General features: G+C 57.0%; 46 protein-coding genes. 13 read left to right on the top strand and 33 right to left on the bottom strand.

Annotated features, from left to right (window positions below; translation table 11 throughout):
• Positions 1 to 679, top strand: a 679-nt coding sequence (locus tag F8N12_RS22705) for a Tim44 domain-containing protein (RefSeq protein ID WP_150582387.1), incomplete at its 5' end; no start/stop codon positions are given.
• A 137-nt stretch (positions 680 to 816) separates the two neighbouring features.
• Entirely contained in the window at positions 817 to 1,224 is a 408-nt protein-coding gene (locus F8N12_RS22700; protein WP_150582386.1) for an SMI1/KNR4 family protein, read from the top strand.
• A gap of 170 nt (positions 1,225 to 1,394) precedes the next feature.
• Here the strand turns inward: F8N12_RS22700 and F8N12_RS22695 are convergent, their stop codons facing one another.
• Entirely contained in the window at positions 1,395 to 3,158 is a 1,764-nt protein-coding gene (locus F8N12_RS22695; protein ID WP_150582385.1) for a cation:proton antiporter, read from the bottom strand.
• Between the two features lie 281 nt (positions 3,159 to 3,439).
• On the opposite strand from F8N12_RS22695, the gene F8N12_RS22690 reads away from it, so the two are divergent.
• Positions 3,440 to 3,922, top strand: coding sequence for an acyl-CoA thioesterase (locus F8N12_RS22690; protein ID WP_150582384.1), 483 nt, complete (start codon positions 3,440 to 3,442; stop codon positions 3,920 to 3,922).
• A gap of 66 nt (positions 3,923 to 3,988) precedes the next feature.
• Here the strand turns inward: F8N12_RS22690 and pdxY are convergent, their stop codons facing one another.
• Positions 3,989 to 4,861, bottom strand: coding sequence for a pyridoxal kinase PdxY (gene pdxY / locus F8N12_RS22685; RefSeq protein WP_150582383.1), 873 nt, complete (start codon positions 4,859 to 4,861; stop codon positions 3,989 to 3,991).
• Positions 4,862 to 4,978: 117 nt separating this feature from the next.
• On the opposite strand from pdxY, the gene F8N12_RS22680 reads away from it, so the two are divergent.
• Positions 4,979 to 5,392: a DUF3301 domain-containing protein gene (locus F8N12_RS22680; protein WP_150582382.1), complete on the top strand. Its 414-nt coding sequence runs from the start codon at positions 4,979 to 4,981 to the stop codon at positions 5,390 to 5,392.
• Positions 5,393 to 5,401: 9 nt separating this feature from the next.
• On the opposite strand, the gene F8N12_RS22675 is transcribed toward F8N12_RS22680, so the two are convergent.
• Positions 5,402 to 6,367 (bottom strand): CobW family GTP-binding protein, encoded by a 966-nt coding sequence (locus tag F8N12_RS22675; protein WP_150582381.1) that lies wholly within the window; start codon positions 6,365 to 6,367, stop codon positions 5,402 to 5,404.
• A 25-nt stretch (positions 6,368 to 6,392) separates the two neighbouring features.
• On the opposite strand from F8N12_RS22675, the gene F8N12_RS22670 reads away from it, so the two are divergent.
• Positions 6,393 to 6,749 (top strand): NADH:ubiquinone oxidoreductase, encoded by a 357-nt coding sequence (locus tag F8N12_RS22670; protein WP_150582388.1) that lies wholly within the window; start codon positions 6,393 to 6,395, stop codon positions 6,747 to 6,749.
• A 12-nt stretch (positions 6,750 to 6,761) separates the two neighbouring features.
• Here the strand turns inward: F8N12_RS22670 and zigA are convergent, their stop codons facing one another.
• On the bottom strand, positions 6,762 to 7,970 hold the full coding sequence (gene zigA / locus F8N12_RS22665; protein WP_150582380.1) for a zinc metallochaperone GTPase ZigA: 1,209 nt from the start codon (positions 7,968 to 7,970) through the stop codon (positions 6,762 to 6,764).
• Positions 7,971 to 8,098: 128 nt separating this feature from the next.
• Between zigA and folE2 the strand changes: the two genes are divergently transcribed.
• Complete coding sequence (gene folE2 / locus F8N12_RS22660) at positions 8,099 to 8,998, top strand: GTP cyclohydrolase FolE2 (RefSeq protein WP_150582379.1); 900 nt, start codon at positions 8,099 to 8,101, stop codon at positions 8,996 to 8,998.
• A 154-nt stretch (positions 8,999 to 9,152) separates the two neighbouring features.
• On the opposite strand, the gene F8N12_RS22655 is transcribed toward folE2, so the two are convergent.
• Positions 9,153 to 9,674 (bottom strand): DUF3617 domain-containing protein, encoded by a 522-nt coding sequence (locus tag F8N12_RS22655; RefSeq protein WP_150582378.1) that lies wholly within the window; start codon positions 9,672 to 9,674, stop codon positions 9,153 to 9,155.
• Positions 9,675 to 9,804: 130 nt separating this feature from the next.
• On the opposite strand from F8N12_RS22655, the gene cls reads away from it, so the two are divergent.
• Positions 9,805 to 11,244: a cardiolipin synthase gene (gene cls / locus F8N12_RS22650; RefSeq protein WP_150582377.1), complete on the top strand. Its 1,440-nt coding sequence runs from the start codon at positions 9,805 to 9,807 to the stop codon at positions 11,242 to 11,244.
• On the opposite strand, the gene cfaB is transcribed toward cls, so the two are convergent.
• Entirely contained in the window at positions 11,241 to 12,428 is a 1,188-nt protein-coding gene (gene cfaB, locus F8N12_RS22645) for a C17 cyclopropane fatty acid synthase CfaB (RefSeq protein WP_150582376.1), read from the bottom strand. The two genes, cls and cfaB, sit on opposite strands and share 4 nt — an antisense overlap.
• A 183-nt stretch (positions 12,429 to 12,611) precedes the next feature.
• Here cfaB and lpdA point away from each other — a divergent pair, with 183 nt between their 5' ends.
• On the top strand, positions 12,612 to 14,012 hold the full coding sequence (gene lpdA, locus F8N12_RS22640; protein WP_150582375.1) for a dihydrolipoyl dehydrogenase: 1,401 nt from the start codon (positions 12,612 to 12,614) through the stop codon (positions 14,010 to 14,012).
• Between the two features lie 39 nt (positions 14,013 to 14,051).
• On the opposite strand, the gene F8N12_RS22635 is transcribed toward lpdA, so the two are convergent.
• The gene (locus tag F8N12_RS22635; protein WP_150582374.1) at positions 14,052 to 14,528 is read right to left on the bottom strand and encodes an Lrp/AsnC family transcriptional regulator; all 477 of its coding nucleotides are present in this window, start codon (positions 14,526 to 14,528) and stop codon (positions 14,052 to 14,054) included.
• 145 nt (positions 14,529 to 14,673) lie between these two features.
• On the opposite strand from F8N12_RS22635, the gene F8N12_RS22630 reads away from it, so the two are divergent.
• Positions 14,674 to 15,303, top strand: a complete 630-nt coding sequence (locus F8N12_RS22630; protein WP_150582373.1) for a LysE family translocator — start codon at positions 14,674 to 14,676, stop codon at positions 15,301 to 15,303.
• Here F8N12_RS22630 and F8N12_RS22625 read toward each other — a convergent pair whose 3' ends face one another.
• From F8N12_RS22625 to mnmG, 21 genes are all read right to left on the bottom strand, one after another.
• A complete protein-coding gene (locus F8N12_RS22625) occupies positions 15,304 to 17,424 on the bottom strand; it encodes a hypothetical protein (RefSeq protein WP_150582372.1) in 2,121 nt (706 codons plus the stop codon).
• Positions 17,411 to 18,604: a DUF3142 domain-containing protein gene (locus F8N12_RS22620; protein ID WP_150582371.1), complete on the bottom strand. Its 1,194-nt coding sequence runs from the start codon at positions 18,602 to 18,604 to the stop codon at positions 17,411 to 17,413. Before F8N12_RS22620 ends, F8N12_RS22625 begins: the two co-directional genes overlap by 14 nt.
• A gap of 119 nt (positions 18,605 to 18,723) precedes the next feature.
• A complete protein-coding gene (locus F8N12_RS22615) occupies positions 18,724 to 19,350 on the bottom strand; it encodes a glutathione S-transferase family protein (RefSeq protein ID WP_150582370.1) in 627 nt (208 codons plus the stop codon).
• A gap of 130 nt (positions 19,351 to 19,480) precedes the next feature.
• Positions 19,481 to 20,383: a LysR family transcriptional regulator gene (locus F8N12_RS22610; RefSeq protein WP_150582369.1), complete on the bottom strand. Its 903-nt coding sequence runs from the start codon at positions 20,381 to 20,383 to the stop codon at positions 19,481 to 19,483.
• A 59-nt stretch (positions 20,384 to 20,442) separates the two neighbouring features.
• Entirely contained in the window at positions 20,443 to 20,844 is a 402-nt protein-coding gene (locus tag F8N12_RS22605) for an NUDIX hydrolase (protein WP_150582368.1), read from the bottom strand.
• A 178-nt stretch (positions 20,845 to 21,022) separates the two neighbouring features.
• Positions 21,023 to 22,855 carry a glutamine--fructose-6-phosphate transaminase (isomerizing) gene (glmS, locus tag F8N12_RS22600; RefSeq protein WP_150582367.1) on the bottom strand — a complete coding sequence of 611 codons (1,833 nt, stop codon included), beginning with the start codon at positions 22,853 to 22,855 and terminating at the stop codon, positions 21,023 to 21,025.
• Position 22,856: 1 nt separating this feature from the next.
• Positions 22,857 to 23,633, bottom strand: a complete 777-nt coding sequence (locus tag F8N12_RS22595; protein WP_150582366.1) for a DeoR/GlpR family DNA-binding transcription regulator — start codon at positions 23,631 to 23,633, stop codon at positions 22,857 to 22,859.
• Positions 23,634 to 23,821: 188 nt separating this feature from the next.
• A complete protein-coding gene (gene glmU / locus F8N12_RS22590; RefSeq protein ID WP_150582365.1) occupies positions 23,822 to 25,189 on the bottom strand; it encodes a bifunctional UDP-N-acetylglucosamine diphosphorylase/glucosamine-1-phosphate N-acetyltransferase GlmU in 1,368 nt (455 codons plus the stop codon).
• Between the two features lie 117 nt (positions 25,190 to 25,306).
• Complete coding sequence (locus F8N12_RS22585; RefSeq protein ID WP_028620319.1) at positions 25,307 to 25,732, bottom strand: F0F1 ATP synthase subunit epsilon; 426 nt, start codon at positions 25,730 to 25,732, stop codon at positions 25,307 to 25,309.
• Positions 25,733 to 25,778: 46 nt separating this feature from the next.
• The gene (gene atpD, locus F8N12_RS22580; RefSeq protein ID WP_028620320.1) at positions 25,779 to 27,158 is read right to left on the bottom strand and encodes a F0F1 ATP synthase subunit beta; all 1,380 of its coding nucleotides are present in this window, start codon (positions 27,156 to 27,158) and stop codon (positions 25,779 to 25,781) included.
• Positions 27,159 to 27,185: 27 nt separating this feature from the next.
• Positions 27,186 to 28,046 carry a F0F1 ATP synthase subunit gamma gene (gene atpG / locus F8N12_RS22575; RefSeq protein WP_150582364.1) on the bottom strand — a complete coding sequence of 287 codons (861 nt, stop codon included), beginning with the start codon at positions 28,044 to 28,046 and terminating at the stop codon, positions 27,186 to 27,188.
• Between the two features lie 50 nt (positions 28,047 to 28,096).
• Entirely contained in the window at positions 28,097 to 29,641 is a 1,545-nt protein-coding gene (gene atpA, locus F8N12_RS22570; RefSeq protein WP_028620322.1) for a F0F1 ATP synthase subunit alpha, read from the bottom strand.
• A 21-nt stretch (positions 29,642 to 29,662) separates the two neighbouring features.
• Positions 29,663 to 30,199, bottom strand: a complete 537-nt coding sequence (locus F8N12_RS22565) for a F0F1 ATP synthase subunit delta (RefSeq protein ID WP_150582363.1) — start codon at positions 30,197 to 30,199, stop codon at positions 29,663 to 29,665.
• A 12-nt stretch (positions 30,200 to 30,211) separates the two neighbouring features.
• Positions 30,212 to 30,682, bottom strand: a complete 471-nt coding sequence (locus tag F8N12_RS22560; protein ID WP_008027535.1) for a F0F1 ATP synthase subunit B — start codon at positions 30,680 to 30,682, stop codon at positions 30,212 to 30,214.
• 54 nt (positions 30,683 to 30,736) lie between these two features.
• A complete protein-coding gene (gene atpE, locus F8N12_RS22555) occupies positions 30,737 to 30,994 on the bottom strand; it encodes a F0F1 ATP synthase subunit C (RefSeq protein ID WP_002555987.1) in 258 nt (85 codons plus the stop codon).
• A 131-nt stretch (positions 30,995 to 31,125) separates the two neighbouring features.
• Positions 31,126 to 31,995 (bottom strand): F0F1 ATP synthase subunit A, encoded by an 870-nt coding sequence (gene atpB / locus F8N12_RS22550; protein ID WP_064680525.1) that lies wholly within the window; start codon positions 31,993 to 31,995, stop codon positions 31,126 to 31,128.
• A gap of 16 nt (positions 31,996 to 32,011) precedes the next feature.
• Positions 32,012 to 32,419 (bottom strand): F0F1 ATP synthase subunit I, encoded by a 408-nt coding sequence (locus F8N12_RS22545; protein ID WP_150582362.1) that lies wholly within the window; start codon positions 32,417 to 32,419, stop codon positions 32,012 to 32,014.
• A 148-nt stretch (positions 32,420 to 32,567) separates the two neighbouring features.
• Positions 32,568 to 33,440, bottom strand: coding sequence for a ParB/RepB/Spo0J family partition protein (locus F8N12_RS22540; protein ID WP_150582361.1), 873 nt, complete (start codon positions 33,438 to 33,440; stop codon positions 32,568 to 32,570).
• Between the two features lie 9 nt (positions 33,441 to 33,449).
• Entirely contained in the window at positions 33,450 to 34,247 is a 798-nt protein-coding gene (locus tag F8N12_RS22535) for a ParA family protein (RefSeq protein ID WP_150582360.1), read from the bottom strand.
• Positions 34,248 to 34,265: 18 nt separating this feature from the next.
• The gene (gene rsmG, locus F8N12_RS22530) at positions 34,266 to 34,910 is read right to left on the bottom strand and encodes a 16S rRNA (guanine(527)-N(7))-methyltransferase RsmG (protein WP_150582359.1); all 645 of its coding nucleotides are present in this window, start codon (positions 34,908 to 34,910) and stop codon (positions 34,266 to 34,268) included.
• Complete coding sequence (mnmG, locus tag F8N12_RS22525) at positions 34,907 to 36,805, bottom strand: tRNA uridine-5-carboxymethylaminomethyl(34) synthesis enzyme MnmG (protein WP_150582358.1); 1,899 nt, start codon at positions 36,803 to 36,805, stop codon at positions 34,907 to 34,909. Before mnmG ends, rsmG begins: the two co-directional genes overlap by 4 nt.
• A gap of 589 nt (positions 36,806 to 37,394) precedes the next feature.
• On the opposite strand from mnmG, the gene F8N12_RS22520 reads away from it, so the two are divergent.
• The 3 genes from F8N12_RS22520 to F8N12_RS22510 all read left to right on the top strand — a co-directional run bounded on the left by F8N12_RS22520 (position 37,395) and on the right by F8N12_RS22510 (position 41,389).
• The gene (locus F8N12_RS22520; RefSeq protein WP_150582357.1) at positions 37,395 to 37,901 is read left to right on the top strand and encodes a sigma-70 family RNA polymerase sigma factor; all 507 of its coding nucleotides are present in this window, start codon (positions 37,395 to 37,397) and stop codon (positions 37,899 to 37,901) included.
• Positions 37,901 to 38,857, top strand: a complete 957-nt coding sequence (locus F8N12_RS22515; RefSeq protein ID WP_150582356.1) for a FecR domain-containing protein — start codon at positions 37,901 to 37,903, stop codon at positions 38,855 to 38,857. The genes F8N12_RS22520 and F8N12_RS22515 overlap by 1 nt, the downstream gene beginning before the upstream one ends.
• A gap of 99 nt (positions 38,858 to 38,956) precedes the next feature.
• Entirely contained in the window at positions 38,957 to 41,389 is a 2,433-nt protein-coding gene (locus F8N12_RS22510) for a TonB-dependent siderophore receptor (RefSeq protein WP_150582355.1), read from the top strand.
• Between the two features lie 49 nt (positions 41,390 to 41,438).
• On the opposite strand, the gene mnmE is transcribed toward F8N12_RS22510, so the two are convergent.
• The 5 genes from mnmE to rpmH all read right to left on the bottom strand — a co-directional run bounded on the left by mnmE (position 41,439) and on the right by rpmH (position 45,372).
• Entirely contained in the window at positions 41,439 to 42,809 is a 1,371-nt protein-coding gene (gene mnmE, locus F8N12_RS22505) for a tRNA uridine-5-carboxymethylaminomethyl(34) synthesis GTPase MnmE (RefSeq protein ID WP_150582354.1), read from the bottom strand.
• A gap of 81 nt (positions 42,810 to 42,890) precedes the next feature.
• On the bottom strand, positions 42,891 to 44,579 hold the full coding sequence (gene yidC, locus F8N12_RS22500; protein ID WP_150582353.1) for a membrane protein insertase YidC: 1,689 nt from the start codon (positions 44,577 to 44,579) through the stop codon (positions 42,891 to 42,893).
• A gap of 2 nt (positions 44,580 to 44,581) precedes the next feature.
• Positions 44,582 to 44,827, bottom strand: coding sequence for a membrane protein insertion efficiency factor YidD (yidD, locus tag F8N12_RS22495; protein ID WP_010207715.1), 246 nt, complete (start codon positions 44,825 to 44,827; stop codon positions 44,582 to 44,584).
• The gene (gene rnpA / locus F8N12_RS22490) at positions 44,820 to 45,221 is read right to left on the bottom strand and encodes a ribonuclease P protein component (protein ID WP_224787744.1); all 402 of its coding nucleotides are present in this window, start codon (positions 45,219 to 45,221) and stop codon (positions 44,820 to 44,822) included. The genes yidD and rnpA overlap by 8 nt, the downstream gene beginning before the upstream one ends.
• A gap of 16 nt (positions 45,222 to 45,237) precedes the next feature.
• Positions 45,238 to 45,372, bottom strand: coding sequence for a 50S ribosomal protein L34 (gene rpmH / locus F8N12_RS22485; protein ID WP_003213577.1), 135 nt, complete (start codon positions 45,370 to 45,372; stop codon positions 45,238 to 45,240).
• A 566-nt stretch (positions 45,373 to 45,938) separates the two neighbouring features.
• Here rpmH and F8N12_RS22480 point away from each other — a divergent pair.
• Positions 45,939 to 46,248: DnaA N-terminal domain-containing protein (locus F8N12_RS22480; protein WP_318189658.1), on the top strand; the 310-nt coding region annotated here is incomplete at its 3' end.

The raw sequence follows: 46,248 nt of genomic DNA, 5'->3' as shown, positions 1-46,248 counted from the left end.
CGCCAAAGCCGGCGGTGCTTCGCGCTGGCTCGGCCCTCTGGCCGGTATCGCTGCCGGTGGTCTTCTTGCTTCCATGTTCATGGGTGGCGGCTTCGAAGGCATGCAGATCTTCGATATCCTGATCATGGCGGTCATCGCCTTCCTGGTCTTCCGTTTCATCGCCGCTCGTCGTCGCAAGCAGCAGTCGCACATGGCTCCTGCCGGCGCACCGATGCAACGTGAAGTGTTCGAGCAGAAGCCAGCAGGCATGGGCTCGATCTTCGGCGGTTCGGCTGCACCTGTCGCCGCTCGCCCGGTGATCAACGCACCGGCCTGGTTCAATGAAAACAACTTCATTGAAGCGGCCCGCAACCACTTCCAGTCCCTGCAGCAGCATTGGGACGCCAATGAGATGGACAAGATCTCCGAGTTCGTGACCCCGCAACTGCTTGAGTTCCTCAAGCGTGAGCGTGCCGATCTGGGTGACGGTTTCCAGTCCACCTACATTGATAACCTCAGCGTTCAGCTGGATGGCGTTGATGATCGTGCGGACAAGACCATCGCTACCCTGACCTTCAGCGGCCTGTCGAAGACTTCACGTTTTGACCAGGGTGAAGCATTCAGCGAAAGCTGGAACATGGAACGTCCACAAGGCGAGAACCAGCCTTGGCTGGTGGCCGGTATCCGCCAGAACGGCTGAACCGACCCGCAGTAAACGTGTCGCAATAAAAAGCCCCGGCCTTTGGCCGGGGTTTTCCATTTCACGGTTGCATCTATTGCGAGCTACTGTATAAACCGCCCCAACCTAACCGCGCCAACAGCAAGAGGATCCCGGACGTGGAAGAAATCATCGAACAACTACGTGAAGCCAACGAACCAGTACCGGTCCCCTTGGAGTTGCCCGACGAAGACGTTCTGGTCGAAATCGAAGAACAGCTGTTCATCGACATTCCGTTTGTTTTCAGAGAATTTTTGCTGACAGTCAGCGACGTGGTCTACGGCAGCCTGGAACCGGTTACCGTCACCGATCCGCAGTCACATACTTATCTGCCGGACGTGGCAGCTAATGCCTGGGATGCGGGCGTTGATCGTAGTCTTATCCCTATCTGCCAGGACGGCGACGACTACTACTGCGTCGAGGAAGACGGCACTGTGGTGTTGTGGCAAGCGGAAGAAGAGTTGGTCGCAGAAGAAACCTGGGAATCGGTCTGGCACTGGGCGCGGGATGTGTGGCTGGAAAGCTGATCAAACCGAAGCTCCTACTGTGTAGCAGCTGGCGCAGCCTGCGTCCGGCTGCAAAGCAGTCGTAAACGCGGTTGAGCCGCTCAACCAAAAATGCTTCGTCGACTCTTTTTACGACTGCTGCGCAGCCGGACGCAGCCGGACGCAGGCTGCGCCAGCTGCTACAGGTTGGATCAATGACCTGTGGAGTCCTTGTGATTATCAAGGGTTTCCAGCAGCGCTACTTGCATCCGCGTGTGCACGCGGATGAACCAGCGCCACAGCAACGCCGCCACAGCAGCCGCCACTACGGCGATCAGCATCAGCAACTTGTTGGTCGGCAAGATGCTCGCCGACAAGGCTGCCAAAAGCAGGAAAATTACCAGCAACGAGAGGATCGGGATGACTTCCGCGATCACCCGACGCACCCGCTCGGTATGGCGCCCCGCCATTTCCGGCTTCACCCCCATCTCAGCCAGCAACATCGACAGCGCCTTGAGCTTGCGATAAGCCGCAATCAGGAACGGCAGCGAAAGCAGCAGCGCGCCACCCCAGATCAACGCCTTCTGCCAGCTCGGGTCGCTGATCCAGTCCTGTAGATAGGTCGACATGCGTTCGGCGAAAAAAGCACCTGAGAAGAAGATCGCAATCACCAGTGCCAGATTGACCCCCACCTGCAGCAGAATCCTCCTGATCATCGACGCCAGCAGCGCGCCCTCACCCTGCGGCTGAATGCTGCGCAACCATTCGCCGTACATGCTCAACACCCGCCCCAGCCGTTGTGGCATGACGCCGGCGAGCTTGATGGATAATGGATCCGCCGCACGAATCAGGTACGGCGTCAGTAGTGTGGTGAGCACGGACACCGCCACCGCTACCGGGTAGAGAAAGTTGCTGGTGACCTGCAGGGTGATGCCCAGCGACGCGATGATGAAGGAAAATTCGCCAATTTGCGAAAGCCCCATCCCTACTCGCAGTGAGGTACGTCCGTCATTGCCGGCGATAAAAGCACCCAAGCCGCAGGACAACATCTTGCCGAGCACTACCGCGACTGTGATGACGGCGATCGGCCAGGCATATTCCAGCAAGATCATCGGGTCGAGCATCAGCCCGATCGCGACAAAGAAGATGGCGCTGAACAGGTCGCGAACCGGCTCGATCAACCGTTCGATTTTCAGCAGCTGACGGGATTCGGCCATGATTGCGCCGATCAGGAAAGCCCCGAGCACCATGCTGTACTCGAGTTTCACCACCAGCAGACAGAAACCGAAACACAGTCCCAACACCGTGATCAGCAGCATCTCGTTGCTTTCAAATTTGGCCACGTAAGCCAATAGCCTCGGCACCAGCAAAATACCGATGACCAAGGCGACGATCATGAACAGCGACAGTTTGCCGACCGTGGAAAAAACTTCACCGGAACTCACCGTACCGCTGACCGCAATGCTCGAGAGCAAAGCGATAATGCCGATCCCGAGGATGTCCTCAACGATCAGCACGCCAAAGATCAGTTGCGCAAAGCGCTCGTTTTTCATCTTCAAGTCGTTGAGCGCTTTGACGATGATGGTGGTCGAGGAGATCGCCAGAATTGCGCCGAGGAACAGCGAGTCCATGGTGTTCCAGTCAAACCAGCGACCTATTTCATAGCCAATCCAGATCATCAGCACGATTTCGAGGAAGGCCGCGATAAACGCCGTAGCGCCAACCTTGAATAGCTTGCGCAAGCTGAATTCGAGTCCCAGACAGAACATCAGAAAGATGACCCCGAGCTCGGCGAGGGTCTTGATGGTTTCTTCATCGTGGATGAGGCCGAACGGTGGGGTATGCGGGCCGATAATGAACCCTGCAACGATATATCCCAGAACCACTGGCTGTTTGAAGCGGTGAAACAACACGGTCACCACACCCGCGACCAACATGATCACTGCCAGGTCCTGAATAAAACTGATGGCATGCATGGCGTGGGCTCCTTGGGACAGCGCTCAATCGCCAGACGTGGGAAATGTCGGGCTGAGCAGGGTAAAAATCCGGTTTACGCGTGGGAATAGCCCGCAAGACGGGCATCCGAAGGGTAACACCGCGACTTCCTGCAGAAAGGCAGTGCAATATATGGAAACAGATCGATTCGGCGTGACGGCAATGGCATGCCCGGCGTCCCGATAACTGAGGTTTGCAAAAACCGATCAGGCATTCGTAGAGATGCATTTTCCCTGAACCTGCCCCGAACCTTGAGAACGCTATGGAACCCGGAAACGCCCAGCTGTCGATGACGGTATTGATGACTCCCGACATGGCCAACTTTTCTGGCAATGTCCACGGCGGCACCCTGCTCAAGTACCTCGATGAAGTCGCTTATGCCTGCGCGAGCCGTTACGCTGGCCGCTATGTGGTGACCCTATCGGTGGATCAGGTGATTTTCCGTGAGCCGATTCACGTGGGTGAACTGGTGACCTTTCTGGCCTCGGTCAACTACACCGGCAATACGTCGATGGAAGTCGGCATCAAGGTGGTGACTGAAAACATTCGCGAGCGCTCGGTGCGGCACACCAACAGCTGCTTCTTCACCATGGTCGCCGTGGATGACCAGCGCAAACCCGCGCCAGTCCCTCCATTGCAACCGCAGAACAGCGAAGACAAGCGCCGCTTTATCCAGGCTCAGCAGCGTCGGCAGATCCGCCAGGAACTGGAAAAGCGATATCAGGAAATCAAAGGCGACGTCTGAAGCCCAGATCTTAAGCGCTCCCGTCAGGAGCTGCCGAAGGCTGCGATCTTTTTCGTCGCAGCCCGCTTACATACTGATCGCAGTCGCCTCGAACCGCACTCGCGGATGCGCAATTCGATCCTGTGCTCGCACCAGCTGCAATTCGTAGCTGGCGCAGGCCTGAGTTTCCAGCAGCACCTCATGCACCGCCGCTGCGGCGAATTCAAACGCCGCCACCAGGCTGTCGCCCAACAGCACCCGCGCCAGAAACAACCCTGATGTCAGGTCGCCCACGCCCACCGGTTGACGCGGGAACGCCAACAGCGGACGGCGCAGATGCCAACTCCCCTCGCCCGTCACCAGCAACATCTCGAAGACGTCCGCCGGTTTGCCGGGATAGTCCAGATGCTTGACCAGCACCGCTTTCGGGCCACGCGCCAACAAGGCGCGCGCCATCGCCAGGCAGTCAAACAGCGACTGCGGCTTGCGCCCTGAAAAGCTGTCCAGCTCCAGCTGATTCGGGCACATGAAGTCGGCCATGGCGGCGGCTTCTTCCAGAAGGAAATCGCTGACTTCGGCTGGCACGCTGCAACCTTTTTCCGGGTGACCCATCACCGGATCGCAGAGGTACAGCGCGTTGGGGTTGGTCGACTTTATGCGCGCCACACCGGTGAGGATCGCCCGGCCCTGGGCCGCGCTGCCGAGGTACCCGGACAGCACCGCGTCGCAGTTGCCCAACTCGCCGATGGCGGCGATGCCTTCGATCAACGCCGGGATCTGCTGCGGCGCCAGCACTTCGCCGCTCCACTGACCATATTGGGTGTGGTTGGAGAACTGCACGGTGTTGAGCGGCCAGACATTGACCCCGAGGCGCTGCATCGGGAAAACCGCCGCGCTGTTACCGGCGTGACCAAACACCACGTGGGACTGGATGGCGAGCAGATGGGGCGTACGTTTCATGCGTCAGTTCCGTCAACCGGTTGGAATTCAAGCCGCGCAGTATGCGACGAAACGCAGCCTGTACGACACACCGGCGAGGCAGTTAAGCTGACGCTATCTTGTTGGAGCACCTTGCTGATGCTGACCCTCGGAAATATCTTCGTGCTGATGCTGCTCGCCGTTGGCGGCGCGTGGCTGTGGCACAACCATGGCTTGCGCGAACGGGCGCTGGAGCGGGTCAAGCAACATTGCGGGAAACTCGGCATCGAGCTGCTGGATGGCAACGTCGCGTTGAAGAAAATCGCGTTCATTAAGGACGCCAACGGCCGCAAGCGTCTTGCCCGCGTGTATAACTTTGAGTTCACGGTGACCGGCGAAAGTCGCCATATCGGCACTATTACCCAATTCGGCGCACACAGTGCGCAGATTGAACTGGCACCCTACCCGATGCCGTTTGACGACTCGCCGGTTGTCGACGACGTGGCGAAGCCCCGGGCTCAAGTCATCGAGTTGAGTCAGTGGCGGCAGGAACACACCAAATGGCGGCCCTGAAACAAGTGGTCAACTGGAACGGCAGTTGAACAGCGCTGCTTGCAGTGCGCCAATGTCCTGCGGCTCATTGAAGATCAATTCAATCCGCGAATCGTTTCGCCACTCACTGGATCGCCATTCCAGGGCTGAATCCTCCAGCGCATTCGCCGACACCCAACCCTGACCGCTGTGGATGACCAGCTTCGCCCGCTGCCATTGCAGGCTTTGAAGCCATTCAGCAATCCGCGCAGACTCGAGAACCTGCGCGGGATGCCAGCGCCAGCCAATGCTCCAACCGCCCTCTTGTGCCTGGCTTGAGCAAATCGGCAGCGAGGGGTCGGGCCAGACCGTTGGCATCCGGGCGAAACCCTTGGTGACAACAAAATTATCCACACCCACCAGTGCTTTCGTCCCGAATCCGGGAAGCTTTTCCAAGGGCAGCGCGGCCTGGCGGGTCCAAATCAAAGGAAGTGGCGCCAATTGTGAAGCGATTTGCTCACAGGTGAACTCGTCCAGGCCCTCGGACTTGTTGAGCAACACGAGTCCTGCGCTGCTCAATGCTTCACGCTGCGCCGCTGGCAAGGGCTTCCCGGCAGCGAGTGCCTGAGCGTCGAGCACCATCACGCACGGCTGCACGGTCAACACACCGAGCCATGGAGCCTCGCTCAACTGCGCCAGCAACTGCGCCGGATGGCCAAGGCCCGACGGTTCGATAAACAAACGGTCGGGCCGTGCCTTGCGCAGCAACCGTCCAAGACCGATCTGAAACGGCACGCCATTGACGCAACATAAACACCCACCGGCCACTTCTCCCAATGCGATACCCTCGTCATCGCGGGTCAGCAACGCAGCGTCGAGCCCGATCTGGCCAAACTCGTTGATGAGCACTGCCCAACGCTCATTCGGCGGACGCTGCGCCAACAGATTTTCGATGAGGCTGGTTTTACCAGCGCCCAGAGGGCCTGCAATAACGTGGGTCGGAATGTTCTGCAGCATGCTGAAATTATCTGAGGAGGCGAGAATGGGGTTGAGAGGATTGTCGCTGTTGTGGGCTCTGATGTCAGGAGAAGTGTTGGCTCAGGCATGTGTGGTACATAGTACGGCTGAACGACTTGATGTGAAGGTCTGCCAACAGAACCGCAGCATCCCGCAGACACTCTTCGCCGACGGCTTCTGCCAGCCCAACCTGCGCGGGCAGAAGATAGAGGTGCAGTACGTCGATGAGTGCCCTGCCGGCGCTTTTGGTGTGTGTAGCAACGCTCAAGTTGCCAATATGCCGTACCGCCAGGACATCCACTATTACGGCGTGGCGACGGATGCAGCTTACCTGAAACCTTTTTGCCAAAGTCAGAGCCAGGGGACATGGCTGAAGCCATAAGCCCAACACCGCCTACGCTGCGTCCTCGACGTACCACGGACCAAAAGGGTCGGGCATTTGCAGCCAGGTCGTCACCCCTGAAGCCATCTCGGCATCGCTCAACAGACAGTTATCCAGCGCTGCAGTGAGTAACGCAAAGTCGATGTTCTGGCCAATGAACACCAATTCCTGCCGGCAATCACCGGTAGCTGGCGTCCAGTTTTTCATGATTGCTGTGGTACTTTCCGCGTCTTCGGGCCACTGGTCTTTCGGCACGAAGCGCCACCAGCGACCGGCAAATCCGTAGCGCATCAGGCCACCGGCCTGGGACCAGCTCCCTGCATCCATGTGCTTGCTTGCCAACCAGAAGAAACCTTTGGAGCGCAACAGGTTTCCGTTGGTCCAGTGCCCGTTGATGAAATCGAAAAAACGTTGCGGGTGGAAGGGTCGCCGGGCCCGGTAGGCCTTGCTGGCAATGCCATACTCATCGGTTTCCGGCACATGCTCACCGCGCATTTCACGCAACCAGCCCGGCGCCTGGGCCGCTTTGTCGAAGTCAAAACGACCTGTGTTGAGGATTTTCTGCAGCGGGACCTCACCCATGACCATTGGAATGATTTCCGCCTCGCAATTGAGTCGCTGAAGTATCGCCATAAGCTCCTGCCGCTCGTGGCTGCCGACTAAATCGATCTTGCTGATCAGGATGACGTCGGCGAATTCGATTTGCTCGATCAGCAGGTCGGTGATGGATCGTTCATCCTCATCACCCATCGTCTCGCCACGAGATGCCAGGCTCTCAGCGGCCTGATAATCCAGCAGAAAGTTGACGCCGTCGACAACGGTGACCATGGTGTCGAGCCGGGCGATATCGGCCAGGCTCTGCCCACTGTCGTCGCGAAAGGTGAACGTCTCCGCTACGGGAAGTGGCTCGGAAATGCCGGTGGATTCAATCAACAGGTAATCAAAGCGCCCTTCCTTGGCCAGCTTGCTCACCTCTTCCAGCAAGTCTTCGCGCAACGTACAGCAGATGCAGCCATTGCTCATCTCCACAAGTTTTTCTTCCGCGCGGTTCAAACTGACGTCACGCTGAACATCGCTGCCGTCGATATTGATCTCGCTCATGTCGTTGACGATGACAGCGACGCGAAGATTTTCGCGGTTGCGCAGCACGTAGTTCAGCAGCGTGCTTTTGCCGGCACCGAGAAAGCCTGAAAGGACCGTGACGGGGAGTCGATTGGGCATCGGGTATTCCTCAAGGGGAGACTGAGCTGACGCCTTAACCAAGCAACACAGAGGCTAGGAAAAAGGCGTGGTTGATTTATATGTAATAACATAACATATGCGCATCGATCTCCACGATGGATTTGCTCATGAACGCGCTAACGCTCCCGGATATATGCGCCCGTCCCTCTCACACTCCGCTACCACTTGAATGGGTCGGCATGCATGGCATCGCATTGCCTGTTCTATACGACGGCCAGCATCTCAGCGCGAAAGCTGATGCCGGTGTGAGTCTCGATCAAGGCGATGCACGCGGCATTCACATGTCACGGCTGTATCTCGCACTCGAAATGCTTGAGCGAGAGAATCTCACTCCGGCGCTTTTGCGCCAGCTGCTGCAAAAATTTCTCGACTCACACGATGGGCTTTCAAAAAATGCATATCTGAAAATACGAACCGGGCTTTTATTGCGCCGGCCCGCGTTAGTCAGCGCCTTGTCAGGTTGGAAGAGCTATTCCGTGAGCGTGAATGCATCGCTTGAAAACGAAATGTTCCACGTGGAACTTTGTGTGGAAATTCCTTATTCCTCCACCTGTCCTTGCTCGGCAGCCCTTGCGAGGCAACTGATACAGCGGAAATTCACTGCTGATTTCGCCGAACGCCCACTGTTGCATACCGACGTATTAGCCTGGCTGGGCTCACCACATGGCATCGTTGCGACGCCACACAGCCAGCGCAGTCAGGCAGATGTGCGAATTCGCCTGGATGATTATCTGGACAATCTGCCGCTGATGGCTGTTATCAATGACACGGAAGCTGCCTTGGGCACAGGCGTGCAAACCGCGGTGAAACGCGCGGACGAGCAGGCATTTGCATTGGCCAATGGGCAGAACCTTATGTTTTGCGAGGACGCCGCCCGGCGATTGAACGGTGCACTAAAACGTTCTCCTGGCATCAATGGCTTTCACATTCGCGTGGTCCACAGCGAAAGCCTGCACGCTCATGACGCAGTAGCGGTGAGCCGTTGGAACTGGGAGGTCGACTCTTGATACCTTTTCAATTGATCCGCCATTAATGGCGGAATCGTCCACGCGGTCGCTACGGAGATCAGTTGGGTATATATAGAGCGCACCCATCAAATGATGGGTGGACGGCTGACAAGGCACTGCAGTATGAATTTTGATCTGTGAAGCAGTCACCCACTCAAGCGCGCGGTTTCACCGTTCCGCATTCCTTGCCCAACCAGACTGCGCGAGTATCAAGGCTGCCCTTCTGCTGAATCCCGGTCGCGTTGAAGGTGCCATTAACCTTGGTGGTAAATTCACGATCGCTGAGAAAAGTTGCGACTCCAGCACCTTGTGCCTTGGGGCAGCTGAAGCGGAATTTCCACTGGTTACCGTTGCGCTCAGTGATTTCCTGTTTGCAACCCGACTGCGGATCGGTCAGCGGGATATTATCGGATCGGACTTGCTCTGGCGTAAGGCAAGCGCGGATGCCTTTTCCGCCCATGGTAATGCCCTGTTTTTCCAGTTGGGCCCGCTGTTCGGGCGTCATCTGGCTTTGAAGCTGACCGAGGATCAATTGCAGGTCGGGCAAATTTTGATCATCAACTTTCATGTTGCTCGAGGTCAGTTCCCACAACCCGGGTTGCAACATTTGCGCTTGGGCAGCGACAGGAAATGCCAGACCAAAAGCCACGGCCAAACCCAGCAGACGTACGTTCATCGTGTAACTCCTGATCAGTAGTGGCCGTTAGACGTCAGCTGCGGGCTTCGGTTCATGGACCAATTAAATAGCGACATTCTGCACGGAACATGGTCTGTTAAGCATTGAAACTTCAGGAGCAAGGCAGCCCATGGATTATTTTGGCCCGCATGTTTTCGGGTACCTGATCGCGTTGATCCACACGCTCGGCATGGTTGCTGCGATCCATGCCGTACTGACCGTCCGCACGGCGCAAGGCTCCATCGCCTGGGCATTGTCACTGTTTTTCATTCCCTATCTCACACTGATTCCTTATCTGGTATTCGGCCGCAGTACCTTCGATGGCTACATTCAGGCGCGTCGCCAGGCCAACGAGGAAATGCGCAAAGCAATCTCCGAGCTGAACTGGCGGCCTTGGGTTGAAGAGGCGCTGACCGCGCGCGCATCAAGCGCATACGCTTCCTTGAGAGCGATGCCAAAACTGGGACGCATGCCCTGCCTGGCAAACAACGAAGTGCAACTACTGATCAATGGGCAGGCGACGTTCGAATCGATATTCGAGGCGATTCGTGGCGCCAGACAGGCAGTGCTGATTCAGTTTTTCATTATCCACGACGATCGACTCGGCCGGCGTCTGCAGACGTTGCTGCTGGAAAAGGCTGCGGAAGGCGTGGCCGTGTTCCTGCTGTATGACCGCATCGGTAGCCACTCCCTGCCTAACAGTTTTGTGCAGCCATTGCGTGATGCCGGTGTGGAAGTCAAAGCGTTCGCCACGCGCAGCGGGTGGCTCAATCGCTTCCAGGTCAATTTCCGCAATCACCGCAAGATTGTTGTGGTGGATGGAGTGCTGGGTTTCGTCGGCGGTCACAACGTCGGCGACGAATATATGGGAGAGAAACCCCCGCTGGCACCTTGGCGCGACACTCATGTCAGGGTATGCGGACCAGTTGTAGCATGCATGCAGGAATCGTTCGCCGAGGACTGGTTCTGGGCAGCGCGGTCATTGCCGCCACTGATTTTGCCCGATGAATATCCGGAAGACGGCGTGCTCTGCCAGCTACTCGCGAGTGGCCCTGCAGATTCCTACGAAACATGCTCGCTGTTCTTCGTCGAAGCCATACACGCGGCGACTGAACGCGTATGGATAACCAGCCCCTATTTCATTCCCGACGAGGCGGTATTCGCGGCGCTACGACTCGCAGTATTGCGTGGGGTTGATGTGCGAATTCTCCTGCCCTCACGACCCGATCATCGAATCGTTTACGCTGCCTCCAGCCTCTACGCCTTCGAAGCAGTACGTGCCGGCGTACGCATGTTTCGATATGAGCCGGGTTTTTTGCATCAAAAAGTTGTGTTGATCGACAGTGAAATTAGCGCAATCGGCAGTGCAAACATGGATAACCGTTCGTTCCGGTTGAATTTTGAAGTGATGCTGTTGACCGTCGACAGTACGTTCGCCGCCCAGGTAGAGCAAATGCTCAATGACGATTTTGCCAATGCGTACGAAATCGCTGCGCAAGACCGCCGGGAAACGCGCCGCCTGCAACAGCTCGGCATGCGCGTCGCCCGGTTGATCTCACCGATCCTTTAAGGTGTATAGATATCGTCGCGCGTCCAGGGCAGTTCATGACTGCCATCGGCGTGCGCTTTTACAGCCAGGATCTGGTGAAGGTTGATCCAGCCTCGGGCGAATGCATAAGCGCATCCTGCCAGGTACAGGCGCCATATGCGCAAAGCCTGCTGAGGTACAAGGCTGGCCGCGGCTTCGAGATTGTCTTCCAGCCGCTCGCTCCAGTGGTCAAGCGTGCGGGCATAGTGCAGCCGCAAGCTCTCAACGTCGACGATCTCCAGTCCGACCTCACTGATCTCCGCGCAAATCATCGAAAGGTGCGGTAGCTCGCCGTTGGGGAACACGTATTTTTCAATGAACTCACCGGCACCGCGTCCCACAGGACGTCCATCCGTGTGCTTGGCAGTGATGCCGTGATTCATCACCAGCCCCCCCTCCTTCACTGCGCCGAACAGGGTGCGGCAATACTCTCGAAGATTCGCGTGGCCGACGTGCTCAAACATGCCGACGCTCACGACTTTGTCGAACCGGCCATCTTGCGGCAAATCGCGATAATCGAGCAGTTGAAGCTCAATCTGGTCGTCCAGACCTTCGGCCTCTACCCGTTCACGAGCAAGGGTAAGTTGCTCTTTGCTGAGCGTAATTCCGAAAACCTTGACTCCGAATTCTCTGGCGGCGTAGCGCGCAAGCCCGCCCCAACCGCAGCCGACATCCAGCAGGTACTCGCCAGGCTGCAGTCGTAGCTTGCGACACAGGTGGCGAAATTTAGCTTGTTGCGCCTGCTCCAGGGATTCACTGCCGGTCTCGAAGTACGCACATGAATACGCCATGTCGCTGTCGAGCCATAATTGATAGAACGCATTGGAAAGGTCGTAGTGGTAGGAAATAGCCTTGGCGTCCGTTTCTTTGTCGTGCATGGCGCGGACTGGCTGATCGTCGTCACCCTCCTCGAGCAATGCCTGGCTCCACTCATCACAGACACGGATCACATCGCTGATAGAGCCTTCAAGCTCAAGTTTGCCCTCGACGAACGCGGCCCCGAGAGCATCCAGGCTCGGGTGCGTAAATTGAGTCACCATTTGTGGGTCCTTTACCACAATCGTCACACTGGGCGTAGGGCCCAGGTTAAATTCATGACCATCCCAGAGTCTCAGGCGGAGCGGTAACTGCAGATTCTGTAAGGCCGGTGGAAGTTGCGCGAGCATGAAGAATCCCCCTTGTTTCAGACGTCTGAATTGAGGGTAGCCCATCCACGAAAAATAGCTGGCTATCGATAACGTAGCGTTTGCCTATTGTCATGGTTACAGCTGCAGAATTTGTTCCACGTGGAACGCGTTTCTTTTCTAGACTGAGAAAGCCTTCTATCTACCGCGTAACGGGAGTTATTCATGAGTCATTATGATGTAGTGATTTTGGGCGGAGGACCTGGCGGCTATAACGCCGCGATACGCGCCGGCCAGTTGGGTTTGAAAGCTGCCTGCGTAGAGGGACGCGCGACTCTCGGCGGTACCTGCCTGAATGTCGGCTGCATGCCATCCAAAGCCCTGTTGCACGCATCTGAACTGTACGACGCCGCCATGGGCGCTGAATTCGCCAACCTGGGAATCGAGGTCAAACCCACGCTTAATCTTAAGCAGATGATGAAGCAGAAGGATGAAAGCGTGACAGGCCTCACCAAAGGCATCGAGTTTTTGTTTCGCAAAAACAAAGTCGACTGGATCAAAGGCTGGGGCCATATCGATGGCCCGGGCAAGGTGACGGTGACCGATGGCGAGGGCAACAAGACCGAGCTGAGCGCGAAAGACATCGTGATCGCAACGGGTTCTGAACCCACTCCTCTGCCGGGCGTGGCCATCGATAATCAGCGCATTCTTGATTCCACGGGCGCACTGGCGCTGGCAGAAGTCCCCAAGCATCTGGTTGTCATCGGCGCCGGTGTTATCGGTTTGGAACTGGGTTCAGTATGGCGACGCTTGGGCGCCCAAGTCACCGTGGTCGAGTTCCTCGATCGGATCTGCCCGGGTGTGGACGGTGAAGCCGGTAAAACGCTACAGCGATCTTTGAGCAAACAGGGCATCAACTTCAAGCTGGGTTCGAAAGTTACCAGCGCGACAACGTCGGCAACCGCTGTGCAGTTAAGCGTCGAACCGGCGGCCGGTGGAACAGCTGAAATGTTGGAAGCGGACTACGTTCTGGTCGCGATCGGCCGCCGTCCTTACACCCAAGGCCTGGGGCTGGAAAACGTTGCTCTGGCTACCGACGCGCGCGGGATGCTCGCCAACAAGAACCATCGGACTGAAGCCGCCGGGGTGTGGGTCATCGGTGATGTAACGTCCGGGCCAATGCTCGCTCACAAGGCTGAAGACGAAGCCATGGCCTGCATCGAACAGATTGTGGGCAAGGCAGGTGAGGTCAATTACAACCTCATTCCCAACGTCATTTACACGAAACCGGAATTGGCCAGCGTCGGCAAAACCGAAGAACAACTAAAGACCGAAGGCCGGGCCTACAAGGTCGGCAAATTCCCCTTCACTGCCAATAGCCGCGCGAAGATCAATCACGAAACCGAAGGCTATGCCAAAGTGCTGGCGGATGAGCGCACCGATGAAATCCTGGGCGTGCATCTGGTTGGCCCGAGTGTCAGTGAAATGATTGGCGAATATTGCGTGGCCATGGAATTCAGCGCGTCCGCTGAAGACATCGCCTTGACCTGCCATCCACACCCTACCCGCTCCGAGGCACTGCGCCAGGCAGCGATGAATGTCGAAGGGATGGCGACGCAGATGTGATATCGAAGCTGATCGCATTCACGCTACCGGTGATTGCGATCAGCTCGTTGGTAGATGCGCCAACGGTAGCGCCCCAGGCGCTTTCACCGTGTTGATCGCGAAGTTGCTGCGGATATCACTGATGCCCGGCAGCTTCAACAATCGCTCGGAAAGAAAGCGATCATAACTACGCAGATCTGGCACGACGACCTGTAAGAGGAAGTCGGATTCTCCGGAAACCAGAAACGCCGAAATCACTTCAGGCAATGCCGTCACCGCAACACGAAAGGCTTCAGCTCGTTCGTCCGTGTGTCGTTCGACTTTAACGCCGACAAAGACGGTCAATCCGAGCCCCACTTCATCCCGGTCCAGGATGGCCTGATAACCGCGAATCACGCCCGTCTCCTCCAGCATCCGCACGCGACGCAAACACGGTGAGGCCGACAGGCCGATCTCGTCTGCCAGTTGGACATTGCTCAACCGGCCGTCTCGTTGCAGGGCCGAAAGGATTTTGCGATCAAAGGCATCCAATTTCATTTTGGTAGATCCTGATGGTCAGTCCGAACTTTTGTAGTCATTCCTGCCAATACTAGCCGGATTACCGACCCAGTACGCAACCACCTGCTCTGCCCTTGCGCCGTACACTTTCAGCATCGAATCGATGATGAATCAGGAGCTGAACATGAGTGGACTCTGGCCGTTTTTGATGGCGCTGGCAGTGGTTTTGTTATTACCAGGCCCCGACATGGTTCTGCTGCTACAAACCGGCGCGCGCCTGGGCAAAGGCTCGGCGTTGGCAACCGCAGTCGGCTTAGCCATCGCCCGCGTTTGCCACGTTGCAATGGCTGCGCTCGGGCTGGCATTGCTGTTCGAAACCGCGCCATGGACCTTCGACGTTGTCCGCTATGCGGGTGCCGCATATCTGCTGTGGATCGGCATTCAATGCCTCAGAACGACGCTGCTTCCAGCCATTGGAGAGGCATCATCAACCCCAGAAAAATCCCAATGGCGTGCAGCCATCCGGCGCGGCTTACTGACCAACTTGCTCAACCCGAAAGCGCTACTGTTCTGCTCAGTGCTACTGCCGCAGTTTGTTGACCCCCACACTGGCCCGGTTCTCGGGCAATTCGCCCTTCTTGGGCTGACGCTGGTGGGCGTCGGCTTGGTGTTCGACAGCACCTATGCGCTCGCTGGCGCAGCATTGGGTCGCTGGCTGCAGCGCAACCCTACGGCCCAGCGCTTGCAGCAGTGGCTGTTTGGCAGCCTGCTGATTGCATTTGCCGTGCGCCTGACCTTTGTACAGCAGGCCTGATCAGCCCCGTGGCACTCGCTTGCGACGGATGATCAGCCACAATGCCGCAGCCGTGAATGCGACCACGCCGCCATATTGCAGCGGCTTTTTATAGGGTCGTAGTGCTGCGCGTATCGGGCTCAATGCCTGGGTCACGTAGCGCTTGTCAGCCTTGTGGAAACTTGGGTACGGACATCTCTCGCCGAAGAACAGCGCCCATTGCACGTACGGACCCTCCTTGACGTAGCGCTGGTAGAACACCGCTTTCTCCTTCGCATCGGTATTCCATCCTGTCGCCGCGCACAGCACCGCGGCAAAAGCCTCGCTGGAATGCGGCAGATTATCGGCCGCTTGGCTGGCCAGTGAGTTGGCGACGAATCGATAGTGATAGCGTTGATCCGGCTGCGCAGCACTGGCCTGCTGACGCTGAACTTCACCCTCAGACACCAACGGGCCGACATTGAGTGAGGTTGTTTCGAGACGGTAATTGCCACCGAACGTCGCGTAATCCGGCGCCATCTCGTAGCCGAGGATTTCCATCCCCCACTCCCGTGCCATCCAGGCCGAATTAAACAATGCTTCGGCACGCGTCGTCGGCCACCAGGCGGCTTGGGCATCTTGGCGCAGTTGAGCATAAGCCTTGGCTTTATTTTGCAAATCAGACTCACCGAAATACTGCGGAGCTTCCTCATAACGCTCTTCTCGAAGCAGGCGCCGTCCGAGCAAATCACGCAACCTGGCCGCCACCGGCAGAGGCTCATGGCTGTCACGGAACTGCTGACTGCGAACAGGTGGCGCCGGCACGTTGCTGTCTACGTAATGTTTGAGCTCGTCCACGCTCAGCACACGCTCGGCAACACTGGCGGCGTCAAACCAGTAAATGCCGTTACTTCGATAAAGCTGATCGAACGCCTGAAGGTAATCGCCGCGTTGCAATGCAAGGATCGCACTCTCGCCTTCGACCCGGCACTTCGGATGCAGCGATTCGACACTCCAGTCCAGCGTTCGTCGCTCGCCCCAGGATTCGTCTTGCGGAAAGGCTTGAGCTGCCTTCGCGTAAGCTGCGGCTGCGGCGTTTTTGTCGCCGTCTCGCATCGCCAGTTTCGCCCGTAGCCACCACGTAAGCCCGCCATCCCCTGCGTGCTCAAGAAGCGCTTTGGCATTATCGTAATCACCCTGTTGATAACTCACCGCCGCCAGACGATCAGCATTATCGAAGGTGCCACGGGTGCTGCTTTGCAAAAGCTCGATCAATTTCTTTTCGTTGGCGGGTTGTTCACCGAACGACCAGCCAAGTCGGCTGAGCAACGACGCCGTGACCAGTTGTTGCACCGGCTTATGTTGCAGCAGCAATGCCAGCTGGTTGTCCGGCATCAAGCTCAGCCGGGCGACCAATAGCTTCAGCGAGGCGTAGCCCACGTCCGAACCTTGGGCATTCTGTGTGGCGTAAAGCTCGATTGCCGTGCTCCAGTCGCCCGAATCCAGCGCTACGCGTGCTTGCTCGCCGAGACTGGCGACGCCCAGTTCCAGTGGGTCGCTGAAACCTTCAATGCTCAGTTGTCGTGTCAGCTCGAAGGCCTGCTGCGACTGATGCAGCAGATCCGACGAGGCGTTCGCTTCATGGCTCAGGTTAAACAGTGCACGTCCCAATGAGTAAGCAGCCCAGGTGCTGCGCAAGGCGCGTTGCTCTGCCGGCAGCGCGAGCACACGCTGAAAATACTCGACGGCCAGAGGATAATCGCCAGCGTTGAAAGCGACAGCACCCGCCAGATATAGCCTGAATTCATTTGAGAGACTCACACCTTGACGATCGACATTATGAGCATCAGTCAAAGTGCGCAGGTGTTTGAGAAGGGCCTGTTGTTCAGCGGTCAGCCCCGCCAACTCGGCTTGGCCGCGCTGTTCAGCGAGGTCCAGCGCAACACTGTCGCCGACCGGCGCAGCGATTTGTTTCAACCCGTTGATGGCCTGTCCGAGACGACTTACCTCGAATCGGAAATTGCCTTCAGGTAGCTCCGCTAACGTCTGCCCGCGATTGTCGAGCAGGCGCATCGGGAAGTCCGGACCGCATGCCATTGCCGTGCCCAACGGAAAACCCAGGCTCAGGCAAAGTAGATGGCGAGGCCAGTTACGGGTAAACATTCGAATTTCCTTGTTCAATCGATGTGCAACGTGCCCAGCCAATAGCGCGCTGTCCGCCGGCCAGTATCCGACCTTCACGCTGGCGGGTGAAGGTAAGCAGTTCCGGACTCTGTTGCAACGTGTAACCCGCCAACGCGTCGGCGCCCTCACAGCCCTTCACGGCGAGCGTCATACGCACTGGCCAGGCCGTATCGAGGTTGCCTTCATTGCTGAGGCTGATGTCATGGAGACCCTGCCGGCCGGACACTTTCAATGACAGGCGACTGTCGAGCGGCACACCCTGCACCACCGCTCGCAACGTCGTCAGGCTCCAGGCTCTACGGTCATTACTCAACGGAAGACGAAACCAGATCAGGCCTGCCAGATGCTTCAACTGGTCACTGCGCAACTCTGCAGCGAGTTGACTTAACTGCTGTGGGTCAGCGAGCAATTCGCGACGTTCTCCACCTTGATCGAGTGCGACCTCGCTTTCCACGCGCGGCACACCGTCGCCGGTCAGCAAAGCAACACCGTAAGCCGGTAGTGCAAGATAAAAAGGTTTGGCAGTGACGCTGCTCCATTGAACCGCCCACTTCCTTGCCTGAGTCGGATCAAACAGGCCCTTGCGCGGATCGTCCACCGCGTGCACTTGCAGGACGCTGCTGTCGACCGACGCCAAGAGTGCCGGCAATGCACGACTGTTCAGCCAAGAGGGCAATGCAGTGATGCTCAGAGTAAGTGAGGTCGGCAAGGCGCTGCGCAGGTGCACCAGAAGTTTCTGATACTCAGGCAGCCGCGCTGTACCGGCGTCGTGATCGATTTCCACACCAGAGATGATCACGCCCTGCTCTGTCCAGTCAGTGAGTACTTGCTGGATCTGCGCGAGGATCTCGCCCTGATTCAATGACCGCAGTTGCCCATCAAGACGCACAACCGCAATCACTGGACGCCCATCCGCTTTGAGCAGCGCGGGGTTTATCCGCGCCCGCACCCAACCTTCGCCAGGAAATGCCTGCAGGGCCAGGATACGTAAGGTGGAAAAGTCACCTCGGCTATCGCTTAGCGCCCCTTCATGAGCTGGCGTCCATTGCCGTTGCCAGATATAGACCTGCTGATCCAGCGGCGGCGCCTCGCCTGGTTGGCAACCCCCGAGAAGTATCAGCGATGCCATCAAAATCGACAGACGAACAAGAGAAACCATAAGACATCCTTGGAGGCTGACGGAGGCAGCGTCCTGCAGATGCTACAGGTTCAGCCCCGGAGGCGGCGAGGATGGGCCAATCAACTATTTACGCGTTCCACGTGGAACATTCGAAAGAATCAGGTGGTTGTCTGCAGACCTGCCGCCGTGCGCGGCATGCCTACAAACCCGGGCAACGCTTCAACCCGTGCCAACCACGCGCGTATATTCGGGTAGGCATCCAGTGACACATTGCCTTCTGGTGCATGAGCGATGTAACTGTACGCCGAGACATCTGCGATGGTGGCTTCATCGCCAACCAAAAACGCAGATCCGGACAATTCCTGATCAATCATTTTGAGCCAGGTGTGGGCATAAGCGATCACTTCTTCAGCGTTATAAGCGGCGCCGAACACCGTAATCAGCCGTGCCCTGGCGGGACCAAATGCAATAGGACCGGCAGCAATCGACAGCCAACGCTGGACTTTAGCGGCGCCAACCGGATCAGTCGGTAGCCAACGACCCTTGCCATACTTCTGCGCCAGATACGTCAAAATCGCGTTGGAATCAGAGAGCACCACACCTTGATCATCAATGGCAGGTACCTGACCCAGCGGGTTGATCGCGAGATAATCGGGTTGCTTGTGTGCGCCTTTTGCCAGGTCGACAAAAACCAGCTCGGTCGGTAACTGCATGAGGGAAAGCATCAGTTCCACACGGTGAGCGTGGCCGGAACGCGGGAAATTGTAGAGTTTGATGGCTTGCATGATCAACTCCGCTGGGTAGGTGGCGCCGTTCAGGAAGGTCAACGCCAATGGCCGTCAATCTTGCTCTTGCACCCATTCCAATGGAATCACCATGGAATGCAATCCGTAATTTCAGCCAGTGGAATAATATTCAGACATGTAAGGCAGGGTGAGCGCGAAGCGCTAACACCACCAGGTCGACAAAGCTGCGAATCCGCGCCGGAGCCTTACGCCCGCCCTGGTAAATCACATGAACGGGCTGTGGCGGCAGCTCAAAGTCCGCCAGAACAATTTCCAGTTCCCCTGCCGCCACTCGGCTCGCCACCTGATAAGACAGGACCCGAGTGAAACCAAGACCCAGACATGCGGCGTTAATGGCCGCCTGATTCGACGTCACTACCAGGCGCGGTTGAGGGCGCACCGCCAGCGACAGTCCAGCTTCCTGAAAGGCCCAGCTGCGCTGCTGACCGATGGCTGAGGTCGCAACGACCGGCACATGAGTCAGTTCTTGAGGATGCCGCGGTCGGCCATGAGTCTCGATACACTTCGGCGAAGCACAGATTACACGGCGAATTTCCCCCACACGGATCGCGTGCTGGTTGCTATCTGGCAACTCGGCAATACGCACCGCGACATCAATGCCCTCCTCCACCATGCTCACCACACGATCAACGATCAATGCGTTGATGGTGACGTCTGGAAATCGAGTCAGATAATCCACCATCACCGGCGTCACAAACAATTCGCCAAACAATACCGATGCAGTGATCGACAGGTGGCCACGCGGTTGGGTGTGACTGCCAGCAGCCGAATCCTCAGCTTCCTGCACTTCAGCGAGAATCCTCCGACAATCCTCAAGGTAGCGTTGACCCGCCTCGCTCAGGTGCACGCTGCGGGTGGTGCGCGTCAGCAACGGCGTGCCGATGCGTTTCTCTAACGCTGCCACAGCGCGGGTAACACTGGCTGCCGACATGCCTAGACGCCGAGCCGCTGCCGAAAAGCCCTGATCCTGAGCAACAGCGGCGAACACCTGCATTTCCTGAAATCGATCCAATGGGCATGTCCTCGGTTCGCAGTTGCCGGGGCTGCGCTGACTGCTTACGTGGCGGTGATCTAGCGCAAGTTCAGATAAATCGGCATCACATGATCGAGCGTCAAGGGTGCCAACTGTAAGTGTGCGTAGCTATGACGGTCGACCCATATTGCCGACTCAATCTCGGCGGCAGCCTTGACCGGAGCGCTTACGGAAACCTGAAACAATTCGCAGCGTACCTCGAAGCCGGGTTCGTTGGCTGCGGGCGAACTGAAAGCGCCTAAAAACAGCGCTTGATCTCTGTCGATCTGAATCCCGAGTTCTTCATGCAGCTCACGAGCCAGGGCATGCACAGGCAGTTCACCAAGCTCGATCTTGCCGCCGGGCTGCATGAAAAAAACCGTGTTGCGTTTGCGTACTAGCAAAGTCTTGCCGTCGGAGCCTATCAATAGAGCGGCTGCGATGTGGATTGTTTGAGGCATGGACAGGCCTTTGATAGCCGTGGGGGATACGGATGCCGGCCGACGGGCTTGGCCGAAGCATAAAGCCAGGAAACCCGAGGGCTTCCTGGCTTTGTTTTAACCGTTAGTGGAGGCTACTGGATGGCCTCCATGATGCGAAGGTGTAACGGCAGAAGCCGTCATACGCGCTGTGGATAACTTACTCCACAGTCACCGACTTGGCCAGGTTGCGCGGTTGATCAACGTCAGTGCCTTTGAGCACAGCAACGTAGTACGACAGCAACTGCAGCGGGATGGTGTAGAGGATTGGCGAGAGGATGTCGTGGATGTGCGGCATGTGCACGACGTGTGTGCCTTCGCCATTGGTCATGCCAGCCTGCTCGTCAGCAAACACGATCAGCTCGCCGCCACGGGCACGGACTTCCTGAAGGTTGGATTTGAGCTTCTCAAGCAGCTCATTGTTAGGCGCGACGGTAACCACCGGCATGTCGTTATCCACAAGCGCCAACGGACCGTGTTTCAGTTCACCGGCCGGATACGCTTCGGCGTGGATGTAGGAAATCTCCTTGAGCTTGAGGGCTCCTTCCATCGCTACCGGGAATTGCGCACCGCGACCCAGGAACAGCGTGTGGTTCTTCTCGGCAAACAGCTCGGCGATTTTCTCGACGGTGCTGTCCATGGCCAAGGCTTCACCCAAGCGAGTTGGCAGACGGCGCAATTCTTCGACCAGCGTGGCTTCAACGCCTTCTGCCAATGTTCCGCGAACCTGACCCAGGGACAGGGTCAGAAGCAAGAGACCGACCAATTGAGTGGTGAACGCTTTGGTGGAGGCTACGCCGATTTCGCGACCTGCTTGCGTCAGCAGTGTCAGGTCGGATTCGCGCACCAGCGAGCTGATGCCGACGTTGCAGATGGCGAGGCTGGCAAGGAAACCCAGTTCTTTAGCGTTGCGCAGCGCGGCCAGGGTGTCCGCGGTTTCGCCCGACTGTGAAATGGTCACGAACAATGTGTCCGGCTGGACCACGACTTTGCGGTAGCGGAACTCACTGGCCACTTCCACCTGGCACGGGATGCCGGCCAGTTCTTCCAGCCAGTAACGGGCAACCATGCCGGCGTGGTAGCTGGTGCCGCAGGCGACGATTTGCACGTTGCGCACTTTCGCGAACAGCTCGGCAGCCTGTGGACCAAATGCCTGCACCAGCACGCCATTCGGGCTCAAGCGGCCTTCGAGGGTACGTTGCACAACGGCCGGTTGCTCGTGGATCTCCTTGAGCATGAAGTGACGGAACTCGCCCTTGTCGGCAGCTTCTGCGCCGTCGCGGTACTGCACGGTTTCACGCTCGATGGCTTCGCCGTTGACGTCCCAGATTTGCACGTCATCGCGACGGATTTCAGCGATATCGCCTTCTTCCAGATACATGAAACGGTCAGTAACCTGACGCAGGGCCAACTGGTCGGAAGCAAGGAAGTTTTCGCCCAGGCCCAGACCGATCACCAGCGGGCTGCCGCTACGGGCAGCAACCAGGCGGTCCGGCTGTTTGGCACTGATCACGGCCAAGCCATAGGCGCCGTGCAGCTCTTTGACAGTCGCCTTGAGAGCCACGGTCAGATCGTGCAGATCCTTGAGTTTATGGTTCAACAGGTGAGCGATCACCTCGGTGTCAGTGTCCGAGGTGAACACGTAACCCAGGTCTTTGAGCTGTGCGCGCAAGGCTTCGTGGTTCTCAATGATGCCGTTGTGCACCACCGCCAGATCGCCGGAGAAATGCGGGTGAGCATTGCGTTCGCAAGGCGCGCCATGAGTGGCCCAGCGAGTGTGCGCAATACCGAGCCGACCGATCAGCGGCTCTGCTTCGAGGGCGATTTCCAGCTCGCTGACTTTGCCCGGACGACGCGTGCGCTCGATCTTTTCATCGTTGGTGTAGACCGCCACGCCGGCGCTGTCATAACCACGGTATTCCAGGCGCTTGAGGCCTTCGAGCAAAATGGCAGTGATGTTACGTTCTGCGACTGCACCAACAATTCCACACATGCTATTTCTCCTGGCTGACCGGCGCGCAAATCAAATTGATGCCGCGAGCCTGTATCTGATCGCGTGCCTCGAGCGGCAGCCGATCATCTGTAATAAGGGTATGGATGCTGCCCCAAGGCAGTTCCAGGTTGGGAATCTTGCGGCCGATCTTGTCGGCCTCGACCATCACCACAACTTCCCGGGTGACTTCAGCCATGACGCGGCTCAGCCCGAGTAATTCGTTGAAGGTCGTGGTACCGCGCAACAGGTCGATGCCATCGGCACCGATGAACAGCTGATCGAAATCGTAGGAACGTAAAACTTGCTCGGCAACTTGCCCCTGGAAGGATTCGGAATGCGGGTCCCAAGTGCCGCCGGTCATCAACAGCACCGGCTCGTGTTCGAGTTCGCTCAAGGCTTTGGCAACGTGCAGGGAGTTGGTCATGACAACCAGACCCGGCTGCTGACCCAGTTCGGGGATCATCGCTGCCGTCGTACTGCCGCTGTCGATGATGATTCGGGCGTGCTCGCGAATTCGCGTAACTGCAGCACGGGCGATCGCCTGTTTGTGCCGGGACACTGGCTGCCCGACATCGGCCACCAGCTCCTGAGGCATGGTGATCGCACCGCCATAACGACGCATCAGTAAGCCGTGCGTTTCCAGCGCTGCGAGATCCTTTCGAATCGTAACTTCCGAAGTTTCGAAACGCTTGGCCAATTCATCCACACTCACCTCACCTTGCGCGTTAAGCAAGGCAATAATGTTGTGGCGACGTTGTGGCGTATTGCGTTTTGACATGGCGACTAAGTTTCGATTCGAAAGATAACGGAAGCAATCAAAACCTATTGGCGAAACTTCGTCAAGCGGGGATCGATGAAATGTTCGGTGGGGGACCTGTAGGAGCCGGCTTGCCGGCGATGCGTTTTCTCAGCGCATCGCATTGGTCTGATCGCCAGCAAGCGGACTCCTCAAGGACTGTGGATAACTTAAGGCTTTTTGATTTTCACGGGGCGTTTCCAGCCGTCGATGTTGCGCTGACGTGCACGGCCCACCGCCAATTGTGAGTTATCCACATTCTGGGTAATGGTCGACCCGGCTGCAGTTGTCGCACCGTTGGCGATTTCAACAGGGGCTACCAACGAGTTGTTGGAACCGATGAATACGTCGTCGCCCAAAACGGTCTTCCACTTGTTGGCGCCGTCGTAGTTGCAAGTAATCGTTCCCGCGCCAACGTTGGTGCGAGCGCCGACTTCAGCGTCGCCCAGGTAGGTCAGATGGCCGGCTTTGGCACCTTCACCCAAGTGAGCATTCTTCAGCTCAACGAAGTTACCCACATGCGCGCGAGCATCCAGCACGGTACCCGGACGCAGGCGTGCAAACGGTCCAGCATCGCTGCCTTCACCGAGAACCGCGCCGTCGATGTGACTGTAGGCTTTGATCACTACGCCTTTGCGCAGGATGCTGTCTTTGATCACGCAATTGGGCCCGATGATAACGTCGTCTTCTATAACGACCTTACCTTCAAGAATCACGTTGATGTCGATCAGCACATCGCGCCCGACTGTGACTTCACCACGAACGTCGAAACGTGCCGGATCGCGCAGGGTGACGCCTTGGGCCATCAAGCGGCGGCCGGCGCGCAATTGATAGTGACGCTCCAGCTCGGACAGTTGCTTGCGATCGTTGGCGCCCTGCACTTCCATCGCGTCGTGGGGCTGCTCGGTGGCAACCACCAGGCCATCACTGACCGCCATCGCAATCACGTCGGTCAGGTAATACTCGCCTTGGGCATTGTTGTTGGACAGACGACTCATCCAGCCACCCAGTTGCGCGAAAGGCAGCGCCAGAATACCTGTGTTGCCTTCGCTGATCGCGAGCTCGCTTTCGTTGGCATCCTTCTGCTCGACGATGGCAGTTACTTGGCCATCGGCGTTTCGGACAATGCGCCCGTAGCCCGTCGGATCGTCCAGTTCAACTGTGAGCAAACCGAGTTGCTGTGGGGCAACCTGCTTGAGCAGGCGCTGCAATGTCTCGACTTCGATCAATGGCACGTCACCGTACAGAATCAACACGGTGTCGGCTTTAATGAATGGCACGGCTTGAGCGACAGCATGGCCAGTGCCCAGCTGTTTGTCCTGCAAGACGAAATTCAGATCATCGGCAGCCAGACGATCACGCACAGCATCGGCACCGTGGCCTATGACCACGTGGATGCGCTGCGGATCGAGTTGCCGTGCACTGTGGATAACATGGCCGAGCATCGAGTTGCCGGCAATCGGATGCAGGACTTTCGGCAGAGCCGAACGCATGCGAGTGCCCTGGCCAGCAGCGAGAATAACGATTTCGAGAGACATGACTGGCTACCAATCCTGGGTGGTCAGCGGCTGTGACCGGGTTTATGAAAAACAGAAAAGAAAAAAGGGTAGCCGAGGCTACCCTTTTTTATCAATCGCGCAACAAATGATGGCCTGTTAGTGGCCAAACTTCTTGCGGATCTGCTGGACGGTGCGCAGCTGAGCTGTTGCCTCGGCCAGACGTGCGGCTGCAGAACCGTAATCGAATTCCGCGCCCCGCTCGTGCAACGCCTTCTCGGCAGCCTTAACGGCTTCCTGAGCGGAGGCTTCGTCCAGGTCGGCAGCACGCTGCACGGTGTCGGCAAGAACCTTGACCATGTTCGGCTGAACCTCGAGGAAACCGCCGGAGATGTAATACACCTCCTCTTCCCCGCCCTGCTTGACCAGGCGGATCGGACCCGGCTTGAGATTAGTGATCAGCGGCGCGTGGCCCAGGGCGATACCAAGATCACCAAGTGCACCGTGCGCAATCACCATCTCGACCAGGCCGGAGAAAATTTCCCCTTCCGCGCTGACGATATCGCAATGGACTGTCATAGCCATCTGATTGCCTCAAACTTAAATTAGCGCCCGTTGCCGGGCGCCGGGATTACAGTTTCTTGGCTTTCTCGATCGCTTCTTCGATGCCGCCTACCATGTAGAACGCTTGTTCTGGCAGGTGGTCGTAGTCACCGTTGAGGATGCCTTTGAAGCCAGCAATGGTGTCTTTCAGGGAAACGTATTTACCCGAAGCACCGGTGAAGACTTCAGCCACGAAGAACGGCTGCGACAAGAAACGCTGGATCTTACGAGCACGGTTTACCAACTGCTTGTCGGCTTCCGACAGTTCGTCCATACCCAGGATCGCAATGATGTCCTTCAGTTCTTTGTACCGCTGCAGAACATACTGAACGCCGCGAGCGGTGTCGTAGTGTTCCTGGCCGATCACGTTCGGGTCCAGCTGACGCGAAGTCGAGTCGAGTGGATCGACCGCCGGGTAGATACCCAGGGAGGCGATGTCACGGGACAAAACGACGGTGGCGTCCAAGTGGGCGAAAGTGGTCGCTGGCGACGGGTCAGTCAAGTCATCCGCCGGTACGTATACCGCCTGGATCGAGGTGATCGAACCGTTCTTGGTCGAAGTGATACGCTCTTGCAGAGTACCCATCTCTTCGGCCAGGGTCGGCTGGTAACCTACTGCGGAAGGCATACGGCCCAGCAGTGCGGATACTTCAGTACCGGCCAGGGTGTAACGATAGATGTTGTCGACGAACAGCAGAACGTCGTTACCTTCGTCACGGAACTTCTCGGCCATGGTCAGGCCGGTCAGTGCTACGCGCAGACGGTTACCCGGCGGCTCGTTCATCTGACCGTAAACCAGTGCCACTTTGTCCAGAACGTTGGAGTCCTTCATCTCGTGGTAGAAGTCGTTACCCTCACGAGTACGCTCACCCACACCGGCGAACACGGAATAACCGCTGTGCTCGATGGCGATGTTACGGATCAGTTCCATCATGTTTACGGTTTTGCCTACACCGGCACCACCGAACAGACCGACTTTACCGCCTTTGGCGAACGGGCAAACCAGGTCGATAACCTTGATGCCGGTTTCCAGCAGGTCGTTGCCGCCCGCTTGTTCAGCAAAGGTTGGCGCAGGACGGTGAATGCCCCAACGCTCTTCGGTGTCGATTGGACCCGCTTCGTCGATCGGGTTACCCAGCACGTCCATGATCCGGCCCAGCGTCGCTTTACCGACCGGTACGGAGATGGCTGCGCCGGAATCAGTGACTTCCAGACCGCGCTTCAAGCCCTCGGTGGAACCCATCGCAATGGTACGAACCACGCCGTCGCCCAGCTGCTGCTGAACTTCCAGGGTGGTTTCAGCCGCGCTCAGTACTTTCAGCGCGTTATAGATGCTCGGTACGCTGTCGCGTGGAAATTCCACGTCGATAACGGCGCCGATGATTTGAACGATACGTCCGCTACTCATAGCTGGATCCTCTGAATATTTGAACCGTTAAACCGCGGCAGCGCCGCCGACGATTTCCGAGATCTCTTGGGTGATCGCAGCCTGACGCGCCTTGTTGTAGACCAGCTGCAAATCGCTGATCAAATCACCGGCGTTGTCGGTAGCGTTCTTCATCGCGATCATCCGCGCAGCTTGTTCAGCCGCGTTGTTCTCGACCACCGCCTGGTAGACCTGCGACTCCACGTAGCGGACCATCAAGCCGTCAAGCAGCTCTTTGGCGTCCGGTTCGTACAGATAATCCCAGTGGTGCTTGAGTTCCTGTTCCGGGGTTGCCACCAGCGGAATCAACTGCTCCACGGTAGGCTGTTGCGTCATGGTGTTGATGAACTTGTTGGACACCACGGACAGGCGATCAATACGGCCGTCCAGGTAGGCATCCAGCATCACCTTGACGCTGCCGATCAGGTCATTGATCGACGGCTCTTCACCCAGGTGGCTGATAGCTGCTACGACGTTACCGCCGAAGTTGCGGAAGAAAGCCGCACCCTTGCTACCCACAACACACAGATCGATCTCGACACCGTTTTCGCGGTTTACCGCCATGTCCTTGACCAAAGCCTTGAACAGGTTGGTGTTCAAGCCACCACACAGACCACGGTCACTGCTCACCACGACATAACCGACGCGCTTTACTTCACGGTCGAGCATGAACGGGTGGCGATATTCCGGGTTGGCGTTGGCCAGATGACCAATAACCTGGCGGATGCGCTCCGCGTAAGGACGGCTAGCAGCCATGCGCATTTGTGCCTTGCGCATTTTACTGACCGCCACTTTTTCCATGGCGCTGGTAATCTTTTGCGTGCTTTTGATGCTCGCAATCTTACTGCGAATCTCTTTTGCGCCTGCCATGTAACACCTATCAGGTTAGCAAGCGGGCGCCTTGCGGCGCCCGCTGCGGCTTACCAGGTTTGGGTGGCCTTGAACTTCTCGATACCGGCTTTCATGCCAGCGTCGATTTCGTCATTGAAGTCACCCTTCACGTTGATCTTCGCCATCAAATCGGCGTGATCGCGGTTGAAGAAAGCAATCAGCGCTTGTTCGAAGCTGCCGATCTTGGCGATTTCAACGTCAGTCAGGAACCCACGCTCAGCGGCATACAGCGACAGCGCCATGTCAGCGATCGACATTGGTGCGTATTGCTTCTGCTTCATCAGCTCGGTAACGCGCTGACCATGCTCAAGTTGCTTACGGGTCGCTTCGTCCAGGTCAGAAGCGAACTGGGCGAATGCCGCCAGTTCACGGTACTGAGCCAGAGCGGTACGGATACCACCGGAGAGCTTCTTGATGATCTTGGTCTGAGCGGCACCACCCACACGGGATACCGAAACACCGGCGTTCACAGCAGGACGGATCCCGGAGTTGAACATGGCCGATTCCAGGAAGATCTGACCGTCGGTGATGGAAATCACGTTGGTCGGAACGAACGCGGAAACGTCGCCAGCCTGGGTTTCGATGATCGGCAGTGCGGTCAGGGAACCGGTTTTGCCGGTCACTGCGCCGTTGGTGAACTTCTCTACGTATTCTTCCGAAACGCGGGAAGCGCGCTCCAGGAGACGGGAGTGGAGATAGAACACGTCGCCAGGGTAAGCTTCACGGCCTGGTGGACGGCGCAGCAGCAGGGAAATCTGGCGGTAAGCCACTGCTTGCTTGGACAGATCGTCATAAACGATCAGCGCGTCTTCACCGCGGTCGCGGAAGAATTCACCCATGGTGCAACCGGAGTACGGAGCCAGGAACTGCAGTGCTGCAGATTCCGAAGCGCTCGCTGCGACAACGATGGTGTTAGCCAGCGCGCCGTTTTCTTCCAGCTTGCGAACAACGTTGGCGATGGTCGATTGCTTCTGACCGATCGCTACGTAGACGCAGAAAATACCGCTGTTTTTCTGGTTGATGATCGCGTCGATCGCCAGAGCGGTTTTACCGATCTGACGGTCACCGATGATCAGCTCACGCTGGCCACGGCCGACAGGGATCATGGCATCGACAGCCTTGTAGCCAGTCTGTACAGGCTGGTCTACCGACTTACGCCAGATCACGCCTGGAGCAACTTTCTCGACCGCGTCGGTCTCGGTGTTGCCCAGTGGACCTTTGCCGTCAACAGGGTTACCCAGTGCGTCGACTACGCGACCCAGCAGTTCCTTACCAACCGGAACTTCGAGGATGCGACCGGTGCACTTGGCGCTCATGCCTTCAGCCAGAGACTGGTAGGAGCCCAATACAACGGCACCTACGGAGTCTTGCTCGAGGTTGAGAGCCATACCGAAGACGCCGCCCGGAAACTCGATCATCTCGCCGTACATAACGTCGGCCAGACCGTGAATCCGCACGATACCGTCAGATACGCTGACGACAGTGCCTTCGTTACGGGCTTGGGAGGTCACATCGAGCTTGTCGATGCGGCCCTTGATAATTTCACTTATTTCGGAAGGATTGAGTTGCTGCATTGCTCTGCTGCCCCTTCAAACTCAAGATTTCAATGCTTCGGCAAGGTTTGCGAGTTTGCCGCGAACCGAGCCATCGATTACCAGGTCGCCGGCGCGGATGACAATGCCCCCGATAAGGGATTTGTCTTCCTCGACTTGCAGGCGCACTTCCCGGTTGAGTCGTGCACTGAGAACCTTGGCGAGTTTGTCTTGCTGTTCTTGGTTCAATGCAAAAGCACTGGTCACTTCAACGTCTACCGATTTCTCTTGTTCGGCCTTGTACAGGTCGAAAAGAGCGGCGATCTCCGGCAAAAGCGGGAGACGGTCGTTTTCGGCAACGACGTTGATGAAGTTCTGTACCTTCACATCAAACTTGTCGCCGCACACGTCAATAAACGTGGCGGCCTTGTCTGCGCTCGTCAGTCGCGGGGCCTTGAGCACGCGCTGCATGGTGTCGTCTTGCGACACTGCTGCAGCCAGGCCGAGCATGGCTGACCAAGAGGCCAGTTGCTGGTGGGCCTGGGCGTGCTCGAAGGCTGCCTTAGCGTAAGGTCGGGCCAACGTGGTCAATTCTGCCATGATCGCCCTCGCTTAAATTTCAGCAGCCAGTTTGTTTACCAGCTCCGCGTGCGCGTTTTGATCGATTGTGGCACCCAGGATCTTCTCGGCGCCGCCGACGGCCAAAGCACCCAGTTGGGCACGCAGCGCATCTTTGACACTGTTCAGTTCCTGCTCGATCTCGGCCTGAGCCTGAACCTTCACACGGTCAGCGTCGATACGGGCTTTTTCAACAGCCTCTTCGACGATCTGGTTACCGCGTTTCTTGGCCTGCTCAATGATTTCAGCTGCTTGAGCCTTAGCTTCGCGCAGTTGTTGACCCGCTTTATCTTGGGCCAACTCCAGGTCGCGAGCTGCTCGGGCGGCAGCGTCCAGTCCATCCGCGATCTTCTTCTGACGTTCGTGCAAAGCCGCGATGACCGGAGGCCACACGAACTTCATGCAAAACAGTACAAAAATGAAGAACGCAACGGACTGGCCAATCAGGGTTGCATTAATGTTCACGCCAACACCTCGCTCGTTCGTTGCACATCACACCAATTACTCGAAGGCGAGTAATTAGCCAGCGAGTTGACCAACGAATGGGTTCGCGAAAGTGAAGAACAGAGCGATACCAACACCGATCATGGTTACGGCGTCGAGCAGACCGGCAACGATGAACATTTTGACTTGCAGCATTGGAACCATTTCTGGCTGACGCGCTGCGCCTTCCAGGAACTTGCCGCCCAACAGGCCGAAACCAATTGCGGTACCCAGTGCGCCCAGGCCGATCAACAGTGCAACAGCGATAGCGGTTAGACCAACTACAGTTTCCATCTTTCCTCCCGACTTTTACGTCGTATGGTTTAGGTTTTTTAGATTTTAAAGCGGTAAAACAAATCGTTTCATGCCCTGGTGGGCACCCACCCGTTTCACCGGGTGGGACATCAGACTAGTCGAGACTGGTCTTAATGGTTCTCTTCGTGCGCCATCGACAGGTAGACGATGGTCAGCATCATGAAGATAAACGCCTGCAGGGTGATGATCAGGATGTGGAACACAGCCCACGCCCACTGCAGAACAACGCCCAGGCCGCTAAGCCAGAGCAGACCGCTGCCGAACATCACAGCAATCAGAATGAAGACCAGCTCGCCGGCGTACATGTTGCCGAACAGACGCAGTGCCAGGGAGATAGGCTTGGCGATCAGCGTCACGAACTCCAGCAGGAAGTTCACCGGGATCAACAGCGCTTGAAGGAAAATATTCTTGCTGCCGAACGGGTGCAGGGTCAGTTCGCCGATGAAGCCGCCGATGCCCTTGACCTTGATGCTGTAGAAAATGATCAACGCGAACACCGACAGGGCCATGCCCAGGGTAGCGTTCGGGTCAGTGGTCGATACCGCACGGAATGGAATGTGCGCATCGCCAGTGATCAGGATGGCCAGCTGAGGAATCCAGTCAACCGGGATCAGGTCGACGGCGTTCATCAGGAAGACCCAGACGAAGATGGTCAGTGCCAACGGTGCAATCACCGGGCTACGGCCATGGAAGCTGTCTTTCACGCTGCCATCGACGAATTCGACCAATACTTCAACGAAATTCTGCAAAGCACCCGGTTGCCCCGACGTCGCCTTCTTTGCCGCCATGCGGAAAATCAGAACGAAGATCAGACCCAATGCGACCGACCAGCCGAGGGTATCGACGTGGAAAGCCCAGAAGCCCATTTCCTTGGCTTCTGCTGCGGTGTGGGCAAAACCCCAGCCGCCGTTAGGTAGCTGCCCGAAGGTCAGGTTCTGCAAGTGGTGCTGGATATAGCCCGAAGCGGTTGTCTCTGCCATGGTTGCCTCAAACGCCCTAAGGTCTCGAAAGTCTTGTTCTCATCAGCAGGGGCGCGAACCAGCTGACCAGTTGGGTCAACACGAAGACACCGAATACAGCTATCGGCGCCAATGGCTTCACACCTGCGAACGTCAATGCAAAAAGCACTGCCGTCAAAATCAGTTTGCCCGCCTCGCCGGCATAAAAAGACCGGACGATGGCTTGAGCTGCTCGGGCGCCGGAAAACCGAAATGCCCTGTGAGCAAAATAAATATTGGGCAGCAAGGCTATCAGGCCTCCGCAAAGTCCCGAGTACCCGGCAACGACTCCGTGCCATTGCCAGAGCGCCAAAGCGGCAATCAGCAAAACCACGAATTGAGCCATTAACACCGGAAATACTGCCAGGCGATGGAACGGCAAGCGGTTTGGCGTGCGGCTTTCCATCACATTTGCTCCCCAATGGTCGGCTGCCAGAATTCAATAACTTGGCATAATTTGTGCCGACAAAATGCGCGCAGAGTATAGGGGCGGTTCTGCCCCTATTCAACTGTCAGGTAGTGATTTCCGACTGCACGCTACATGAGTAAATGTTTCAGCGGATGTGTGCGAGCACACCTTGAAGTTCATCCAGAGAGTTATAACCGATCACCAATTGCCCTTTGCCTTTCTTTCCGTGGCGAATCTGTACCGCAGAGCCTAGGCGCTCGGCCAGACGCTGCTCGAGTCGCGCAATATCCGGGTCCGGTTTTGGCGGTTCCAGTGGCTCGGGTTTGCCACTGAGCCACTGACGAACCAGTGCCTCGGTTTGGCGCACAGTCAGGCCTCGTGCGACAACGTGTCGCGCCCCTTCAACCTGTTGATTCTCCGGCAAACCGAGCAAAGCACGCGCATGACCCATTTCCAGATCACCGTGCGACAGCATGGTTTTGATGACTTCCGGCAATGCAATCAAGCGCAGCAGGTTGGCAACCGTGACTCGAGACTTGCCCACCGCCTCGGCAACCTGTTGCTGCGTCAGCTGGAATTCCTGCTGCAAACGCTGCAACGCGACCGCTTCTTCGATCGGATTCAGGTCTTCACGCTGGATGTTTTCGATCAGCGCCATGGCGATCGCGGTTTCATCGGGTACATCGCGCACCATCGCCGGAATGGTTTCCTGACCGGCCTGCTGGCTGGCGCGCCAGCGACGTTCGCCGGCAATGATCTCGAAACGGCCGCCACCGATCGGACGCACCACAATCGGCTGCATCACACCTTGGGCCTTGATTGAATGCGCCAGCTCTTCCAGTGCCTGCGGGTCCATGTCCCGGCGTGGCTGGTATTTGCCGCGCTGGATCAAGTCCAGCGGCAAATGCTGCAGCTCACGTTGATCGGCTTGCACCGCTTGTTCTTCCAGCGAGCTGACAGTCGGTCCGCTCAGCAGTGCATCCAGTCCACGTCCGAGACCTCGTTTCTTGACGGCCATGGGGATTCCTTAAATTGGCTGAGCAGCGGCGGTACGTGAGTTTTTACGTTGACGGCGAACCATCTCGCCCGCCAATGCCAGATAGGCGATGGCGCCTCGCGACGACTTGTCGTACGCCAATGCAGGCATGCCGTAGCTCGGTGCCTCGGCCAGACGGATGTTACGTGGAATCACAGTGTCGTAAAGCTGATCGCCGAAATGTTCCTTGAGCTGCGCCGAAACGTCATTCATCAGGCTCAGGCGCGGGTCGTACATGGTCCGCAACAAGCCTTCGACCTTCAGGTTCGGATTCAGCAGTTCAGCGATGCGCTTGATGTTATCCACAAGGTCGCTCAAGCCTTCCAGGGCGAAATACTCGCACTGCATGGGGATGATGACCCCATCGGCGGCGACCAGCGCATTGAGCGTGAGCATCGACAGCGACGGTGGGCAATCGATCAGGATGTAATCGTAGTTTTCACGAATCGGCGCCAGCGCGCTGCGCAGACGACTTTCCTTCATCTGCATTTCCAGCAGCACGACCTCCGCAGCGGTAAGGTCGCGGTTGGCTGGCAACAGTTGGTAACCACCATGCTCGGAGTAATGCATGGCCTGGCCCAGATCGCATTCGCCGATGAGCACGTCGTAAATCGAATTTTCCAACCCGTGTTTATCCACACCGCTACCCATGGTGGCGTTGCCCTGTGGATCGAGATCGATCAACAGCACCCGGCGCTTGGTAGCGACCAGCGAAGCTGCGAGGTTGATGCAGGTGGTGGTTTTGCCCACGCCACCCTTCTGGTTCGCTATCGCGAATACCTTAGCCATTCTTGCGTGTGTTCCCAATCATGCCGTGCGGCGCAGTATCAGCAGATGGCGTTGGCCTTGGCAACCAGGTACGGCCAAGGCGTGTTCGCTATCGAGGTAAAAATCTTGCGGCAATGCTACCAGCTCATCGGCCGGATGAACGCCCTTCATTGCCAGCCAGCGCGTATCAGCATCGCCGAGGTGGCGTGTCCAGCTGCTGAAGTTTTCCATGCTGCTGAACGCCCGGGAGATGATCCCGTTGAACAGCTGAGCAGGCTGAAACGCCTCAACTCGACTGTGGATAACTTGCAGATTATCCAGTTTCAGTTCGAGTTTGACCTGAGTCAGGAAGCGGGTTTTCTTGCCGTTACTGTCTAGGCAGGTCACCTGCGAATGCGGAAACAGTATCGCTAATGGGATACCCGGCATGCCGCCTCCACTGCCGACGTCCAGCCAGCGACCGTCCTCGACGAAAGACATCACGCTCAGACTATCCAGCAAATGACGCGAGACCATCTCATCCGGATCGCGCACGGCAGTCAGGTTGTAGGCCTTGTTCCATTTGATCAACAGGGCCAGATAACCCAACAACTGCGCGTGCTGGGCTTCGGTTAACGTGACGCCGAGCTGGCGGGCACCTGTGGATAACTCTTCGGCGTGTTGCGAGGTGACCAACGAACTCAAGCGCTTTGCTCCAACTGACGGCCCGCGCCGCGTTTTTTCAAATGAATCATCAATAACGATATCGCTGCCGGAGTGACACCGGGGATACGTGACGCCTGACCCAGTGTCTCTGGACGGGTCGCACCGAGCTTGCCCTGGATCTCTTTGGACAGGCCGGAAATGTTCGTGTAGTCGATATCCACAGGCAGTTTGGTGTCTTCGCTGGCGCGAAGCCGGGCGATCTCGTCCTGCTGGCGGTCGATGTAACCGGCGTATTTGGTCTTGATTTCGACCTGCTCGGCAACTTGAGGATCTCCTGCACCACCACCGGTCACGGCGATCAAGCCAGCGTAGTCGATTTCCGGACGGCTCAGCAGGTTGAGCAAATTGTATTCGTGAGTCAGCGGAGTACCGAATTTTTCGGAAATTGCATCGCCCTGCTCGGTACCCGGGCGCACCCAGGTACTTTTCAAACGTTGCTCTTCCAACGCAATGCTTTCGCGCTTGGTGCAGAACGCTGCCCAGCGGGCGTCATCGACCAGGCCCAGTTCGCGACCTTTTTCGGTCAGACGCAGGTCGGCGTTGTCTTCGCGCAGGATCAGCCGGTACTCCGCACGGGAGGTAAACATCCGGTACGGTTCCTGGGTACCCAGGGTAATCAGGTCGTCGACCAGTACTCCGATGTACGCTTCGTCGCGCCGCGGGCACCAGGCATCTTTGCCTTGCGCACGCAGTGCGGCGTTCGCCCCGGCCAGCAAACCCTGGGCGCCGGCTTCTTCGTAGCCGGTGGTGCCGTTGATTTGCCCGGCAAAGAACAGACCGGCGATCACTTTGGTTTCCAGGCTGTACTTCAGGTCGCGGGGATCGAAATAGTCGTATTCGATCGCATAACCCGGGCGAACGATGTGTGCGTTTTCCATGCCGCGGATCGACTGCACGATCTGCAGTTGCACGTCGAATGGCAACGAAGTGGAAATCCCGTTGGGGTACAGCTCGTTGGTGGTCAACCCTTCGGGTTCGATGAAGACCTGATGACTTTCCTTGTCGGCAAAGCGATGGATCTTGTCTTCAATCGATGGGCAGTACCGCGGGCCGATGCCCTCGATCATCCCGGCAGCCGAATACATCGGCGACCGATCAAGGTTGGCGGCAATGATTTCGTGGGTGCGGGCATTGGTATGGGTAATCCAGCAGCTCACCTGCCGTGGATGCTGCTCCTTCGAGCCCATGAATGACATCACCGGAATCGGGGTATCGCCCGCTTGCTCGGTCATCATCGAAAAATCAACCGAGCGGCTGTCGATGCGCGGTGGCGTTCCGGTTTTCAGGCGTCCCACGCGCAGCGGCAGCTCGCGTAGACGTTGAGCCAGGGCGATTGAGGGCGGATCACCGGCACGCCCCCCGGAAAAATTCTGCATCCCGATGTGGATAAGTCCACCCAGGAATGTGCCAGTGGTCAGTACCACCGAATCCGCGAGAAAGCGCAGGCCCATCTGTGTCACGACACCACGAACCTGATCCTGCTCGACGATGACGTCATCGGCCGCTTGTTGAAATATCCACAGGTTCGGCTGGTTTTCCAGGATTTCGCGGACAGCTGCCTTGTACAGAACCCGGTCGGCTTGAGCGCGAGTTGCACGCACGGCCGGGCCTTTGCGGCTGTTCAACACGCGAAACTGGATGCCGCCCTTGTCAGTAGCCATTGCCATCGCACCGCCAAGGGCGTCGATTTCCTTGACCAGGTGACTTTTGCCAATGCCGCCAATAGCCGGATTGCAACTCATGGCACCGAGGGTTTCCACGTTATGCGTCAGCAACAGGGTTTTTGCCCCCATACGTGCTGAGGCCAGTGCTGCCTCGGTACCGGCATGACCGCCGCCGATGACGATCACTTCAAAACGGGAAGGAAAATCCACCACGCACCTCGTGCCTGCTTTCAATTGGGTAATCAGGAATGGTTTGAGCTCAGGTTTCTGGACCTGGTCGACAAGTATAGGGACTTCGCCCTTCCTAAAGAACCCTTTGCACAAAATTTAACCAGCTGTGGAGAACTCAGGCTAATAGAAATTAAAAAGAGAGAAATTTATTAAATCTTTGTTTTTATGTTTATTTCTACTGAGGTGACTTTCTGTGGATAGATCGCCACAGGCCTTTATATTCAATGTGTACAGCGATTCAAAAGCCTGTGTTCATGTGCCAATGAGTGCTTGGGATAACCGCTTTAAGCCTGTGGATGAAAGGGGTGGTTATCCACAGGGGTGGTTATATTCAGTTTTCGAGCCCTGTTATCAACTGCCCTTAGTGGCAGTTATTCACAGAGCTTAATCCACGGTATTTTTCAAATCTGCTGCAAATGACGGCAAAAAAATTTACCCCAGAACACCTTTCCCCTCCGGCGTGAGTGATTGGAAGTAAACCTGAACGAGGGCTTCCGTGTGAGCGCTCTTGTGAGACGAGGCTGTAGAAGTTAATAATAGGCATTATCATTAACAGCCTGATGCCCTCATGTCCCTACCCACCCATACGGCAGCCGTTCAGCAAATCTACGAGCAGCACCATTCCTGGTTGTATGGATGGCTGAGGGGCAAGCTGCACGATGCATGCGATGCTGCAGATGTCGCTCATGACACCTTCGTGCGCATCCTCGGCTCGCGCAATGCCATGCAGATCTGCGAGCCCCGTGACTATTTGGCGACCATCGCTCGAGGGCTGGTAATCGACCGTTACCGGCGCAGCGCAATTGAGGCGGCCTATCTGGAAACCCTGGCAGCCAGGCCTGAATGCACGGCCATCAGTGAGGAAGACAAGGCACTTATCATCGAAACGCTGGTGGCTGTGGATAAGGCCTTGGCCAGCCTGGGCATGCGCACTCAGCGGATCTTCATGCTGTCGCAAATTGAGGGGCTGACTTATCAACAAATAGCAGCAGATCTGAAGGTTTCGCTGACAACGGTGAAAAAGCACATGATCCGTGCCCTTACTGAGTGTTCCTTGATCATGGCTGGCCTGTAATGGGCGCTTTGCCGGATCGGCAGGTATTTGAAGAGGCAGCGGGTTGGTACGTGCAGTTCCAGGCCGAACCACCTACGCCGGCGCAACAGTTGGCGTGGCAGCGCTGGGTGGACAGTAATCCAGCACACCTCGCCGCGTGGAATCAGCTGGAGCAGATGCAGAGGCACCTCGGAGCAATGCCCAGGGACGTGGCTCGGCACGCGCTGAACCCGGTTCAGAATCGGCGGCAGATGCTCAAACTTTTGCTGGTTCTCGCCGGAACCGGCTATGTCGGCTGGCATGCCCAACAATACACAGCGATGGGTAACGCCTGGGCCGATTATTCAACCAAGGTCGGTCAGCGGCGAAACATCGTGTTGGCCGATGGTACGCATCTGCACCTCAACACACGTACTGCGGTGGATGTGCTGTTCGATGGCCAGCAACGCTTGATTCGATTGCGTTCCGGGGAAATTTTCGTACGCACTGGCAAACTCGGCGATCAGCGGCCTCTTTTTGTCGAAACCCGCGAGGGGCGGGTTCAAGCTCTGGGCACGCGTTTTTCGGTGCAGCAGCTTTCAGGAGCAACGCGGGTTGGCGTATTGGAGGACCAAGTGAAGGTTCTACCGAGCGGTCACTCATCCGGTTCGCGAGTACTCAAAGCGGGTGAAGGTGTTGATTTCAGCAGTGAGGCCTTGGCTGTCATTCATCCCTATGGCTCATCGCAGGTGGCTTGGATCAATGGTCAGCTCATCGTCCTGGATACTCCTTTGGGAAAGGTGCTGCGGGAGATAGGCCGGTATCGTTCCGGAATCCTTCAATGTGATGAAGGGGCTGCACAGTTACGGGTTTCCGGGACTTTTCGACTCGACTCCACCGACGCCGTTCTGGCCAATCTGCAGGCTTCCCTGCCCATCAGCGTGCGTTACTTCACGCGTTACTGGGTTTCGGTTAGTCAGTCCGGCTCAACCTCGTAAAAAAATGCAGCGTCAGGGTTATCTTTTTTCATCCTGATACGGCCCTACAGGTAATCGCGACTCGCGCGTCTGTTCGCCACCTTCAGGGCTCATCCACTCATGCGTCTTCCTACCTTCCGCAAGCGTTTTTCCCACCACTGCCTCGCCTACGGTTTATTGATGACCGGTGCTGCAGGTTGCCTGCTGACACCCAACGCCATGGCAGCCAGTGTTTCGCAGCGCTTTACCATTGCCGCCGGGCCGCTGGATGGAGCGCTGAGTCAGTTCGCGGCGGCTGCCAATGTGATTCTGTCGTTCTCGCCGCAGCAGACCGCTCGGTTGCGAACCGGAGGGTTGGCAGGTAACTACTCGATCGATCAGGGTTTCCAGTCGTTACTCGAAGGCTCCGGGTTAGAGGCGGTGCCCCGTGCTCCCGGCAGCTACATACTGCAGCCAGTACCGGAGAATGGGCCTCTGGTCTTGGGCGCCACCAATATCAATGGCGCGCAACCTGTTGAAGTGAGCCTCGACTACTCGGCAGACGTTGGCTACAACGCAAAAAATAGCCGAGTCGGGACCAAGACCAGTACACCGTTGTCTGAAACCCCGCGCTCGGTGTCAGTGGTCACCAGTCAGCGGATCAGGGATCAAAAATCCCAGACCCTCACCGATGTGCTGGGTTACGTGCCTGGCATTTTTGCGCCGCCCTTTGCAGCGGGCGATAGCCTTGCCGGCGACCTGTTTTTCATCCGTGGGTTTAATGCTACCGACTATGGATATGGTCTGTTGCGAGATGGCTTGCGGGTGCAAGGCAATCGGTACGACACCAGCACTGAACCGTACGGGCTGGAGCGAGTTGAGATATTTCGCGGTCCTTCCTCATTGCTATATGGCGAAAACGCCCCTGGTGGCCTGGTTAACATCGTAAGCAAACGCCCCACTGCAGCTCCCCAGGGCGAGGTGCAGCTGAGTTATGGTTCCAACAATCGTAGGCAATTGGGGGTCGACGTGTCCGGTCCGCTCAATGACGGCGGCAACATTCTCGGCCGGATGGTGATGCTGGGACGCAATGCCGATACCCAAACTGATCACGTGCCCGATGATCGGATCTACATCGCCCCCTCCCTGACCCTCAACTTCGATGACTACAACACCTTGACCCTGCTGGCCAACTACCAGAAGGATCACACCAACATGGAGCTCGGCCTGCCTGCCGCAGGTACCTTACTGAACAACCCAAACGGCAAGTTATCCAAGGACACCATGCTCGGCGACCCGGACTGGAACACCTTCGAACGGGAAACGTGGAGCACCGGATATGAATTTATCCACCGCTTCAATGACGACTGGCAGTTCCGGCAGAACTCGCGCTACATGCAGTCCAGAATCACCCGTCACGAAACCTGGCCCGGTAATCTGAATAATGCAGGCTTCGGTACCCGCCTGAACGTGACTGCCTATGACCGATTCAACAAGTCGATGGTCTATTCGCTGGATAATCAGCTGGAAGGCAAGTTCGAGGTGGGCGGCCTGGAAAACACTGTGCTGTTCGGCGGCAGCTTTGATCGCACTTCTTTCAATCAGGACTGGAACGCCGGCATTGTCGGGCCGATCGACATTTACAATCCGGTCTACCTGCGTGATCCGTTGACGCCTATCGCAGTGCAAAACACCTTGCTGGAACAGCAAATGAAAGGTGCCTATGCGCAGATCCAGAGCAAGTACGATCACTGGCTTTTCCTGTTGGGAGGTCGTCAGGATTGGGTGGACAGCGATTTCCGCGACAAAGTAGCCTCGGCCAGCAATATCGGTTCTGAGGACAGAAAGTTCACCTATCAGGGCGGCGTGATGTACCAGTTCGACAACGGCCTGACGCCGTACGTCAGCTATTCCACTGCGTTTGTGCCCGTGCAGCAGATCTCCAATTCGGGTGCGCCGCTCGACCCGATTACCAGCAGCCAGTATGAAGTGGGCCTGAAATACGAACCCATCGGCTGGGACACGGCATTCACCGCCTCGGTGTATGACTTGCGCAAGAAAGACGACACCTACTTCGACGCAACCACTTCCACCTATCGCCAGGTGGGTGAAAGCCGTGCCAAAGGCGTGGAGCTGGAACTCAACAGCAACCTGACGCCAAATCTCAACGTGACGGCCGCTTACACCTACACCGACGCCCGCATCACCAAGGACTCCGCCACTTCGCTGGTCAAGGATCACCAGATGACGGGCGTTCCGCGCAACCAGGCGTCAGTTTGGGCCAAATATCGCTTCCTCGAAAGCAGCCTCAAGGGACTGTATGTGGGTGGCGGGGTGCGGTACTTCGACAGCGCGTTCGCGTACACGGCGCCGTCGCTGTATGGAAAGCTGGATGCGGGTGACGTCACCTTGGTGGATGCGGCCGTGGGCTATCAGATCGACCGCAACTGGACGCTCGACGTGAATGCAAAGAACGTCTTCGACAAGGAGTATGTAGCCGGGTGTAATGACGCCGGGCGGTGCTACTGGGGCGAAAGCCGAACGTTATTGGGCTCGGTTTCCTATAACTGGTAAGGAACACTCAAAAAGGGACTGTGGATAAAGTATCCCCAGTCCCTTTTTTTTATTTGCCGATGCAGAAACTCGAGAAGATCCGTCCCAGCAAATCATCGGAGCTGAACGCACCGGTGATTTCACCCAGGGAGTGTTGCGCCTGGCGCAGATCCTCGGCCAGCAACTCCCCCGCACCTGCCAGTGTCAATTGCGCGCGGCCGTGCTCGAGGGATGCGCTGGCATGGCGCAACGCCTCAAGGTGGCGACGACGGGCACTGAAGCTGCTTTCAGAGGTTTGCTCGTAGCCCATGCACGCCTTGAGGTGATCTCGCAGCAGTTCCAGGCCGGCGCCGGCGGACTTCGCACTCAGGCTGATAGTGACATGGCCATCCTCGCTGACTTCCAGTGCAATGGCTTCGCCTGTCAGGTCAGCCTTGTTGCGGATCAATGTGACCTTGGCCGGGTCCGGGCGCACTTCGAGGAACTCGGGCCATAGGGCAAACGGATCAAGCGCTTCCGGTGCGGCTGCATCGACTACCAGCAGCACCCGATCCGCTTCGCTGATGGCCTTCAAGGCCCTTTCCACTCCGATTTTCTCTACATGATCATCGGTATCGCGCAGACCCGCGGTATCGACTACGTGCAGCGGCATGCCATCGATGTGGATATGCTCGCGAAGAATGTCACGGGTAGTGCCAGCAATCTCGGTGACGATCGCAGCCTCGCGACCTGCCAGAGCATTCAGCAGGCTGGATTTACCGGCATTCGGTCGACCCGCAATGACTACCGTCATGCCGTCACGTAGCAAGGCGCCCTGCCCGGCTTCACGCAGTACTGTGGATAACTCGCCTCGCACTTTGTCGAGCATGCTCAAAACATGCCCATCGGCGAGGAAGTCGATTTCCTCCTCCGGGAAGTCGATAGCTGCTTCCACGTAGATGCGCAGTCCGATCAGTTGCTCGGTCAGGTTATGCACACGTTCCGAAAAGGCGCCTTGCAACGAACGCAATGCGTTGCGCGCTGCCTGTGCTGAACTTGCTTCGATCAGGTCAGCGATAGCCTCAGCTTGTGCCAGGTCAAGTTTGTCATTGAGGAATGCACGCTCGCTGAATTCTCCCGGGCGGGCAAGCCGGCAGCCCAGAGCCAGACAACGCTTGAGCAGCATATCCAGCACAACCGGACCGCCATGACCTTGAAGCTCCAGCACATCTTCACCGGTGAATGAATTCGGACCGGGGAAATACAGGGCGATTCCCTGGTCCAGTACCTCATCGCCTTCGCCAAAAAATGCGCCGTAGTGTGCAAAGCGCGGTTTTAACTCACGGCCACTGAAAGCCTTTGCCGCCGCGCTCGCCAGCGGCCCGGAAATCCGGACAATGCCCACGCCCCCGCGACCTTGGGCGGTAGCGACAGCAGCAATGGTTTCACGAGTTACGCTCATAAACCGGTTTCCCGATAAAAGTGACGGATAGCAAAACGCCCCACGAGGGGGCGTTTTGAGTGGTGTTATCCACAGAGTAAATTACGCCTCGGCTTTTTTCGCAGCCAGTTCGACTTTACGCGTGATGTACCACTGTTGGGCGATGGACAGGCAGTTGTTGACTACCCAATACAGCACTAGACCAGCCGGGAACCACAGGAAGAAGAAGGTGAAGATGATTGGCATCATTTTCATGACCTTCGCCTGCATCGGATCCGGAGGAGTCGGGTTCAACTGCTGCTGGATGAACATGGTTGCGCCCATGATGATCGGCAGAATGAAGAACGGATCCTTGATCGACAGGTCAGTGATCCACAGCATGAAGGGCGCTTGGCGCATCTCGACGCTTTCGAGTAGAACCCAGTACAGCGAAAGGAATACCGGCATCTGCACGAGGATTGGCAAGCAACCACCCAGCGGATTGATCTTCTCTTTCTTGTACAGCTCCATCATGGCTTGCGACATTTTCTGCCGGTCATCGCCATGCTGCTCCTTCAGAGCAGCGAGTTTCGGCGCTACCGCACGCATGCGCGCCATGGATTTGTAGCTGGCGGCCGACAACGGGAAGAAGATCCCTTTGATCAGCATGGTCAGGAAAATGATCGACCAGCCCCAGTTACCGACAAGGGCGTGGATATGTTGCAGCAGCCAGAAAATCGGCTGGGCAATAAACCACAGAATGCCGTAATCGACGGTAAGTTCCAGACCTGGGGATAACTCTTTCAGCACGGCCTGACTTTTCGGGCCAGCGTAGAGAACGGCACTTGTTTCGGTTTTTGCACCTGGCGCCACGGACATTGCCGGGCCGGTGTAGCCGATGATGTAGTTGCCTTTGCTGTCTTTACGAGTCTGGACGACATTGTTTTCGCCCTTGGCCGGAATCCACGCAGTGACGAAGTAGTGTTGCAACCAGGCAACCCAACCACCGCTGACGGTTTCCTTCAACTGTGCCTTGTCCATGTCCTTCATGGACACTTTCTTGTACGGCTCGCCACTTGTCCACAGGGCTGCGCCCAGGTAAGTCGCCGTGCCGGTAGCAGTAGTCGAAGACGGATCAGCGCTAGCGTCGCGCTTCAACTGGGCAAACATTGCACCCGACCAGGGCTGTGCGCTCTGGTTGTCGATCAGGTAGGAAACGGTCACGTCATACAGGCCGCGTTTCAGCGTGAAACGTTTGATGTAATTGACGCCGTCCTTGCTGAACTTCAGGTCTACGACCAACTGATCCTGGCCGTCAGCCAGTTGATAAACCTTCTTCTCCGAGGAGTAAACCGGACGACCGGCCGGGCTGGCGTCCGGGCCATTGGCGCCGATCAATCCGCTTTGCGCCAGGTAAGTCAGTTCGCCGCCATTATCAAACAGCTGGAACGGAATCTCCGGATGGTCCTGACGACGCGGATACAACGGCAATTTCAGCTGGGCGACATCGCCACCTTGTGGATCGACGGCCAGATCGAGCACATCCGTTTTGATCTGGATGAGGTCTTTACTCGCAGCTACCGGAGTTTCAGCAGGTGCAGTAGCGCTGGTATCGCTTGCGGCGCTTGGTATGTCGTCACTGACAGAAGCATTATTGCCAGTCGCCGTGTCCGGTAGGCCCGGTGCGGTAGTACTGGAAGCAACATTCTGAGTCGGCAGGGCAGTCTGGCCATAGTCCTGGTTCCATTTAAGAACCATAACGTAGGACACGATTGCCAGGGCGACGATCAGGATCGTGCGTTTGATATCCATGATTACTCGGCCATCGAAGAAGAACGGGAGGTAGGGATAGGCGGAACCGGGTCATAACCACCGGGATTCCACGGATGACAGCGACCTAAACGACGAAAGGTCAGCCAGCCACCGCGCAGAAGGCCATGATTTTCTATGGCCTCTAACGCGTAGCAGGAACAGCTGGGGTAGAAACGACAGTGACTGGCCATCAGAGGACTGATGGCATAGCGATAAAACTGGATCGGAACGAGTGCCAGTTTACGCATCGCTACTGTCCACCCCTACAGTTTCGGTTTTGACTGCTGGTACTGGCGTGCTGCGTGCCAGACGCTTCCAGAGTTTGCCGAAATGCTGAATCAATTCGGGGTTTTCTACGTCACCCAAACCTTTGCGCGCGACGATAACTATGTCCCAGCCAACCAGTGAATCCTGGTGCAGACGGAACGATTCGCGCATCAGACGTTTGAGGCGATTGCGCTCGACGGAGAGCTTGACGCTCTTTTTCCCGATAACCAGCCCGAGACGGGGGTGATCAAGATCGTTGTTGCGCGCAAGGAGCAGGAGATTTTTCCCCGGAACCTTGCCGGTAGGGGAGTCAAAGACTGCCTTGAAATGCCGGGGGGTAAGCAAACGCTTTTCCCGACTGAAGTCCTGACTCACCTCCAGTGCCGGCTTATCAAACTGCCAGACGCGCACGACCTTTGGCGCGACGACGCGACAGAACGGCACGACCGTTTTTGGTAGCCATGCGAGCACGGAAACCGTGGGTGCGAGCGCGTTTGATAGTGCTTGGTTGGAAAGTACGTTTCATTGTCGTGTTACCTGGTTCGTCCACAACGGGCCGGAATGGCCCCCGTTTTAAGAGACCGGGGATTCTAGAGAAAGCAAGCCTTCAGGTCAATTTCCAACCAGCGTTTCCTTATAAATAGATCCGCTGAGTATTTTCACGCCTCAGGTCACCACCTAATATAGAAATTAAGAAAGAAAGTATTTAAAGCTTTTTTGTAAAGCTTATTAAAGCAAGGGCAGCCTTCCTCTGTGGATAACCAGCTCCGTGCCTTTTAAAACGGGCTGTACAGGGGATGACAACTAGGCGGTAAAACGGTGTTTAGGCTGTGCTGCGCTGTCGGATAACCTGTGTGTGAAACGATGCTTTATCCACAGGCTGGTTATCCACCGGGTTCTCCCCCCACTTGTGCAACGATCTCAGGGGCGGTTATCCACAGAGCTTATTCACAGACCATTGGTCGTCTTTTTGCTGCGTGGCTCAGTTGGTTATCATGGTTTCAAGGCAACCTTCGTGTGGATAAGTCGGTGGCTGGTCGCTACAATGGCGGCTTGTTTTTGCCTCACCGGCTTTCGACTTAGGGGATATCCGTGTCAGTGGAACTTTGGCAGCAGTGCGTAGAGCTTTTGCGCGACGAGCTTCCTGCCCAACAATTCAACACTTGGATCCGTCCGCTACAGGTCGAAGCTGAAGGCGACGAGCTGCGTGTTTATGCGCCCAATCGTTTCGTCCTCGACTGGGTCAACGAAAAGTACCTTGGCCGGGTCATGGAATTGCTCGATGAGCACGGCAATGGTCTTGCGCCTGCGCTTTCCTTGCTAATAGGCAGCAAACGCAGTTCGGTGCCGCGCGCGGCACCCAATGCGCCGCTGGCCGCCGCCGCTTCACAGGCGCAGGCGG

This window comes from Pseudomonas fluorescens (assembly GCF_902497625.1).
In the GTDB taxonomy this organism is placed as follows: domain Bacteria; phylum Pseudomonadota; class Gammaproteobacteria; order Pseudomonadales; family Pseudomonadaceae; genus Aquipseudomonas; species Aquipseudomonas fluorescens_BQ.
The sequence above is the reverse complement of the archived record's forward strand: the minus strand, read 5'-3'. Positions and strand labels throughout refer to the sequence as shown.

Excerpts from the sequence above, each read along its gene's own strand:
- F8N12_RS22675 (WP_150582381.1), bottom strand. The coding sequence starts at position 6,367 with ATGCTGCAGAACATTCCGACCCACGTTATTGCAGGCCCTCTGGGCGCT.
- F8N12_RS22595 (WP_150582366.1), bottom strand. The coding sequence starts at position 23,633 with ATGTCAAAACGCAATACGCCACAACGTCGCCACAACATTATTGCCTTG.
- F8N12_RS22635 (WP_150582374.1), bottom strand. The coding sequence starts at position 14,528 with ATGAAATTGGATGCCTTTGATCGCAAAATCCTTTCGGCCCTGCAACGA.
- zigA (WP_150582380.1), bottom strand. The coding sequence starts at position 7,970 with ATGCCCAATCGACTCCCCGTCACGGTCCTTTCAGGCTTTCTCGGTGCC.
- F8N12_RS22690 (WP_150582384.1), top strand. The coding sequence starts at position 3,440 with ATGGAACCCGGAAACGCCCAGCTGTCGATGACGGTATTGATGACTCCC.
- F8N12_RS22655 (WP_150582378.1), bottom strand. The coding sequence starts at position 9,674 with ATGAACGTACGTCTGCTGGGTTTGGCCGTGGCTTTTGGTCTGGCATTT.
- F8N12_RS22695 (WP_150582385.1), bottom strand. The coding sequence starts at position 3,158 with ATGCATGCCATCAGTTTTATTCAGGACCTGGCAGTGATCATGTTGGTC.
- atpD (WP_028620320.1), bottom strand. The coding sequence starts at position 27,158 with ATGAGTAGCGGACGTATCGTTCAAATCATCGGCGCCGTTATCGACGTG.
- F8N12_RS22515 (WP_150582356.1), top strand. The coding sequence starts at position 37,901 with ATGGGCGCTTTGCCGGATCGGCAGGTATTTGAAGAGGCAGCGGGTTGG.
- cls (WP_150582377.1), top strand. The coding sequence starts at position 9,805 with ATGGATTATTTTGGCCCGCATGTTTTCGGGTACCTGATCGCGTTGATC.
- rpmH (WP_003213577.1), bottom strand. The coding sequence starts at position 45,372 with ATGAAACGTACTTTCCAACCAAGCACTATCAAACGCGCTCGCACCCAC.
- F8N12_RS22680 (WP_150582382.1), top strand. The coding sequence starts at position 4,979 with ATGCTGACCCTCGGAAATATCTTCGTGCTGATGCTGCTCGCCGTTGGC.
- glmS (WP_150582367.1), bottom strand. The coding sequence starts at position 22,855 with ATGTGTGGAATTGTTGGTGCAGTCGCAGAACGTAACATCACTGCCATT.
- F8N12_RS22585 (WP_028620319.1), bottom strand. The coding sequence starts at position 25,732 with ATGGCTATGACAGTCCATTGCGATATCGTCAGCGCGGAAGGGGAAATT.
- lpdA (WP_150582375.1), top strand. The coding sequence starts at position 12,612 with ATGAGTCATTATGATGTAGTGATTTTGGGCGGAGGACCTGGCGGCTAT.
- F8N12_RS22535 (WP_150582360.1), bottom strand. The coding sequence starts at position 34,247 with ATGGCTAAGGTATTCGCGATAGCGAACCAGAAGGGTGGCGTGGGCAAA.
- atpE (WP_002555987.1), bottom strand. The coding sequence starts at position 30,994 with ATGGAAACTGTAGTTGGTCTAACCGCTATCGCTGTTGCACTGTTGATC.
- F8N12_RS22630 (WP_150582373.1), top strand. The coding sequence starts at position 14,674 with ATGAGTGGACTCTGGCCGTTTTTGATGGCGCTGGCAGTGGTTTTGTTA.
- glmU (WP_150582365.1), bottom strand. The coding sequence starts at position 25,189 with ATGTCTCTCGAAATCGTTATTCTCGCTGCTGGCCAGGGCACTCGCATG.
- F8N12_RS22540 (WP_150582361.1), bottom strand. The coding sequence starts at position 33,440 with ATGGCCGTCAAGAAACGAGGTCTCGGACGTGGACTGGATGCACTGCTG.
- F8N12_RS22670 (WP_150582388.1), top strand. The coding sequence starts at position 6,393 with ATGGGGTTGAGAGGATTGTCGCTGTTGTGGGCTCTGATGTCAGGAGAA.
- cfaB (WP_150582376.1), bottom strand. The coding sequence starts at position 12,428 with ATGCTCGCGCAACTTCCACCGGCCTTACAGAATCTGCAGTTACCGCTC.
- F8N12_RS22625 (WP_150582372.1), bottom strand. The coding sequence starts at position 17,424 with ATGTTTACCCGTAACTGGCCTCGCCATCTACTTTGCCTGAGCCTGGGT.
- F8N12_RS22565 (WP_150582363.1), bottom strand. The coding sequence starts at position 30,199 with ATGGCAGAATTGACCACGTTGGCCCGACCTTACGCTAAGGCAGCCTTC.
- F8N12_RS22545 (WP_150582362.1), bottom strand. The coding sequence starts at position 32,419 with ATGGAAAGCCGCACGCCAAACCGCTTGCCGTTCCATCGCCTGGCAGTA.
- F8N12_RS22615 (WP_150582370.1), bottom strand. The coding sequence starts at position 19,350 with ATGCAAGCCATCAAACTCTACAATTTCCCGCGTTCCGGCCACGCTCAC.
- yidD (WP_010207715.1), bottom strand. The coding sequence starts at position 44,827 with ATGCGTAAACTGGCACTCGTTCCGATCCAGTTTTATCGCTATGCCATC.
- F8N12_RS22620 (WP_150582371.1), bottom strand. The coding sequence starts at position 18,604 with ATGGTTTCTCTTGTTCGTCTGTCGATTTTGATGGCATCGCTGATACTT.
- atpA (WP_028620322.1), bottom strand. The coding sequence starts at position 29,641 with ATGCAGCAACTCAATCCTTCCGAAATAAGTGAAATTATCAAGGGCCGC.
- F8N12_RS22605 (WP_150582368.1), bottom strand. The coding sequence starts at position 20,844 with ATGCCTCAAACAATCCACATCGCAGCCGCTCTATTGATAGGCTCCGAC.
- atpB (WP_064680525.1), bottom strand. The coding sequence starts at position 31,995 with ATGGCAGAGACAACCGCTTCGGGCTATATCCAGCACCACTTGCAGAAC.
- yidC (WP_150582353.1), bottom strand. The coding sequence starts at position 44,579 with ATGGATATCAAACGCACGATCCTGATCGTCGCCCTGGCAATCGTGTCC.
- F8N12_RS22510 (WP_150582355.1), top strand. The coding sequence starts at position 38,957 with ATGCGTCTTCCTACCTTCCGCAAGCGTTTTTCCCACCACTGCCTCGCC.
- atpG (WP_150582364.1), bottom strand. The coding sequence starts at position 28,046 with ATGGCAGGCGCAAAAGAGATTCGCAGTAAGATTGCGAGCATCAAAAGC.
- F8N12_RS22520 (WP_150582357.1), top strand. The coding sequence starts at position 37,395 with ATGTCCCTACCCACCCATACGGCAGCCGTTCAGCAAATCTACGAGCAG.
- mnmE (WP_150582354.1), bottom strand. The coding sequence starts at position 42,809 with ATGAGCGTAACTCGTGAAACCATTGCTGCTGTCGCTACCGCCCAAGGT.
- folE2 (WP_150582379.1), top strand. The coding sequence starts at position 8,099 with ATGAACGCGCTAACGCTCCCGGATATATGCGCCCGTCCCTCTCACACT.
- pdxY (WP_150582383.1), bottom strand. The coding sequence starts at position 4,861 with ATGAAACGTACGCCCCATCTGCTCGCCATCCAGTCCCACGTGGTGTTT.